Origin of the sequence: Leucobacter chromiireducens subsp. chromiireducens, assembly GCF_016758255.1 — a bacterium.
In the GTDB taxonomy this organism is placed as follows: Bacteria; Actinomycetota; Actinomycetes; order Actinomycetales; family Microbacteriaceae; genus Leucobacter; species Leucobacter chromiireducens.
The window spans coordinates 229,548-284,781 of record NZ_QYAD01000004.1 but is presented as its reverse complement, the minus strand read 5'-3'; the positions used below and the strand labels follow the sequence as shown (position 1 = coordinate 284,781).

53 protein-coding genes and 3 tRNA genes (2 of these 56 only partly in view) are annotated in these 55,234 nt (G+C 66.7%); 36 read left to right on the top strand and 20 right to left on the bottom strand.

All coding sequences use genetic code 11. From position 1 onward, the window contains the following. Together pyk and D3226_RS12330 are read left to right on the top strand one after the other, a co-directional pair. Positions 1-512, top strand: the end of a protein-coding gene (gene pyk / locus D3226_RS12335; RefSeq protein WP_202382890.1) for a pyruvate kinase. Its footprint begins 958 nt before the window's first position; only the last 512 of its 1,470 coding nucleotides appear in the window; its start codon lies beyond the left edge, outside the window; the stop codon is at positions 510-512. A gap of 123 nt (positions 513-635) precedes the next feature. Beyond that, positions 636-1,343: a hypothetical protein gene (locus D3226_RS12330; RefSeq protein ID WP_202382889.1), complete on the top strand. Its 708-nt coding sequence runs from the start codon at positions 636-638 to the stop codon at positions 1,341-1,343. A 12-nt stretch (positions 1,344-1,355) separates the two neighbouring features. On the opposite strand, the gene D3226_RS12325 is transcribed toward D3226_RS12330, so the two are convergent. Beyond that, positions 1,356-2,477: a fatty acid desaturase family protein gene (locus tag D3226_RS12325; RefSeq protein ID WP_202382888.1), complete on the bottom strand. Its 1,122-nt coding sequence runs from the start codon at positions 2,475-2,477 to the stop codon at positions 1,356-1,358. Positions 2,478-2,663: 186 nt separating this feature from the next. Here D3226_RS12325 and D3226_RS12320 point away from each other — a divergent pair, with 186 nt between their 5' ends. After that, a complete protein-coding gene (locus D3226_RS12320) occupies positions 2,664-2,861 on the top strand; it encodes a hypothetical protein (RefSeq protein WP_202382887.1) in 198 nt (65 codons plus the stop codon). 265 nt (positions 2,862-3,126) lie between these two features. Beyond that, positions 3,127-3,843, top strand: coding sequence for a DUF1361 domain-containing protein (locus D3226_RS12315; protein ID WP_202382886.1), 717 nt, complete (start codon positions 3,127-3,129; stop codon positions 3,841-3,843). Between the two features lie 317 nt (positions 3,844-4,160). Here D3226_RS12315 and D3226_RS12310 read toward each other — a convergent pair. After that, a tRNA-Leu gene (locus D3226_RS12310) sits at positions 4,161-4,245 on the bottom strand. Between the two features lie 164 nt (positions 4,246-4,409). Between D3226_RS12310 and D3226_RS12305 the strand changes: the two genes are divergently transcribed. Beyond that, entirely contained in the window at positions 4,410-5,018 is a 609-nt protein-coding gene (locus D3226_RS12305; protein WP_125098422.1) for an ANTAR domain-containing response regulator, read from the top strand. A gap of 75 nt (positions 5,019-5,093) precedes the next feature. On the opposite strand, the gene D3226_RS12300 is transcribed toward D3226_RS12305, so the two are convergent. Next, positions 5,094-5,546, bottom strand: a complete 453-nt coding sequence (locus D3226_RS12300; RefSeq protein ID WP_202382885.1) for a hotdog fold thioesterase — start codon at positions 5,544-5,546, stop codon at positions 5,094-5,096. 127 nt (positions 5,547-5,673) lie between these two features. Between D3226_RS12300 and polA the strand changes: the two genes are divergently transcribed. The 3 genes from polA to rpsA all read left to right on the top strand — a co-directional run bounded on the left by polA (position 5,674) and on the right by rpsA (position 11,998). Further along, complete coding sequence (polA, locus tag D3226_RS12295) at positions 5,674-8,298, top strand: DNA polymerase I (RefSeq protein WP_202382990.1); 2,625 nt, start codon at positions 5,674-5,676, stop codon at positions 8,296-8,298. 1,055 nt (positions 8,299-9,353) lie between these two features. Next, a complete protein-coding gene (locus D3226_RS12290) occupies positions 9,354-10,424 on the top strand; it encodes a helix-turn-helix domain-containing protein (RefSeq protein WP_202382884.1) in 1,071 nt (356 codons plus the stop codon). Between the two features lie 125 nt (positions 10,425-10,549). Beyond that, positions 10,550-11,998: a 30S ribosomal protein S1 gene (gene rpsA, locus D3226_RS12285; protein WP_202382883.1), complete on the top strand. Its 1,449-nt coding sequence runs from the start codon at positions 10,550-10,552 to the stop codon at positions 11,996-11,998. 99 nt (positions 11,999-12,097) lie between these two features. On the opposite strand, the gene D3226_RS12280 is transcribed toward rpsA, so the two are convergent. Continuing rightward, positions 12,098-12,700: a DUF4126 domain-containing protein gene (locus tag D3226_RS12280; protein ID WP_202382882.1), complete on the bottom strand. Its 603-nt coding sequence runs from the start codon at positions 12,698-12,700 to the stop codon at positions 12,098-12,100. 64 nt (positions 12,701-12,764) lie between these two features. Here D3226_RS12280 and coaE point away from each other — a divergent pair, with 64 nt between their 5' ends. Continuing rightward, positions 12,765-13,388, top strand: coding sequence for a dephospho-CoA kinase (gene coaE / locus D3226_RS12275; protein ID WP_202382881.1), 624 nt, complete (start codon positions 12,765-12,767; stop codon positions 13,386-13,388). Between the two features lie 6 nt (positions 13,389-13,394). Here coaE and D3226_RS12270 read toward each other — a convergent pair whose 3' ends face one another. After that, positions 13,395-14,006, bottom strand: a complete 612-nt coding sequence (locus D3226_RS12270) for a vitamin K epoxide reductase family protein (RefSeq protein ID WP_202382880.1) — start codon at positions 14,004-14,006, stop codon at positions 13,395-13,397. Between the two features lie 322 nt (positions 14,007-14,328). On the opposite strand from D3226_RS12270, the gene D3226_RS12265 reads away from it, so the two are divergent. The 12 genes from D3226_RS12265 (at position 14,329) to D3226_RS12210 (ending at position 26,004) form a co-directional block, all read left to right on the top strand. Further along, on the top strand, positions 14,329-16,740 hold the full coding sequence (locus D3226_RS12265; protein ID WP_202382879.1) for an Rne/Rng family ribonuclease: 2,412 nt from the start codon (positions 14,329-14,331) through the stop codon (positions 16,738-16,740). A gap of 145 nt (positions 16,741-16,885) precedes the next feature. After that, positions 16,886-17,194 (top strand): 50S ribosomal protein L21, encoded by a 309-nt coding sequence (gene rplU / locus D3226_RS12260; protein ID WP_202382878.1) that lies wholly within the window; start codon positions 16,886-16,888, stop codon positions 17,192-17,194. 34 nt (positions 17,195-17,228) lie between these two features. After that, positions 17,229-17,483, top strand: a complete 255-nt coding sequence (rpmA, locus tag D3226_RS12255; RefSeq protein WP_025133606.1) for a 50S ribosomal protein L27 — start codon at positions 17,229-17,231, stop codon at positions 17,481-17,483. A 68-nt stretch (positions 17,484-17,551) separates the two neighbouring features. Further along, a complete protein-coding gene (gene obgE, locus D3226_RS12250) occupies positions 17,552-19,057 on the top strand; it encodes a GTPase ObgE (protein ID WP_202382877.1) in 1,506 nt (501 codons plus the stop codon). Continuing rightward, entirely contained in the window at positions 19,054-19,836 is a 783-nt protein-coding gene (gene proB, locus D3226_RS12245; RefSeq protein ID WP_202382876.1) for a glutamate 5-kinase, read from the top strand. The genes obgE and proB overlap by 4 nt, the downstream gene beginning before the upstream one ends. Positions 19,837-19,864: 28 nt before the next feature. Further along, entirely contained in the window at positions 19,865-21,118 is a 1,254-nt protein-coding gene (locus D3226_RS12240) for a glutamate-5-semialdehyde dehydrogenase (protein WP_202382875.1), read from the top strand. Between the two features lie 57 nt (positions 21,119-21,175). After that, the gene (locus tag D3226_RS12235) at positions 21,176-21,385 is read left to right on the top strand and encodes a hypothetical protein (protein ID WP_202382874.1); all 210 of its coding nucleotides are present in this window, start codon (positions 21,176-21,178) and stop codon (positions 21,383-21,385) included. Positions 21,386-21,399: 14 nt separating this feature from the next. Then, entirely contained in the window at positions 21,400-22,005 is a 606-nt protein-coding gene (gene nadD, locus D3226_RS12230; RefSeq protein ID WP_202382873.1) for a nicotinate-nucleotide adenylyltransferase, read from the top strand. Next, positions 21,998-23,491: a hypothetical protein gene (locus tag D3226_RS12225; RefSeq protein ID WP_202382872.1), complete on the top strand. Its 1,494-nt coding sequence runs from the start codon at positions 21,998-22,000 to the stop codon at positions 23,489-23,491. The genes nadD and D3226_RS12225 overlap by 8 nt, the downstream gene beginning before the upstream one ends. Next, on the top strand, positions 23,475-23,936 hold the full coding sequence (gene rsfS, locus D3226_RS12220; RefSeq protein ID WP_202382871.1) for a ribosome silencing factor: 462 nt from the start codon (positions 23,475-23,477) through the stop codon (positions 23,934-23,936). The genes D3226_RS12225 and rsfS overlap by 17 nt, the downstream gene beginning before the upstream one ends. Before the next feature lie 114 nt (positions 23,937-24,050). Next, a tRNA-Ala gene (locus D3226_RS12215) sits at positions 24,051-24,126 on the top strand. A 165-nt stretch (positions 24,127-24,291) separates the two neighbouring features. After that, the gene (locus D3226_RS12210; protein ID WP_202382870.1) at positions 24,292-26,004 is read left to right on the top strand and encodes a long-chain-fatty-acid--CoA ligase; all 1,713 of its coding nucleotides are present in this window, start codon (positions 24,292-24,294) and stop codon (positions 26,002-26,004) included. 243 nt (positions 26,005-26,247) lie between these two features. Here D3226_RS12210 and D3226_RS12205 read toward each other — a convergent pair whose 3' ends face one another. Next, entirely contained in the window at positions 26,248-26,934 is a 687-nt protein-coding gene (locus D3226_RS12205; RefSeq protein WP_202382869.1) for a DUF3887 domain-containing protein, read from the bottom strand. 55 nt (positions 26,935-26,989) lie between these two features. Next, positions 26,990-27,151 (bottom strand): hypothetical protein, encoded by a 162-nt coding sequence (locus D3226_RS12200; protein ID WP_202382868.1) that lies wholly within the window; start codon positions 27,149-27,151, stop codon positions 26,990-26,992. A 232-nt stretch (positions 27,152-27,383) separates the two neighbouring features. Here D3226_RS12200 and D3226_RS12195 point away from each other — a divergent pair, with 232 nt between their 5' ends. Beyond that, positions 27,384-27,785 (top strand): thioredoxin family protein, encoded by a 402-nt coding sequence (locus D3226_RS12195; protein ID WP_202382867.1) that lies wholly within the window; start codon positions 27,384-27,386, stop codon positions 27,783-27,785. Here D3226_RS12195 and D3226_RS12190 read toward each other — a convergent pair. Then, the gene (locus D3226_RS12190) at positions 27,782-29,551 is read right to left on the bottom strand and encodes an amidase (RefSeq protein WP_202382866.1); all 1,770 of its coding nucleotides are present in this window, start codon (positions 29,549-29,551) and stop codon (positions 27,782-27,784) included. The two genes, D3226_RS12195 and D3226_RS12190, sit on opposite strands and share 4 nt — an antisense overlap. Positions 29,552-29,698: 147 nt before the next feature. On the opposite strand from D3226_RS12190, the gene D3226_RS12185 reads away from it, so the two are divergent. The 4 genes from D3226_RS12185 to D3226_RS12170 all read left to right on the top strand — a co-directional run bounded on the left by D3226_RS12185 (position 29,699) and on the right by D3226_RS12170 (position 36,480). Then, positions 29,699-30,856 (top strand): RsbRD N-terminal domain-containing protein, encoded by a 1,158-nt coding sequence (locus tag D3226_RS12185; RefSeq protein WP_202382865.1) that lies wholly within the window; start codon positions 29,699-29,701, stop codon positions 30,854-30,856. Positions 30,857-30,935: 79 nt separating this feature from the next. After that, positions 30,936-32,408, top strand: a complete 1,473-nt coding sequence (locus D3226_RS12180) for a DUF3375 domain-containing protein (protein WP_202382864.1) — start codon at positions 30,936-30,938, stop codon at positions 32,406-32,408. Continuing rightward, on the top strand, positions 32,405-33,133 hold the full coding sequence (locus D3226_RS12175; RefSeq protein ID WP_202382863.1) for a DUF4194 domain-containing protein: 729 nt from the start codon (positions 32,405-32,407) through the stop codon (positions 33,131-33,133). The genes D3226_RS12180 and D3226_RS12175 overlap by 4 nt, the downstream gene beginning before the upstream one ends. Beyond that, complete coding sequence (locus tag D3226_RS12170) at positions 33,130-36,480, top strand: SbcC/MukB-like Walker B domain-containing protein (RefSeq protein ID WP_202382862.1); 3,351 nt, start codon at positions 33,130-33,132, stop codon at positions 36,478-36,480. Before D3226_RS12175 ends, D3226_RS12170 begins: the two co-directional genes overlap by 4 nt. Positions 36,481-36,516: 36 nt before the next feature. Here the strand turns inward: D3226_RS12170 and D3226_RS12165 are convergent, their stop codons facing one another. From D3226_RS12165 to D3226_RS12150, 4 genes are read right to left on the bottom strand one after another with little or no spacing between them, the layout of a single operon-like run. Continuing rightward, positions 36,517-37,284, bottom strand: a complete 768-nt coding sequence (locus D3226_RS12165; RefSeq protein ID WP_337248986.1) for a HEAT repeat domain-containing protein — start codon at positions 37,282-37,284, stop codon at positions 36,517-36,519. Next, positions 37,281-37,763, bottom strand: a complete 483-nt coding sequence (locus D3226_RS12160) for a MarR family winged helix-turn-helix transcriptional regulator (protein ID WP_202382861.1) — start codon at positions 37,761-37,763, stop codon at positions 37,281-37,283. The genes D3226_RS12165 and D3226_RS12160 overlap by 4 nt, the downstream gene beginning before the upstream one ends. Before the next feature lie 21 nt (positions 37,764-37,784). Beyond that, the gene (locus D3226_RS12155) at positions 37,785-38,207 is read right to left on the bottom strand and encodes a GntR family transcriptional regulator (RefSeq protein ID WP_202382860.1); all 423 of its coding nucleotides are present in this window, start codon (positions 38,205-38,207) and stop codon (positions 37,785-37,787) included. A gap of 4 nt (positions 38,208-38,211) precedes the next feature. Beyond that, positions 38,212-39,621: an aminotransferase-like domain-containing protein gene (locus D3226_RS12150; RefSeq protein ID WP_202382859.1), complete on the bottom strand. Its 1,410-nt coding sequence runs from the start codon at positions 39,619-39,621 to the stop codon at positions 38,212-38,214. A gap of 112 nt (positions 39,622-39,733) precedes the next feature. Here D3226_RS12150 and D3226_RS12145 point away from each other — a divergent pair, with 112 nt between their 5' ends. Next, positions 39,734-40,588, top strand: coding sequence for a DMT family transporter (locus D3226_RS12145; RefSeq protein ID WP_337248997.1), 855 nt, complete (start codon positions 39,734-39,736; stop codon positions 40,586-40,588). On the opposite strand, the gene D3226_RS12140 is transcribed toward D3226_RS12145, so the two are convergent. The 3 genes from D3226_RS12140 to D3226_RS12130 are packed head-to-tail and all read right to left on the bottom strand — an operon-like array spanning position 40,578 to position 43,185. After that, on the bottom strand, positions 40,578-41,456 hold the full coding sequence (locus D3226_RS12140; protein ID WP_202382857.1) for a metal ABC transporter permease: 879 nt from the start codon (positions 41,454-41,456) through the stop codon (positions 40,578-40,580). The two genes, D3226_RS12145 and D3226_RS12140, sit on opposite strands and share 11 nt — an antisense overlap. After that, positions 41,453-42,226 carry a metal ABC transporter ATP-binding protein gene (locus D3226_RS12135; protein WP_202382856.1) on the bottom strand — a complete coding sequence of 258 codons (774 nt, stop codon included), beginning with the start codon at positions 42,224-42,226 and terminating at the stop codon, positions 41,453-41,455. The genes D3226_RS12140 and D3226_RS12135 overlap by 4 nt, the downstream gene beginning before the upstream one ends. Next, positions 42,223-43,185, bottom strand: coding sequence for a metal ABC transporter substrate-binding protein (locus tag D3226_RS12130; protein ID WP_202382855.1), 963 nt, complete (start codon positions 43,183-43,185; stop codon positions 42,223-42,225). The genes D3226_RS12135 and D3226_RS12130 overlap by 4 nt, the downstream gene beginning before the upstream one ends. Before the next feature lie 148 nt (positions 43,186-43,333). On the opposite strand from D3226_RS12130, the gene D3226_RS12125 reads away from it, so the two are divergent. Together D3226_RS12125 and D3226_RS12120 are read left to right on the top strand one after the other, a co-directional pair. Continuing rightward, positions 43,334-43,777: a fluoride efflux transporter FluC gene (locus tag D3226_RS12125; RefSeq protein WP_202382854.1), complete on the top strand. Its 444-nt coding sequence runs from the start codon at positions 43,334-43,336 to the stop codon at positions 43,775-43,777. Then, a complete protein-coding gene (locus D3226_RS12120) occupies positions 43,774-44,181 on the top strand; it encodes a fluoride efflux transporter FluC (protein ID WP_237462807.1) in 408 nt (135 codons plus the stop codon). Before D3226_RS12125 ends, D3226_RS12120 begins: the two co-directional genes overlap by 4 nt. Here D3226_RS12120 and pdxY read toward each other — a convergent pair. Then, on the bottom strand, positions 44,178-45,029 hold the full coding sequence (gene pdxY / locus D3226_RS12115; protein ID WP_202382853.1) for a pyridoxal kinase PdxY: 852 nt from the start codon (positions 45,027-45,029) through the stop codon (positions 44,178-44,180). The two genes, D3226_RS12120 and pdxY, sit on opposite strands and share 4 nt — an antisense overlap. Before the next feature lie 96 nt (positions 45,030-45,125). Then, on the bottom strand, positions 45,126-46,472 hold the full coding sequence (locus D3226_RS12110; protein WP_202382852.1) for an FAD-binding oxidoreductase: 1,347 nt from the start codon (positions 46,470-46,472) through the stop codon (positions 45,126-45,128). A 155-nt stretch (positions 46,473-46,627) separates the two neighbouring features. Here D3226_RS12110 and gluQRS point away from each other — a divergent pair, with 155 nt between their 5' ends. Next, the gene (gene gluQRS, locus D3226_RS12105; protein WP_202382851.1) at positions 46,628-47,563 is read left to right on the top strand and encodes a tRNA glutamyl-Q(34) synthetase GluQRS; all 936 of its coding nucleotides are present in this window, start codon (positions 46,628-46,630) and stop codon (positions 47,561-47,563) included. A 51-nt stretch (positions 47,564-47,614) separates the two neighbouring features. Here gluQRS and D3226_RS12100 read toward each other — a convergent pair whose 3' ends face one another. Together D3226_RS12100 and D3226_RS12095 are read right to left on the bottom strand one after the other, a co-directional pair. Then, complete coding sequence (locus D3226_RS12100; protein ID WP_202382850.1) at positions 47,615-47,965, bottom strand: spore germination protein GerW family protein; 351 nt, start codon at positions 47,963-47,965, stop codon at positions 47,615-47,617. 9 nt (positions 47,966-47,974) lie between these two features. Further along, complete coding sequence (locus D3226_RS12095) at positions 47,975-48,802, bottom strand: SGNH/GDSL hydrolase family protein (RefSeq protein WP_202382849.1); 828 nt, start codon at positions 48,800-48,802, stop codon at positions 47,975-47,977. 70 nt (positions 48,803-48,872) lie between these two features. On the opposite strand from D3226_RS12095, the gene D3226_RS12090 reads away from it, so the two are divergent. The 3 genes from D3226_RS12090 (at position 48,873) to D3226_RS12080 (ending at position 51,434) form a co-directional block, all read left to right on the top strand. Continuing rightward, positions 48,873-50,684, top strand: a complete 1,812-nt coding sequence (locus D3226_RS12090; protein WP_202382848.1) for a DEAD/DEAH box helicase family protein — start codon at positions 48,873-48,875, stop codon at positions 50,682-50,684. A 50-nt stretch (positions 50,685-50,734) separates the two neighbouring features. Then, complete coding sequence (gene ybaK / locus D3226_RS12085; RefSeq protein ID WP_202382847.1) at positions 50,735-51,223, top strand: Cys-tRNA(Pro) deacylase; 489 nt, start codon at positions 50,735-50,737, stop codon at positions 51,221-51,223. A 126-nt stretch (positions 51,224-51,349) separates the two neighbouring features. Further along, a tRNA-Leu gene (locus D3226_RS12080) sits at positions 51,350-51,434 on the top strand. Positions 51,435-51,537: 103 nt separating this feature from the next. Here the strand turns inward: D3226_RS12080 and D3226_RS12075 are convergent. Then, positions 51,538-52,299, bottom strand: a complete 762-nt coding sequence (locus D3226_RS12075; protein ID WP_202382846.1) for an SDR family NAD(P)-dependent oxidoreductase — start codon at positions 52,297-52,299, stop codon at positions 51,538-51,540. A 189-nt stretch (positions 52,300-52,488) separates the two neighbouring features. Here D3226_RS12075 and D3226_RS12070 point away from each other — a divergent pair, with 189 nt between their 5' ends. From D3226_RS12070 to mshC, 3 genes are all read left to right on the top strand, one after another. Then, positions 52,489-53,802: a M20/M25/M40 family metallo-hydrolase gene (locus D3226_RS12070; RefSeq protein ID WP_202382845.1), complete on the top strand. Its 1,314-nt coding sequence runs from the start codon at positions 52,489-52,491 to the stop codon at positions 53,800-53,802. A gap of 118 nt (positions 53,803-53,920) precedes the next feature. Continuing rightward, positions 53,921-54,799, top strand: a complete 879-nt coding sequence (locus D3226_RS12065; RefSeq protein ID WP_202382844.1) for an undecaprenyl-diphosphate phosphatase — start codon at positions 53,921-53,923, stop codon at positions 54,797-54,799. Further along, positions 54,796-55,234, top strand: the 5' end (the start) of a protein-coding gene (gene mshC / locus D3226_RS12060) for a cysteine--1-D-myo-inosityl 2-amino-2-deoxy-alpha-D-glucopyranoside ligase (protein WP_202382843.1). It continues 806 nt past the right edge of the window; the window shows 439 of its 1,245 coding nt (coding positions 1-439); its start codon is at positions 54,796-54,798; its stop codon lies beyond the right edge, outside the window. Before D3226_RS12065 ends, mshC begins: the two co-directional genes overlap by 4 nt.

Genomic DNA, 55,234 nt, shown 5'->3' with positions numbered 1-55,234 from the left:
AGGCGGTTGCCACCATGGCACGCATCATCGAGGCCACCGAGGATCACGCGCTGGATCGCATCGAGCCGCTCGGTGTCGAGCCCCGCAGCCAGGGTGGCGCGCTGACGCTTGCCGCGTCCGAGGTCGCAGACTTCATCGGCGCGCGCTACATTTGCGTGTTCACGGAATCCGGCGACACGGTGCGGCGGATGTCGCGCCTGCGGAAGCCGATCCCGATCATCGGGTTTACGCCCGATGCGAGCACGCGACGCCGCATGGAGCTCACCTGGGGTGCCCGCAGCTACGAGGTGCCGCGCGTGGAGAGCACCGATGAGATGTTCACGCAGGCGGACGAGCTGCTGCTCGAGCACTCGCGCGCTGAGGTGGGCGACAAGGTCGTCATCATCGCCGGTTCCCCTCCTGGGATCGTCGGGACCACGAACACGCTGCGCATTCACCGGATGGGTGAGACCACGGGAAAGCTGCCTGAGGCAGGCCCGCGCAAGCACACGCTGGGGCGCGCTGACTCCTAGCGAGTCGCGTCTCACGTAGGAGAGCGGGGTCCGGCGAAGCGGAAGCTTCGTGGGGCCCCGCTTCGCTGTGTGGCGGGAGCGGGAGGGTGTCGCCCGTCGGAGGCGCTCGCTAGGCTGTGGCACATGCGTGCTTCGATCTCCACAGCTCCTCCTGCGGTGCTCACGTCAGCGCACGGGGCTCGCCAGCGATTCCCACGCGCGCTGCTGCTCGGGATCGCTGCGCTCGGTGTGCTGGGCCTCGCCGCGTGCGCGCCTGAGCCGGGGGAGGCACCCGCGAGCCCGGCTCCCACAACCTCCGCCCCTGCGCCGGAAACGCCGAGCGCGCCAGAGCCGCCCGCTGAGCCGAAAACTGGCGCACTCGAGGCTCCGCTGGTTCTCCCAGCATGCAACGCGCTCGTCACGCCGGAGCAGGCCGTCGAGTTGGGGGAGCCGCGATACGAGGAACTCGACGCAGAGACGAGCGATCGACTCGCGGGCGTGGCGCGCGATGGCGCAATGGGCCCCGCGGCGAACGCGGCGCTCGACGCGGCGACCGAGATTCGGCAGTGCTCCTGGGGTGTTCCGAACAGTGGCTCGCTGACGACGCTCTTCGTCGCGGTGCTCAGCCCCGAGGTGCGCGACGATTTCCGGGCAGCACTTGACGCCTCCGACTTCGAGAAGCGCACGGAGGGTGAGGCGACGGGCTACGCGTTGACCACCGAGAACGGCATCGCCGTGACCACGCAGTGGTACCTCTTCTCCGGGGATGTGTGGGTCGCTGAGGTCGGCCGCCCGGAGCATCGCTTCGCCGGCGCGGCGCTGGCCGCCGTTCAGGCCGCAAACGCCGAATAGGGAGCGGGAACGCTAGCGCGCACGCCCGTACTGTGCCGACACCGGGCATTCGAACGGGTCGCGGGCGCTGAGGCCCACCCGATTCAAATACTCGATCACAATGCCGTAGGAGTGCCACAACGACGTCTCCGTATATGGCACGCGGTGCTCGGCGCAGAACTCGCGCACAATCTTGCTCGCCTTCGCGAGGTGCGGCCGGGCCATGCTGGGGAACAGGTGGTGCTCAACCTGGTAGTTCAGGCCGCCCATCAGTGAGGTGGCCCACCAGCCGCCGCGGATGTTCCGCGAGGTGCGCACCTGCTTGGAGAAGAAATCAAGCTTTGCGGACGCCGCGATGACCGGCATTCCCTTGTGGTTCGGGGCGAAAGACGCGCCCATGTACACCCCGAACACGGCGAACTGCACACCGAGGAACGCGAAGGCCATCCCCACGGGAAGGAACAGGAACACCGGCGTGAGGAGCAGGACGAAGCGGGCGGCGATAATGCTGAGTTCGATCCAGCGTCCCCGCACCGGCTCGCGCGAGAACAGGTGCCGGAAGCTGTGCAGGTGCAGATTCAGGCCCTCGAGTGTGAGCAGGGGGAAGAACAGCCAGCCCTGACGCTTCGTGATTGCGCGGCGCAGCCCGCGCGCCTCGACCGCATCCTCCTCGAGGAACGAGATCGTGTCGACCTCGATATCGGGATCCTTGCCGACGCGGTTCGGATTTGCGTGGTGGCGTGTGTGCTTCGAGTCCCACCAGGAGTAACTCATGCCAATTGAGCCGGCAAGCACGCGCGCGAGCCGATCGTTTGCGGGACCGGTCGACAAGATCTGCCGGTGCGCGGCCTCGTGCGCGAGGAAGGCGATCTGCGTGAAAATGATCCCGAGCACCGCGGCGATGATGAGCTGGAACCAGCTGTCGCCCAGCAGAATTGAGCCAGCGATTGCTCCAGCGAGAGCGACGACGATCCCGGCGCCCACAGCCGCGTAGAAGCCATGTGCTCGACGAAGTAGACCCTGCTCCTTCGCGGTGCGAGTTACCTCGACGTAGGCGCGCGCGATGGGTGGGAAGTCCCTTTCCGAAGACCGGGTGGGGCGAAGCTCTCCGAGCGCGTCAAGCGGATGTGAGAGGAGTACGTTCGAGCTCGTCATCGGGCGGCCACCATTCGAGTGGGAGAACACCATCGGCGTTACTCGGCGAAGCGCAGGGCGGTCGCCGTTCGCTTGCCTCACGGTAGCGCAGAGCGCATACGTGGAGCGCCATGTTCTCTCAGGGGAACTGGGTGCGCCGCGTCCGCACGATTCGGCAGCTGCGACGCACAGGCGTACCCTCGGAGTATGAGCGAGAACCGTACTCCGTCCCGTGCCGCATCCATTGCTTGGATGACGGGCGGCCTCATCATTGGCGGTGGGCTCGGCCTGGTCGCTGGAATCGCGATGGGCTGGGTCGGCATGGGAATCGGGGTGGGCCTCGCTCTCGGCGCGATCGTGGGCTTCATCGGCGGCGCTCCGGGGAGCGGCGACAGCACTGAGTAGCGGCCGTCCGCCAGCCTCGTGACTGCTACGGTTGAGGCGTGATGATTCTCGGAGCAGTGATCTCTTGGGCCGTGTTTGTTGGCGCCGGGATCGTGGTCGGCGTGACCCTCTGGCGCAACGCGAAGCGGAAGCGCGAGGAGCGCGACTCGTAGCGATCCCACACTGGTCTCGCTAGGGTGAGTCCATGGCAGACACCGTCCCCGCAGGGATTTTCTGGATCACGCTCGCACTCGTCAACGCGGGGCTCGCGCAACGCTAGGTCGCGATGTTTTTCCTGATTCTCGGCGCGCTCGCGCTCAACGCGTATGCACTGCTCCTAATCCTGTTGCGGGCGGCGGTGTACCGAACGCGGCTCTACAAGCCAATGATCTGGAACATTTGGCTGTCCGTCCTGCCAGTGATCGTGCTTGCGGGCGGCGGGCTCGTCGGGCTGGCGCTGTTGGTCATCGCGCCGCCAGCCGGCTTCGTCGTGCTGGGGGCCACGGGGCTCATCTGGCTGTTGCTGCTCCCGAACGCCAGCTACCTGATTACCGAACTCAATCAGTCGCATCGGCGCGATGACGACGAGGTACCGCTGTGGTACGACATCATCCTCGTGATCACGCTTGCAATGTCGGGCGTGGTGAACACCGTGCTCAACGTGTTCATCGTCCACCTCGTCGTGGGGATCAGCCTGTACGGAGATAGCGCCGAGCGATTGCTGGCGCCGCTGCCGCTCACCGCGGTGGGGGTCGTCATGCTGCTGCTCGGATTCGGAATGTACCTCGGCCGCTATCCGCGTTTCAACAGCTGGGATCTGCGCCACCCGGTTTCCTTCGTGCGTAAGTTTGGCGAGCACTTTGGCAAGCGCGACAACATTGCCGCCTGCGCGGGCTTCACGCTCACATATGCCGTGTTCCTCGCGCTCATCTACCTGGTGGTGGCTGGGCCGGTGCTCGAAGGGCTGCGCTCGATGGAGCGCCTCCGCGAAATGCTGGGGTAGACCCGCTAGCCGGCCCTGGTGACAAGTTGCCTGGCAGACAGAAGAATGATCGCCAGCTGAGTACTCGCAGCGCGCGTTGAGTGACAACCTGCGTGGAGAACACACTTCGCTCGGGAAGTAGACCGTGCACTCATTCACTAGGCCAATAGTGAGCCCCAAGGCTAGATCACCGATCAGGCTCACAGCAGCCGGGATCGTGGCTGCGGGGCTTCAGCTGTTTTCGGGTGTGGGCACAGTGTGAGCAAGCCGTCGCGCTCCCGATATGAGAAAGGCCCCGACTGCCCAGTGTTTTGTGGGGGAGTCGAGGCCAGAGCTCGTGGTGCCGGATGCGGGACTTGAACCCGCACGTCTTTCGACAACGCATTTTGAGTGCGCCGCGTCTGCCAATTCCGCCAATCCGGCTGGATGGAACTCGCCGCACCCGGGGGTGCGGTGGAACAACAGAACCACCCTAGCGCAGGCGGAGGCCTTTTCGCGCGCGACGACGCGCCACGGGCGTTGCGACCCGCCGGACAACTCCCACCGGTTTCAGGGAATCCGGGTGGCAGATGACGTAAGCTGGAGGGGTGAATGACCAGAGCACTGCCCCGAACACCCCGCGCCGCGTCGTCGTCGCGGAGGATGAGTCCCTGATCCGCCTCGACATCGTTGAGACGCTGCGCGACAACGGATTTGATGTGGTCGGCGAGGCCGGCGATGGCGAGACCGCTGTGAAGCTGGTTGAGGAGCTCCGCCCCGACCTCGTGGTCATGGACGTGAAGATGCCCCAGCTCGACGGAATCTCCGCCGCAGAGCGCATCAACAAGACGCACCTCGCTCCCGTGGTGCTGCTCACCGCGTTCAGCCAGCGTGAGCTTGTTGAGCGGGCCAGCGAAGCCGGCGCGCTTGCATACGTCGTGAAGCCGTTCACCCCGGCCGACCTGCTCCCCGCGATCGAGATTGCGCTCTCGCGTTTCCAGCAGATCGTCACGCTCGAGAACGAGGTTGCAGACCTCGCTGAGCGTTTCGAAACCCGCAAGCTCGTTGATCGCGCAAAGGGCATCCTGAACGACAAGATGGGTCTCAGCGAGCCCGAGGCTTTCCGCTGGATTCAGAAGGCTTCGATGGATCGTCGTCTGACGATGCAGGACGTCGCAAAGACGATCATCGATCAGCTCGGACCGAAGAAGGACTAGCTTCCTCACGGCCCTACACACGAGCGCCCCGGATCCTTGCGGACCCGGGGCGCTCGTGATTTGCGCGGGTCGCGGCTACTTCGAGACCTGCTTGTAGAAGTTCGTGATGCGCACGGTCGAGCAGCGCTGACCGTCCTCGTTGTCGATCGTGATCTCGTGGACCGCGATCGAACGGCCCAACTTGATCGGCACGCAGGTGCCGGTGACGCGGCCGGTGCGCGCGGATCCGGTGTGCGTGGCGTTGATGTCGACGCCGACGGCCACAGTTCCCTCCGGGGCAACGAGGTTTGCGTGCATGGAACCGAGCGTCTCACCGAGCACGACGTATGCGCCGCCGTGCATGAGCATGATCGGCTGCGTGTTTCCCTCGACGGGCATCGTGGCCACCGCCCGCTCGCGCGTAAACTCGGTGAACTCGATTCCCATTCGATCGGCGAGAGCACCGACGCCGCGATCCTGGATATACGCGAGTGCGTCGTCCGGGTGCACGTCGCTCGGCAAAGTGGAAACGGGATCCTTCGCGGTCATCGTGTCGAACGCGCCTTTCTCTGTGGTGCGCCCCGAGGGGCGCCTCGCCCGCGCACAATTCCACGGTGTGGATGTCGGTGTCGACTTGTAGGCTGGGCGTGTGTCGAATACGCCTCAGCCTACCCTCATGATCATTGATGGCCACTCGCTGGCCTTCCGTGCGTTCTACGCCCTGCCCGTCGACAGTTTCCAGACGCAGACCGGCCAGCACACGAACGCGATCCATGGCTTCATCGCCATGCTGATCAACCTGCTCAGTAACGAGAACCCGGACTCGCTCGCCGTGGCGTTCGATATCTCACGGCACTCTTTCCGCACCGAGGAGTACCCGGAGTACAAGGGCACGCGAGGCGAGACGCCCTCGGAGTTTAAGGGGCAGATTCCGCTGCTGCAGGAGGCCCTACACGCTATGGGTATCACCACGCTCGAGAAAGAGAACTACGAGGCTGATGACATCCTCGCGACGCTCGCCACGCGCGGTGCGGACGCGGGGTACCGTGTGCTTGTGGTGAGCGGTGATCGCGACACAATCCAGCTTGTCGACGACCGCATCACCCTGCTGTACCCCTCGAAGCAGGGCGTGAGTGAGCTGACGCGCTATGACGCAGACAAGGTGATGGAGCGGTACGGGGTACGCCCCGAGCAGTACCCCGAGATCGCGGCGCTGGTGGGTGAGACGAGCGACAACCTGCCCGGCATCCCGCGCGTGGGCGAGAAGACCGCGGTGAAGTGGATCAACCAGTTCGGCTCGCTCGAGGAGATCCTGCGGCGCCAGGACGAGGTAGGCGGCAAGGTGGGCGAAAGCCTGCGCGAGAACGCTCACCTCGCGGAACGCAATCGCCGGTTGAACCGCTTGGTACGCGATGTGGAGCTCGACGTCACGCTCGACGAGCTGAAGCGCGGCGAAGTCGATATGACGGCCGTTGGAGAGGTCTTTGCGCGTCTCGAGTTCCGCACCCTGCTGCAGCGCGTGGGCAAGCTCGCCGGTGCAGAGGTGCCCACGGGCGGCGCAACCGCGACAGCGACCCCGCTCGCGCCGGAGAAGCCCACCGCGAAGCTCTTGATCGATGAAGAGCTGGGGGACTGGCTGGCAAAGGCCGATACGCCCGCGGTCGTCATCCAGACGAGCGAGGCTGGTACAAATGTTGGCCTCGCGACGCCCGAGTCCTCGGTGCTCTTCCACTGGCAGCCCGGCGGCCGTGACTACGCCCAGTTTGAGGAGTGGCTCGCGAGCGACGCACCCAAGGTGTTCTTCGATGCGAAGCATCAGCTGCGTCTCGCCGATGAGGCGGGCGTGCGCATCGGGGGTATCGCGGGCGACCTCTTGATCGCTGCTTGGCTGCTCCGTCCTGCGACCGCAGAGAAGAACATTGCCGAAGCAGTGTTCCGTTTCCTGGGGGAGCAGGTCCCTGAGGGCGACCCCAACCAGTTGGTTCCCGACGAGGGCAGCGTGGCCGATGCGGCCGCGCTCGCCTGGTACGTCGTGCGCGCGCACGCTGCTGCGGCCGCGCGTTTCCCGGACCGGACCGGGGAGATCTATGCAGATATCGAGCTTCCGCTCGTGTCGGTGCTCACTGATCTTGAAGAGCGGGGCGTCGAGATCGACCTGCCGCTGTTTGAAGCGCACCATGCGGAGCTGACGGAGCGCGTCGCCGGTCTTGAGCAGGAGGCCTTTGCCGCTATCGGACACGAAGTGAACCTGTCTTCGCCGAAGCAGTTGCAGGTGGTGCTGTTCGAGGAACTCGATATGCCGAAGACGCGCAAGACGAAGAGCGGGTACACCACCGACGCTGCCGCGCTCGCCGACTTGCAGCAGAAGAACCCGCACCCCTTCCTCGGAGCACTGCTCGCGCACCGCGACGCCAACAAGCTGCGGCAGATGGTGGAGACGCTCATCAAAGCCGTGCAGCCGGACGGTCGGATCCACACCACTCTCGTGCAGACCGGTGCGAGCACCGGCCGCCTCGCGTCCACGGACCCGAACCTGCAGAACATTCCCGTCCGTTCGGAGGAGGGCCGCCGCATCCGCGAAGGCTTCATCCACTCGGGCGACTACGAGACGCTCATGACCGCCGACTACTCACAGATCGAGATGCGCATCATGGCGCATCTCTCGGGCGACGAGGGCTTGATCGAAGCGTTCAACGCAGGAGAAGATCTCCACCGCTTTGTCGGCTCGCGTATCTTCGGGGTGCCACCGGAGGACGTGACGAACGAGATGCGCTCGAAGGTGAAGGCGATGTCCTACGGCCTCGCCTACGGCCTCTCCGCGTTCGGGCTGTCGAAGCAGCTCGGGATCTCTGCTGCTGAAGCGAAGCAGCTCATGACCGACTACTTCGAGCGTTTCGGCGGGGTGCGCGACTACCTCCGCTCCGTCGTTGACCAGGCCAAGCGCGACACGTTCACGGAGACGATCTTTGGACGCCGTCGTCCGTTCCCGGACCTCGCAAGCCCGAACCGGATCTTGCGTGAGAACGCGGAGCGTGCCGCGCTGAACGCACCCATTCAGGGATCGGCAGCCGACATTATCAAGGTCGCGATGATCGGTGTGGAACGACGCATGCGTGAAGCCGGGCTCGCATCCCGCATGCTCTTGCAGATCCACGATGAGCTGATGTTCGAGGTTGCTGCGGGTGAATGGGATGCGCTGGAAGTGATCGTCCGTGAAGAGATGGCGGGCGCAGCCGAGCTCTCGGTGCCGCTCGAGGTGCAGGTGGGCCGCGGAGCCAACTGGAACGCGGCCGCACACTAGGTCGATCCGTGGGCACCGGGGCGATTCTGACTGTCCCGGTGCTCGCTCACGTATGTGCTGCTCGAGTCGAGGGCATCGCTCACCATGCGGCGAAGCGTTGTCGGCCTGAGGTAGAGCAGCTCCGCAGTGACCCGAAGAAGTCGCCAGCCGTTCGTCACGTACAGTTGCGACTTCTCGGCCACACTCGTGCACTGAGTTGCACCGTCGTCGCGGCGCGTTGGGTGATACTCGACCGCCACACGGTGTGTGGGAAACGCGACCGCACTGCGCCCCAGCAGTTCCCCGGTGTCGCCCCAGACATCGTGGTCGAGCTGCGGTGGCGGAAACCCCCAATGGTGAAAGAGCACACGGAGGTGCCTCTCGGACGGTGACGCAGCTTTCGGGGAAAGGTCGTCGTAGATCTCCCGAAGTCGGGGGGCGGTCGCGACGATACGGGAGTGAGAGTGCCGCGTGGAGCTCCTTTGGCGAGAGGCGAGCGGGGGCGCGCTCGGCACGCGTGATCCTGGACTCCGAGGCTCATACCGAACCGCGTCGCCCAGTGCGATCGCCTCCAGCCGCCCCAGGAGCGGTGTGAGCAGCGCCCAGGTGGTTGCCGGGTCAGTGAGCTGCACACCGTGTCGTGTGGTCACGGCAGCCAGAAACGGGGAGAGGGAGCGCGACGTGAGCCACGCACGGGGCGCGCCGGGGCGACCGTCAAATGCCGCGACATCGAGCCGTTCGGGATGGGCATGAGGTGGCGAGATGGGGAGACGCCAGAGCGCTGCCGCGGTGCGATGCGAGAAGAACGCCCCGGGTGGGAGGTACGCCCCGAGCGCCAAAGCTCGCGCGCGGCTCTACCGGCGCCAGCGCTCATGCATGCAGTGTGCGCTGCGGACGCACGCGTCACGACTGCGTCTGTGTGCGTGTGGAGTACTCGGGCCGCACCCGTCTCTGCGACACTCTGTAAACAACTCTCGGCGGAACAAGCGACTGGCCAGACAGTCGAGTGGCGGATTTCCGCGGTTTTCGAAGAGGCGGGACCTTGCCTCGCCACACGGACGTGGTGAGATGGTGGCATGAACACGGACATCACTAAGCGCGATCTCGGCCGCTTCGTCACCGAGCGCCGGCGCGCACTCGGACTCACCCAGAAGGAGCTCGCGGCTCGCCTCCACGTGACCGAGTCCGCAGTGTCAAAGTGGGAGCGTGGTCTCTCGTACCCGGATATCACCATGGTGCAGGCGCTTGCCGCAGAACTCGGTGTGACGGGGCAGGAACTCATTAGCGCGAGCGAGGACCATGAGGCGCGAGCTGACTCGCGCGATGCCAGGGTCTACCGTGGGTGGCGCTCCGCGATTCTGTGGAGCACCGCGATCGCATACGCTGCGACGATTCTCACGTGCCTGATTGTCAATCTTTCAGTGTCACACTCGCTGAGCTGGTTCTGGATCGTGTTGCCCGCGGTCGGCATCGCGTTCAGCCTCACCACGCTGCCCCTGCTGGGGATCCCTCGACCCGGGTGGTGGGCGCTGGGTGGTGCCCTTCTCAGCCTCCTGGTGCTCCTCGTGGTGGTGTGGCTGCAGTCAGCACCCGGCATCTGGGTCTGGATTGCGATCTCCGCAGTGCTCCTGGGACTGCTCGTGGTGTTCACCCCGATCCTGCTTTCGCTTCTCCCGCTTCCTGGTTCATTGCGTCGGCACCGCACCGTGCTCACGCTCGCGATCGACACTGTTGCGATCGCGGTGTTCCTCGGGGTGATCGCCGTGGCGGTGGGGAAGCCCGGGCTCTGGCTGCAACTCATGCTGCCCCTCGCTGCCATTGGCCTCTCGCTCGTGTGGGCGGTGGCGCTTGTGATCCGGTATGTTCCCGGACCAGTTGCCCTGCGGGTCTCGATCATTGCGGCGCTGCTCGGTGCGTCCGGGGTGGGAGTCGACTGGGCCGTGGCGCGGGTGCTGGGGGAGCCGTGGCAGTTCGCCCCGAACCTGCTGCGCTGGGAAGACGCAACGATCGACGCCAATATCAAGCTGCTCGTGTTCCTTGCTGGGCTCGCGATCGCCATCGTGGGGGTCTTCGTCGGGCTGGCAACGCAGCGCGCGAAACGCCCCGCTTCTGCGCTTGCAACTCACGAGAATGCCGCGATAGACTGAGCTGTCACATTTGTGGCGACTCAACCATGTCCACATGCGATGAGTGCGTATTTGGCCCGAACCCGGGTTGAAAAGATTTTGGCACGCATCGCCTGAATATCCTGTCCATTCTGGAGACCATTTACATGACGAACGCAACGACCACCAGCAAGCAGGTCGCGATCAACGACATCGGCTCGGCCGATGACTTCCTTGCTGCGGTCGAACTGACCATTAAGTCCTTCAACGACGGCGACCTCATCGAGGGCACCGTTGTGAAGATTGACCGCGACGAGGTGCTCCTCGACGTCGGGTTCAAGACCGAGGGTGTTATCCCCTCGCGCGAGCTGTCCATCAAGCACGACGTCGACCCCGATGAGGTCGTCGAGGTTGGCGACTCTGTTGAGGCACTCGTTCTCCAGAAGGAGGACAAGGAAGGTCGCCTGATCCTGTCCAAGAAGCGCGCTCAGTACGAGCGTGCTTGGGGCGACGTGGAGAAGATCAAGGAGAACGAGGGTGTCGTCACCGGCACCGTCATCGAGGTTGTCAAGGGCGGCCTCATCGTTGACATCGGACTCCGCGGCTTCCTCCCGGCTTCGCTCATCGAGCTGCGCCGCGTGCGCGACCTGACCCCGTACCTGGGCCAGGAGATCGAGGCGAAGATCCTCGAGCTCGACAAGAACCGCAACAACGTGGTGCTGTCGCGCCGCGCGCTCCTCGAGGAGACGCAGTCGGCTACCCGCTCTTCGTTCCTCGCTGAGCTCAAGCCCGGCCAGGTGCGCAAGGGTGTTATCTCGTCGATCGTCAACTTCGGTGCGTTCGTCGACCTGGGCGGCGTGGACGGCCTCGTGCACGTCTCCGAGCTGTCCTGGAAGCACATCGAGCACGCTTCGGACGTCGTCGAGGTCGGCCAGGAAGTTACCGTCGAGGTGCTCTCCGTCGAGCTCGACCGCGAGCGCGTCTCGCTGTCGCTCAAGGCGACGCAGGAGGATCCGTGGCAGGTCTTCGCCCGCACCCACGCGATCGGCCAGATCGCCCCGGGCGTGGTCACGAAGCTCGTTCCCTTCGGTGCGTTCGTTCGCGTTGCCGACGGCATCGAGGGCCTCGTGCACATCTCCGAGCTGTCGGGTCAGCACGTTGAGCTCGCTGAGCAGGTCGTTTCGGCCGGCCAGGAGGTCTTCGTCAAGATCATCGACATCGATCTCGATCGCCGCCGCATCTCGCTCAGCCTCAAGCAGGCGAACGACGGCGTTGACCCCGAGGGCACCGAGTTCGATCCCGCACTCTACGGCATGACCACGGAGTACGACGAGAACGGCGAGTACAAGTACCCCGAGGGCTTCGATCCTGAGACGCAGGAGTGGAAGGAAGGCTTCGAGTCGCAGCGCGAGAAGTGGGAGCAGGAGTACGCTGCTGCCCAGGAGCGCTGGGAGGCTCACAAGAAGCAGGTCGCCACGGCACTCACCGAGGTCATCGCGGCCCCGGCTGCGTCCGAGGCTGCAGGTTCGAGCTTCTCGAGCGACTCGGCTTCGACCGGCGCGCTTGCTGACGACGCGGCACTCGCTGCGCTGAAGGCACAGCTCGAGGGCAACTAACCCTCCGCACCGAAGGCCCGGACACCGAAAGGTGGCCGGGCCTTCGGCGTATCCAGGGCGCTGGGATGCCGGGATGCCGGGAGGTGCAGTCGAGCAGCGTTACGTGGCGGCCTGGTCCCGCGCTGCTCGCATTCGCCGCACTCGGCTCAGTCTGCGCACCATCATCACCACGACGAGGATGAGCGCACCGAGTGCAACGAGCGGGACGAGCACAGCGAGGATCGTCAGCAGCACCGCACCGATGTCCTCGAGGAAGCTGGAGATTGCCGCACCGGCCCCCGCTGTCAATACATTCAATACGGGGCGTGCGATCGCCTTGAGGAGGTGGGGGATCAGCGCGATCACCACACCCGCGAGAAACGGCCAGAACTGCGGTGAGTCTGCGAATGCGACAGGGTCGGCGACCGCGACCGTATCGCTTGCGGCTCCCGCGGCGAACACCATGCCGCCAGAGGCCGGGCGCACGAGGGTCTGCAGAATGTCGTTCATGCTGTCGAGCGCGGGCACCTTGTCGACGATTACCTCGAGGAGAAGAAGTACGCCGAGGATCCCGAGGCTCCACCCATTCTCAAGCCAGGCCCAGCCGGCGGGAAGCTCGACCCAGCTTGTAAACCTGGAGAGGAGCCCGAGCCCGAGGAGCGGGATGTAGGCGTTGAGGCCCGCGGAAGCTGCGAGCGTGGTGCCGGTGATGACCTCGAGCATGCGTGCCTCCCTCTGTGGTCGTCAGCATAGCGGGCATGGCAGTGCAGCGCGCTACGCTGGAGGCATGACGCTGATCGGACTCACGGGCGGCATCGCCGCAGGCAAATCGACGATCGGCCACCGCCTGGCTGAGCTCGGAGCAACACGGATTGACGCTGACCAGCTCGCCCGAGATGCCGTGGCGCCGGGTACTCCGGGGCTCGCCCAAGTGGCACACCACTTCGGCGCAGAGCAGGTGATCCGGGACGACGGCTCACTCGATCGTGCTGCGCTGGGGGCCATCGTGTTCGCCGACGCAGCCGCGCTCAGCGCCCTCAACGGGATCGTGCACCCCGAGGTGCAACGGCTGTTCACCGAGGCTGTGGGCGTTGCCCGCGACGCCAACCCAGCCGGGGTGATCGTGTACGAGATTCCGCTGCTCGTGGAAGCGGCGCGCGAGCTGCCGTTTGATCTGGTGGTTGTCGCTGAAGCTCCGCCGGAGACTCGCATCGCGCGAATGGCGGAGCACCGCGGCATGACCGTCGAAGACGCACGCAACAGGATCGCGAATCAGGCGAGCGACGCTGAGCGGCGCGCTATTGCCGACGTCATCATCGACACTTCGGGGAGCGAGGCGGACACGATCGCCCAGGTTGATGCGCTCTGGCAGCGTCTCACCTCGGCTCCCGCCGATGCGGAAGGTGCCTGAACCGGGCTAGTTTCGCGCGAACTCTGCGAGCCAGTCGAGCTGCATCTGGGCGAGGAACGCAATGATGAGCACGGTCACGAGGACCAGCACCCATGCCCACGACTGAGCCTGCTGGAAACCGCGGCGGCGCGTCTCTGAGCCAGGAATGAGCCCCGCTGCGTCGGGGGTGAACGCACTGAACCACCAGAGCGGGATCATGGCCGACCAGACCACCATGCACCACGGGCAGAGTGTGCCGAGCGAGTAGACACTCTGGGTGAACAGCCAGCAGACAAAGACGAAGCCCGCGAGAAGTCCGAGCTGGTAGATGCGCCAGAACCACGGGGCAAAGCGCGCGCCGGCGAGGAGCGCGACGCCGACGATGATCGGCGCCATGAACGCGGCGACGCCGATGATGGTGTTGCTGAATCCGAGCACCGAGCCCTGCCACGACCCCATGTTGGGGCCACACGTCACCAGAATGCTCACCGCGCAGTTCGGCACGTAGCCGGGCTGCGCGAGGGTCTTGATGTACTCCGTGAGGAGCTCCCAGGACGCGAACCAGCCCACCGCGCCAGCGATGATCGTGAACACGGCGAAACCTATGGGGCGCCGGTTGGTCTCAAGTGCAGAGCTCATGCCGCCGATCCTAATGTGCTTGCCTGCGTGGTTTCCTGCGAACACGCGTCCCACGCCCGGCTGGTGACGCGGTGTTGCTGCGTTCGCGCGAGATCCTGCGGAATCCAGGGGGAGCGTGACATAATGAGTATCGCAGTGCATGTCACCCCGGAATTGGGAACAGCACGCACAGTCTTTTGGCGGCCGCCAGGCCGTCACCGGTCGAGGAACGACCGAGCGCGGGTGCAGGCATCCGCGGGGAACAGGATTTGCGGGATCACCCGCCGAACAAAGAATTGCCGGAGCGAGCAATGCTTTCTCCGGACCGAAGGAGACACCAGGAATGGTGAAGCAGACTACAGAAGAACAGCACGACTCGGAGCCGCAGCTGCCAGAGGTGGTCGACACCGAGGCGGAGACTCCCAGCGACACGAACACGACGGAAGCAGACGCCACCGAGGTAGCGTCTGCGGAGGGGGAAGCTGAGGCCCCCCAGGCTGCGGCAGAGGAACGGGTCACCCCCCTCGTGCTGCCGCTGTCGGAGATGACCCCCGAGGAGCGCTTCCGCGCGACGACTCGCCTCATCTTCTTGGCGCCAGACGTGCCGCCGATCGCGCCGCGGCCCCGCCGGAGCGAACTGCGACCGAGTGAGCTGCGCCAGCTCGATGACATTCTCGATCAGCACCTGCACCCCGAGAGCGATGTAGATGAGCGCGAGAGCGCGGGCGCTTCGTCCTCCTCGCGCACCCGTCGCCGTCGGAACGGTGGCGGCGATTCCGCTCCCGAGGACGAGGGCAGCCGTCGCCCGCAGCGCCAGGCGCCCGTGATCACCGAGCCGCAGAAGGTCAAGGGATCGACCCGGCTCGAGGCCAAGAAGCAGCGCCGCCGCGATGGCCGCGACGCAGGCCGCCGCCGCGTGGTCATTACCGAATCGGAGTTCCTCGCGCGCCGCGAGTCGGTCGATCGCGAGATGATCGTGCGCACGACCGCTGACCGCGTGCAGATCGGTGTGCTCGAAGACAAGGTGCTCGTCGAGCACTACGTCGCGCGCTCGAGCGAGTCGTCTCTCATCGGCAATGTGTACCTCGGCCGTGTTCAGAACGTGCTCCCGAGCATGGAGGCAGCGTTCGTCGACATCGGCCGTGGCCGCAATGCCGTCCTGTACTCGGGCGAGGTTGACTGGTCGGAATTTGAAGGCGGCAACACCGCGCGGAAGATTGAGAACGCGCTGAAGCCCGGTGACCAGGTCCTCGTGCAGGTGACGAAGGATCCTGTGGGACACAAGGGTGCACGCCTGACCAGTCAGATTTCGTTGCCCGGCCGCTTCCTCGTGTACGTGCCCGGCGGTGCCATGAACGGCATCTCACGCAAGCTCCCCGATACTGAGCGTGCGCGCCTGAAGAAGATTCTCAAGGAGGTGCTCCCCACGGGCGCTGGCGTTATCGTCCGCACCGCGGCCGAGGGCGCAACCGAGGACCAGCTCACCCATGACGTGCAGCGCCTCACCCGTCAGTGGGAGTCGATCCAGAAGCGCGTTGCGAAGGGTGGCGGGCCCGTGCTGCTGCACTCCGAGCCCGACATGCTCATCAAGATCGTGCGTGATGTCTTCAACGAGGACTTCCAGAAGCTGAAGATCGCCGGTGAAGACACATACACCGTGATCGAGAACTACCTCTCGCAGGTGGCGCCCGATCTCCTGGAGCGCGTCGAGCGCTACTCCGGCGAGCGGGACATCTTTGACGAGTACCGCGTCACCGAGCAGATCGCAAAGGCGCTCGACCGAAAGGTGTGGCTGCCCTCCGGTGGTTCGCTCGTCATCGACCGCACCGAGGCCATGACCGTGGTCGACGTGAACACGGGCAAGTTTGTCGGTTCGGGTGGCAACCTTGAGGAGACTGTCACAAAGAACAACCTCGAGGCCGCTGAAGAGATCGTGCGTCAGCTGCGTCTGCGCGACATCGGTGGCATCATCGTGGTCGACTTCATTGACATGGTGCTCGAGTCGAACCGCGACCTCGTGCTCCGCCGCATGGTGGAGTGCCTGAGCCGGGACCGCACGAAGCATCAGGTTGCCGAAGTGACCTCGCTCGGCCTCGTCCAGATGACGCGCAAGAAGCTGGGCCTTGGCCTGCTCGAGTCGTTCAGCGAGCCCTGCGACGTGTGCGCTGGCCGTGGCGTGATCGTGCACCATGAGCCCGTCACAAAGCACCGCAGCGAGGCGCCGGCGCGCGCCACGAAGCGAGGCGGCCGCGGGAACAACAACGGCGGCAATGGCGGAAATGGTGGGGGCGCCCAGCAGTCGGCGCAGCCGCAGCACGATGCGAAGGCTCACTCCATCACCGACGGTGCGAAGAACATGCTCGCACAGGTCGCGGCTTCGACGATTCCCGTCGCGAAGGAGGCCGAGCCCCAGGCAGAGATCGCAGATCGTACCGGCGGAAGCCAGCCCCGACAGACCGGTCGAGTTTCCTCGCGTGCGGCGCGCGCCACCGGTGACGGGTCGTCGTTCGAGCGTGCGGCTGAGCCGGCTCCTGTAGCGGAGGCCCCCCTGTCGGGCAACCTGCTCGACTCGGTACTCGACGCGCTTCCGGAGGCGCCGGGCGCGGGATCTGGGCGTGCGCGCAGTCGGCGTGTCACGACAGCGCCGCTCCGCCCGGGCAGCGAGCAGCCGAAGGACGACGCGCAGGCCGCTCAGCTTGCGCTCGCCGAGGCACTCGAAGCAACGGTGCGCCGCAAGGAGAGCGAGCGACAGTGACACGCGGCCGCGCCTATTTGACCAGGTGCGGTTCTCCGAGATATTATTGAGCGTTGGTGCCGCTCCGGTGGCATACCTCAGACTTCGAAGTCGGCACGGCCGCGCTTCGACACGAAAACAAATCCTCTAAGAAAAAGGGTGAGAAGTGGTTTACGCAGTTGTGCGCACAAGCGGCCGTCAGGAGAAGGTCGAGGTTGGCTCGATCATCACCGTCAACCGTGTTTCGGGAGACGCAGAGGGCAAGCTCGAGCTTCCCGCAGTGCTGCTCGTTGACGGCGACAAGGTGACCACCGACGCCTCGGCGCTCGCGAAGGTCAAGGTTACGGCTGAGGTTCTCAACGACCTCCGCGGTCCGAAGATCGTCATCCAGCGCTACAAGAACAAGACCGGTTACAAGAGCCGCCAGGGGCACCGTCAGGATCTGACGCGCCTCAAGGTCACCGGCATCAAGTAACACTTTCCAGGCACTACCGAAGGAGTAGAGACTCATGGCATCCAAAAAGGGCGTGGGCTCCAGCAAGAACGGTCGCGACTCGAACGCACAGCGCCTCGGCGTGAAGCGCTTCGGCGGCCAGCAGGTGAACGCCGGCGAGATCATCGTTCGCCAGCGCGGCACCCGTTTCCACCCCGGCGCAAACGTCGGCCGTGGCAAGGACGACACCCTGTTCGCTCTCGCAGCGGGCTCGGTTGAGTTTGGTGCGAAGGGCGGCCGCAAGGTCGTCAACATCGTTTCCGCAGCCTAACTTAGGCGATCAACGGCGAGGCGGGCTTCGGCTCGCCTTTTGCCGTATCTAGCGAAGGATTTCTCAGCATGGTGACATTTGTTGACCAGGTGCAGGTGCACCTTCAGGCGGGACGCGGCGGCAACGGCTGCGTGTCGGTCCGACGCGAGAAGTTCAAGCCACTCGCGGGCCCAGATGGCGGTGCCGGCGGCGACGGCGGGGATATCGTGATCCTTGCCGACCCGCAGGTCACCACCCTGCTTGAGTTCCACCGCCGCCCGCACCGGATGGCGGAGAACGGCGGCTTTGGCGCTGGCGGCTACCGTGCAGGCACCACGGGCGAAGAGATGGTGCTCTCCGTCCCCGTTGGCACCGTCGTCAAGGATGCTGCGGGGGAGACGCTTGTTGACCTCAACGAGCCCGGCCTGCGCTTCGTCGCGGCACGTGGCGGTATCGGCGGCCTCGGCAACAACGCGCTCGCGAGTGCCAAGCGCATCGCTCCTGGCTTCGCGCTGCTCGGAACCGAGGGCGAAGCGGGTTCGCTGACCCTCGAGCTGAAGACAATCGCCGATGTGGCGCTTGTCGGCTACCCCTCTGCAGGCAAGTCGAGTCTTATCGCCGCGATGAGCGCTGCGAAGCCGAAGATCGCGGACTACCCCTTCACCACGCTGCACCCTAACCTGGGCGTCGTGCAGGCGGGAGACTCGCGCTTCACCGTTGCTGACGTCCCTGGACTCATCGAGGGCGCGAGCGAGGGCCGTGGCCTCGGCCTCGACTTCCTGCGCCACGTTGAGCGGTGCAGCGCACTGCTGCACGTGCTTGACTGCGCAACGCTTGAGCCGGGCCGCGACCCGATCTCGGATCTCGACGTGATTCTGCGCGAGCTCGAAGCATACCCCGTCCCTGAAGGGCAGATCCCTCTGCTTGAGCGCCCGCAGCTGATCGCGCTCAACAAGATCGACGTTCCCGAGGGCCGCGAGCTCGCCGAGTTCGTGCGCGGGGACCTTGAGGCGCGTGGCTACCGCGTGTTCCTCATCTCTACCGTGTCGCACGAGGGCCTGCGTGAGCTCGGCTTCGCGCTTGGTGCGCTGGTCGAGGAGGCCCGTGCGAAAGCGCTGGCTGAGGCGCCTGAGCAGCCGCGCATCGTGCTCACGCCGAAGGCGAAGGACGACAACGGTTTCCGCGTCGTTCCCGAGGGCGGTACCTACGGAACGATTTACCGCATCCTCGGCCCGAAGCCCGAGCGCTGGGTCGCACAGACTGACTTCCAGAACGACGAGGCCGTGGGATACCTCGCCGATCGACTGCAGAAGATCCGCATCGACGACGCACTGGTCAAGGCGGGCGCGGTTGCAGGTTCCACCGTGGTCATCGGTCCGGGTGCTGGCGTTGTCTTTGATTGGGAGCCGACTGTCACGAGCGCGGCGGAAGTGCAGATGGGTGCCCGAGGCACCGACCTGCGCGTGGACCCGAACCAGCGTCGCACCAACAAGGAGCGTCGTACCGAGTACCACGAGATGATGGACGGTAAGGCTGAGGCCCGCGCCGAGCTCGAGCGCGAACGCGAGGCGGGGCTCTGGAGCGAGGACTCGTGAGCGTCGGCGACGAACTGCTCGCCGCCCGTCGCGTCGTCGTCAAAGTCGGCTCGTCATCGGTGAGCGGCGACAACGCCGCGCAGATTCCTACCCTGGTGAACTCGCTCGCGCGCCTGCACGCTGCAGGCGCCGAGGTGATCCTCGTCTCGAGTGGGGCAATCGCGACGGGGGTACCGTTCCTCCGGCTCGATGAACGCCCCGAAGACCTCGCGACGCAGCAGGCTGCCGCAGCGGTCGGCCAGAACATCCTGGTGAACCGGTACCAGCGCGCGCTCAGCAGCCACGATGTGATTGCCGGCCAGGTGCTGCTCACGGCGCACGACATGGAGAACCCCACGCACCGCGGCAATGCTCGGCGAGCGATCGAGCGTCTCTTGCAGCTCGGGATCCTGCCAATCATCAACGAGAACGATACGGTCGCCACCCATGAGATTCGCTTCGGCGACAACGACCGCCTCGCCGCGCTCGTTGCCCGACTCGTGGGGGCCGACCGCCTGGTGCTCCTCTCCGACGTCGACGCCCTGTACACCGCCCCGCCGAACGTGGTGGGTGCCACGCGCATTCCGCATGTGCCGTACGGCGACGCGCTGGCAGGAATCGAGATCGGCGCGGCGCAGTCGGGCTGGGGGACTGGAGGCGCCGCCACGAAGGTGCAGGCTGCACGCCTGGCCGCCGACGCAGGCACGCACGTACTCCTCACCGAGACCCGACTCTTCGCGGGTGTGCTCGACGGCGCTGACCATGGCACTCGCTTCGACGGCAGCCCCGACGCCGCGTAGGCGGCTTCGAACCGGCTAAGCTTGGGCCATGTCCCAGGCTGATCTTTTTCTCCAGAAGCTCGAGCGCGCACGCGTCGCGTCGAAGTCGCTTGCCACCGTCACAACCGCGCAGAAGAACGCCGCGCTTGAGGCGATTGCGGTTGAGCTGGAGCGCAGTGTGCCAGAGGTTGTTGCGGAGAACGCAAAGGACCTTGAAGCTGGCGAGCGAAACGGCATCGGCGAAGGCTTGCTTGATCGTCTGCGGCTTGACGAGGCGCGACTCCACGCGCTTGCGGAGGCCGTGCGCTCGGTGATCGCGCTGCCGGATCCCGTGGGGGAGGTGCTGCGCGGCTCCACGCTCGCCAATGGCATCCGCATCAACCAGGTGCGCGTCCCGTTTGGCGTAGTGGGTGCGATCTACGAGGCGCGCCCGAACGTGACGATTGACATCGCCGCACTCGCCCTGAAGAGTGGAAATGGCGCCGTGCTTCGCGGTGGCACCGCAGCGGAGAACAGCAACCGCGTGCTCGTTGTGCTGATCCAGCGCGCGCTCGCGAGCGTGGGGCTCGACGGCGACGCCGTGCAGACTATCGACGAGTTCGGCCGTGAGGGAGCGGCGCGACTCATGCGAGCACGCGGCTACGTCGACGTGCTGATCCCACGCGGCAGTGCCGGGCTGATCGCGACCGTGGTGCAGGAATCGACCGTGCCCGTCATCGAGACGGGTTCGGGCATCGTGCACGTCTACGTTGACGCGACCGCCGATGAGGAGATGGCTGCGTCGATCGTGCACAACGCGAAGACCCACCGTCCGAGCGTGTGCAACGCGGCCGAGACGCTACTCGTTCACCGTGTCGCTGCTGAGCGAATGCTGCCGCGACTCGCCCGTGAACTCATGGAATCCGGTGTCACGCTCGCGGGCGACGAAGCCTCGCGTGACGTCGTTCCCGGCATCGCCGCTGCAGACGACGAGACCTGGGCAACCGAGCACCTCGCGCTCGAGATGGGTGTGCGGATCGTCGACTCGATGGACGAAGCGATTGCGCACATCGGTCAGTACTCAAGCCATCACACAGAGTCCATCGTCACGCAGGATTACGCCAATGCTGAGCGTTTTCTCGCGGAGGTCGATTCGGCCGTGGTGATGGTTAACGCCTCCACTCGTTTCACTGATGGCGGCGAGTTCGGCTTCGGCGCTGAGGTCGGGATCTCGACCCAGAAGCTGCACGCGCGCGGCCCCATGGGTCTGCCCGAGCTGACGAGCACCAAGTGGTTGGTGCGCGGCAACGGCCAGATTCGCTAATCGGACCCGGTACACTGGGACCGAGTATCCAATCTGTCTAGAATGCAGGGGTTTTCCATGTCACTTCTCGCCACGATCGCCGTCGCCTCGGAGGCGGGCTCGCACGTTGTCAACGAGCTGCCGTTCCCGGCGCCCTTTTTCGGCCTGATCACCCTGTCGATCTTCGTCGTTCTTGGCGTCGTTACGTTCTCCTTCCGTGACGTTGCGAACCGTCACGCCGCGAAGGCTGAGGCGTACGCGCGCGACCACGGCGCAGCGCAGCACTAACGGAACGAACCCGGATGGTGACTTCAAAGCGCCGGATCGGGGTGATGGGCGGAACATTCGATCCGATCCATCACGGACACCTCGTCGCGGCAAGCGAAGTCGCTCAGAGCTTCGGCCTCGACGAGGTTGTTTTCGTTCCCACCGGGGAGCCCTGGCAGAAGAGCAACGTCTCGCCCAGCGAGCACCGCTACCTCATGACCGTGATCGCGACGGCCTCAAACCCTCGCTTCACGGTGAGTCGAGTGGACGTTGACCGCGAAGGCCCCACCTACACGGTGGATACGCTGCGGGACCTGCGCAAGCAGATGCCGGACGCGGAGCTCTACTTCATCTCTGGTGCGGACGCTGTCGAGCAGATCCTGAGCTGGAAGGATGTGGACAAGCTCTGGGAACTTGCCCACTTCATTGCAGTTTCACGGCCTGGGCATGAGCTCTCGCTTTCGGGATTATCCGGTGAACACGTAAGCTTGTTGGAAGTTCCCGCGCTCGCCATCTCTTCGACAGATTGCCGAGCGCGGGTAGCCAGGGGGTATCCGGTGTGGTATCTCGTGCCGGACGGTGTCGTGCAGTACATTGCGAAGCACGAGTTGTACACCGAGGAAGCGACAGAGGATGAGTGAACACGACGAACAACGACCGTTGACGCGGCGCGAGCTGCGTCTCCGGGAGATGGGCGAGACCGGTGCGCTTGACCTCTCAGAGGTTGCCGAAGCCCCGGCTGAACCGGAGGCAACAGCTCCTGATGAGGATGTTGTCGCTGCGCCCGTGAGTGAAGAGATTGAGATCTCTCCGGTCAACGAGGATGGATCGCCGCGCAGCAGGCGCGAAATGCGTCAGCTTCGCGAGGATGCGCTTGCCGCTCGTGCGGCCGCGCAGCCCGCTGCTCCGGTCGTTGATGAGTCGGCTTCAAACGCTGACCCCGCGGCTGACGAGAACACTGATGAGACGCATGCTGAAGAAGCAGCGTCTGAGCCAGAAGTGTCGGCTGAGCCTGAAGCTTCGGCCGAGGCTGCGGAGACGGTGGCTGAAGAGGCGCCGGCCGCACCCCTGACCGGTGAGATGGATTTCGACTCCCTGATTTCCCCGCCCACCGAGCCGTTCACGGTGGACGAGCTGCGCGAGGCAGAAGCAGAGCGCAGTGCCGAGGAGCCCGCAGAGGCGCCTGAGGCTGACGAGCAGCCCTCAGAGTCCGAGGCCTCGGAGTCGGAAGACGCCGAGGAAGCAACCGCCGAGCCGAAGGCAAAGCGCCGGTTCCCGTGGCAGCGTCGCGGTGCAGAGGTCGAAGCTGAGGACGAGATCGCGCCCGAGGTTGAGGCTGAGAGCGATTCCGCAGACGTGGCTGATCTCGAGCTGACTGAGGCTGCTGAGGCCGAAGAAAATGCCGCACCCGCTGGTGCCCTGCTCGCTGATCCTGCTCCGGCTGAGGCCGCCGACGACCTGCCTTCGGCACCCACAGCGGAGGAGCCCAGTGACGAGGCCCACGAGGCTGAGGTCACCGAGGCCGAGGTCGCCGAGGAGGTTGTGCCCGAGCCGGTCGCGGCGAAGCCCAGCTACTCGTTCCCCGACATTGCTCCGCCGGAGGAATGGCGATCGGTATTTGACGATCCCGCGACCCGCAGTATGCCTGCGCAGAGTGGCGACGCGCAGGGCGGCTTTGACGACCTCATTTCCCGCGCGGTGGCGCAGGAAGGTGCCGTTGGGGCAACCAACACTTCCGCGCTGATTCTTCCGTCGATGCCTGAGGAGACGACCGGTGGACTCACCGGCCCGCTCGGTGGCACCGGCGATCTGTACGTGACCGGCTCGCTGAAGCTGCCGAAGTCGCTCGGTGAGACCGGGGGACACTCGAGCCTGCATGACTCGATCGAGATCGACCCGATCACCGGCGCGGAGACGAACGATCCGCAGACCACCGGTCACGGGCCCGCGCCCGTGTCTGCACGGCACGCAGTGAGCGCTCGCGTCGACTCCACCATCCCTGTTGTTGCCAAGCCCGCCAAGGAGCACAGCAAGCTGCCGCTCATCCTGTCGTTGACCGGTGGCGGCCTGCTGCTCGCCGTTGTCGCGCTGGGTATTTGGGGCGCAAGCAATGGGATGTTCGGCTAAGGGCATTCCCTTCGCCGCGCACACAATCAAAGGAACTGAACTGAACACGCAAGCAACGCGCACTGATTTCCGCGCAGATCTCGAACTTGCCGTCCGGGCTGCGGACGGCAAGGGCGCGATCGCCCCTGTCGCGCTTGAGGTGAGTGAGCACTTCGGCCTGGCCGACGCGTTCCTCGTGCTCACCGGGGCGGTCGAGCGCAATGTGCAGGCAATCTCCGACGCTGTCGAGGATGCCCTGAATGAGGCCGGCGTGCGCACAATTCGCCGCGAGGGCCGCGAGAGCGGCCGGTGGGTGCTCCTCGACTTCGGTGACCTCATCGTGCACGTCTTCCATCAGGAGGAGCGCGACTTCTACCAGCTCGAGCGGCTGTGGCAGGACTGCCCCGTGATTGACGTGGCAGACATGCTCGCGACACCCGCGGTCGCTGCAACTGACGCCGAGTAACTCGACTCAGTCGTTTGCGCTGATGGCGCGCCCGGGATTGCCTGATTTGCGTGACCCGGGGGCCGATGCGGTAGAGTAGAGGAGTTGTCGGGGGAGCATTCCTCCGACTTCCACGGGTCTGTGGCGCAGTTGGTAGCGCACCTGCATGGCATGCAGGGGGTCAGGGGTTCGAATCCCCTCAGATCCACCAAACGAAAGCCTTTGAATCTTTGAGATTCGAAGGCTTTCGGCGTTTTTGGACTCATTTCCGAGTTCGCTTGTGGCGCTCAGCCCGCCGCGGATGGCGGCGTCGATGCGTCCTGGGGGATGGGGTGCTCCGTAGGGTGGGGGATACCGACGTAGGAGGATCGCCAATATGACGGCAGTGTGTACCGAAGCTCAGCATGACCCCACGCGACCGTGGCTGTCGTCCTACGCTGAGGGGGTGCGGCCGGACATTGATCCGATCGCGGAAACTCTGCCAGAGGCCCTGCAAGCGAGTGCTCGCAGGTTTCCGAATCATGTCGCGCTGGAGTTCTTTGGGCGGACCACCAGCTACCGTGAGCTCTTCGAACTGGTCGAGCGTGTGGCGGGCGGCTTGCGGAAGCTCGGAGTTGGGCCAGGGGACCGGGTAGCGCTCGTACTTCCCAGCTGCCCCCAGCATGTTGTCGCGTTCTATGCGGTGCTGCGTCTGGGCGCCGTTGTCGTGGAGCACAACCCGTTGTACACGGAGCGGGAGCTGCGCCATCAGTTTGAGGACCACGAGGCTCAGGTGGCCATTGTGTGGGACCTGGTGAGCGAGAAGATCGATCGACTGCCGGCAGATGTCCGACCCAGGCGAATCGTCACAGTGAACATGACGAAGGCGATGCCCATCGCCCAACAGCTCGCGTTGCGTTTGCCGATCCCGAAGGCTCGGGCAGCGCGGAGAAAACTGACGGCGCGGCCCGCGTCGAAGGCTATGCGTGCATGGGAGTCGCTTCTGGGGAGGCGGCTGCCGAAGCGGGTGGCTGCCCCAAAGCTTCATGACATCGCCGTATTGCAGTACACCAGCGGTACAACGGGCAGGCCGAAGGGGGCGATTCTGACGCACGCGAACCTTCGCGCAAATGCGATGCAAGGCCGTGAATGGCTCCCCGGTCTACGTGAGGGTGACGAGGTGTTTTATGGTGTGCTGCCGCTGTTTCATGCCTACGGGTTGACGCTGTGTCTGACGTTCGCCATGAGTATCGGCGCTCGATTGGTGCTGTTTCCCACTTTTGATGTGGAGCTTGTGAAGAAAGCCGCAAAGCACTCTCCGCCAACGTTCTTGCCAGGTGTTCCGCCCATGTACGACCGTCTTGCCCGAGCGGCGCTTCACGGTGAGATTGATCTCTCGACGGTGCGGTTTGCGATCTCAGGCGCAATGCCACTGCCCGTGTCAACCGTGCAGCGCTGGGAAGAGGTGACCGGCGGGCTGCTCGTGGAGGGCTACGGTATGACCGAGGCGTCACCGGTTGCGCTTGGCAACCCGGCTGGGCCGTCACGTCGACCAGGATCGGTGGGGGTGCCATTTCCGAGCACTGAGATTCGGGTGATTGATCCCGACGATCCCTCCATTGACGTCGGTGTGGGGCAACCGGGGGAACTTTTGATCCGCGGTCCGCAGGTGTTTCAGGGATATTGGAAGCGTCCAGAGGAAACCGCGGAGACACTGCTGCATGACGGCTGGTTGCGCACCGGAGACATTGTGACGGTTTCGGCGGATGGCTTTGTGACGGTAGTCGACCGCCGGAAAGAACTGATCATTACCGGAGGATTCAACGTGTCCCCCTCCGAAGTGGAAGAAGTGCTGCTCTCCCACCCGGACATCGCGGACGCAGCAGTCGTTTCCTTGCCGCGTGGGGACGGGGCTGAGATGGTCGCCGCCGCGGTAGTGATCCGGAGTGGTGCGGAGGTCACGTCGGCGGGTGTGCGAGATTTCTGCCGTACGCGGCTCGCTGCATACAAGGTTCCGAAACGGGTAGATGTTGTCGATGAACTGCCTCGTTCGTTGATCGGCAAGGTGCTTCGGCGCGAGGTCAGGGAGCTGCTCCTCGCCGCACCATAGCCAACGGAGAATCCCAGTGACGCATGTTCTGAGCGCGGGATCGTCGAGGCGCCGCGGCACATCGAGGTGATCACGGGGCAGGGACGTTCCACCGTCGGTACGGTCGACGCGCGACCGGGTGAGACCACCCTGACGGTGAAGATCAGCATTGGGAACGGTGCGGCTTCCTGGGAGTAGCCCACACAGCGAGCGGTGCCGCAGAGGCCGAAGCTTCTCGTTCGCGGCACCGCTCGACCTGCATCGCTAGAACGCGAGATCCTCCGCACCGACCGGGGCGATGAGCAGACCGGTGATCTTCCCGGAGCCGTTGTAGGCGACGCGTCCGATCCAGTCTCCCGCCTCGTGTCGCAGCGTGGTCTGGACGATCGCTCCGTTGCTGAGAAGTCTGCCCGCGAACTTGGTGAGCGCGTTCGTGCCGTCCGGAGTGCGGACCGTGAGCTCGTCGCAGGACTCCAGCTTGCCCGTGTCGCGCACCACCTGATCCCACACGCTCATCACCTTCCGCTTGGTGAGCGTCCGCGCACAGCTGTACGTCATCGTTGCTCGAACTGCCTCGTAGTCGCCCGCGCTCAATCGCTCGAAGACCTCCCGTGTGCGAGCCGAGAGGTCGATGGACTGATCAGCCATAGTGCTTCCTTCCGTTGGCGGCTCACCCGCGGAGCCGAATCGCTTGAACGCGGCCTGCCGACTCACGCCGAGGGCATCGCCGATGACCTGCCAGGACACGCCGGAGCGACGCGCAGCACCGACCAGGGAGGCGAGCGAATCGTGCGCGGCAGTGGAGAGCGCGTTCGCTGTTTGGATCGCTGAGGTCGTCCCCGCCGCGCTCACCGAGGCATCGGCGCTCGCCGCAGCGAGAACCGCGGCGTCAACCTCCTCCGCAAGTGGGGAGAGCGCGCGCGTGGGCTGCGGGGGTGGGGAATCGGACATGGCCCCACGCTAACGTCGAGAAAGTGTGCATGTCAACCCGAGGTTGACATGCATACTAGTTGAGTGGACCGACCGTCGCGGGGTATGCGCACACGACGCAGATGGTAGCCGCAGCAACTGTGGCGAGCGTGAACACTGCCGCACCGAATCCGAGGAACACGATCTCTGCCGGCCGGGGACGGGTCCAGCGGCGGCCGGTGGGGGCGGTGAGCGTCACGGCGGCTCCTTCGGACTATCGAGCGTGGCGAACGGGTGCGCGATGCACACGCTCCCATGCTGTCGCGCGCGCCTGGGAGCGGCCCGTGCGTTTCAGGCGCGCCGCGCGAAACGGTTGACCCGTGTGGCTCATGTCGTTTCACTGGGGTGGAGTGGCTGAGCGGGGGCCAGGCGCCAAGCGCGAGACACCCGGGCACGCACGAGGAAAGGGAGCGCATTTCGCGCGACACACTATGAGCACGATTGAGATCACCAAGGACAACCTCGAGGAGACCCTCACCGCGGGCGGTATCGTGCTGCTCGACTTCTGGGCAGACTGGTGCGGCCCGTGCCGCTCGTTCTCGCCGGTGTACGAGGCCGCCTCGAAGCAGCACGAAGACATCGTCTTCGGCAAGATCGACACGGAGGCGCAGCAGGAGATCGCAGCGATGTTCCAGATCACGTCGATCCCAACGATCGCGGCATTCCGAGACGGCATCGGAGTGTTCTCGCAGGCGGGCGCGCTCCCTGCCCCCGCGCTCGAGCAGCTGATCGAGGGCGTTCGTGGCCTCGACATGGATGACGTGCGCGCGCAGGTCGCCAAGCAGGCTGCCGAGCAGGCTGAGGCTGAGGCCGCAAGCGGCGAACCCGCCTAGTTCGACTTCGGTTGCGCTGCAGCAGCGCCCCCGCCGCCCGTCGGCGCCGTGTCCTCAGCGAGGGCCGGCGCGGCGGGCGGAGCCGTTCGGAGCGCGGGCCCGCCGGCTTCGAAGGCCGCGGCGTACCCGAGCAGTGCGGGATCCGAATACGCCGCCCCCGCGAACGTGAGCCCGACGGGCATGCCGATGTCGCTCATCGTGCCCATCGGGACGGTGACGGTGGGGAGCCCGACGTGCCGCAGTGCGTAGTTGCCGTGCGAGAACTGCGTGCCGTTCGTCCACGCGAGATCCGCGGCGGCCGGATCGTGGTCCGCAGTCGCCGGGCCCACATCCGCATTCGCGGGGAACACCAGGCCGTCGAAGCCCTGGTTCGAGAGCCAGTGCTCGACGAGTTGCTCGCGCAGGGCCACAATCGCGCGCAGCCCATGCGCGAAGTCCGGGTGGTGCTGCGGGTCCGGGATTCCCGCGCGCGCGGCGTCCACGATTGAGGCGAAGCGATCCGCGTGGTCACCCACCCGTTCGTAGCGATCAGGGAGCTGCCCGGGCGGGGTCGGATAGATACGCCGCGAATCAACAACAGCAAGATTCGGCAGATTGGGATCCGCGTTCGCGCGCAGAAAGTCGTCCCAACCGAAGCCGAGAAAACCGTGGAACTCAAGTTCTGACCAAGACGCTGGCATGTCACCGAGCGCGCCGAGAAACTTCTGCCCGGGGCGGTCGCGCTCGTATGCCCCGATGAGCGGGAAGTCGGTAATCACGAGTTCGGCTCCGAGTGCCGTCAGGCGATCCCGCGCTGCCTCCCAGAGCCGCAGGATCGATGGCCGCACGCTCATCGGGTAGGCGGGATCCTCCCCGAGGTACATCGCAGGGACGGCGAAGCGCTTTCCCGCAAGGGCACCGGGCCGGGCGAGCGCGGTGTACGAGGTGGGCCGGTGTTCGCTCGCGCGGGGGATGGGCATGGCCTGCTGTCGCCGCCAGAAGTCGCCCCGCGTGTGTGGGTCGTCCTGCACCAGCACGTCGAGCACCCTGAGCATGTCGGGCATGCTGCGAGTGTGCGGCACCACGACGTCGCGCGCGGGGAAGAGTGGCCAGTTGCCGCGGATGGAGAGCACACCCCAGCTGGGAGTGTACGCGCACAGCGCGTTGTTCGACGCGGGGCTCCGGCCGGAAGAGACCGTTTCCTCGCCCATGCCGAACGCTGCGAAGTTTGCGGCGGTGGCCACGCCCGAGCCGTTCGAAGATCCGGACGCGTAGGCCGCAGCGAGATAGTCGCGATTGTACGGGCTCTCAGCCCGCCCATAGAGGCCACGCTGCATGCCGCCATCGGCCATCGGGGGCATGTTTGTTTTGCCGATGAGGATCGCGCCCGCATCCCGCAACACGGAGACCGAGTGCGCATCCCACTGCGCGGTGAGCGATGCGAACGCCGGGGAGCCTGCCGCGACAGTGAGTCCGCGCACCATGTACGAATCCTTGACCGTGAACGGGACGCCCTCGAGTGCGCGTGCCGTGCCCGCGCGCCACCGTGCGTCGGCCTCATCCGCTGCGGCCAGTGCCTCCGGATTGAGTACGACGACCGAGCCCAGTCCCTCAGGCCCCCGGTCGAAGCGGGCGATGCGTGCGAGATAGCGTTCCACGAGCCAGCGGCTGGTGATGACTCCGCGGCCGAGCGCGGCCAGCGTCTCAGCGATCGTGGCCTCGGTGAGTGAGAACGCTCCTTCCCCGCGTGGTGGCGTGGGGGCGGGGTCGACGGTGCGCTCGGTCATGCGGGGCCTCTCGTGTGCTCAGCTTGGGGCAGGCGGGGTGCCATGCGCCGGAGTGGATCCAGTCTTTCAGGCAGAACGCACTCATTTGTAGGGCAGGTGCGCTCGGTTTTCTCTCAAAAAGCGTGCGAGTGCACTTACACTCGGGTCATGGTTGATCAGTCATTCGGCGCGGAAACGCGGCACGGCGATGCCGCACGCTGGCAGCACCTCATCGCGCAGCTCGATCCCGCTCAGCTCACCAATGCGCTGCTGCCGCTCGTTGGCGCGGTGCCCGGCTATGAAGCCTCGCCCATCCCCAGGAGCGAAATTCGACGTACGGCAGAGCTCTCCTTCGTAGGCATCATCGCGGGCCTGAAGGACGGTGAGCTCGGGGAAGCGATCACGGTGGCTGATGAGATCGGCGCCTCCCGCGCCCGAGCCGAGGTACCGCTGAGCGCCCTCATGAGTGCCGTCCGCCTTGACTTCACGGTGCTCTGGGAGCAACTCGTCGCCCTCTCGGAGCCCGCCGACGCCCCGCTCATTGTGCAACACACGGGTGCGGTGCTGCGCATCGTCGATGCGTGGGTCGCGCAGGTGCAGCGGGCCTACCTCGGGGAAACGCGGCGCATCGCGGACGAGGCTTCCGCTGGGCATCGCGACGCGATCGCTGCGCTCTTCCAAGATCCGCCACCCACCCACGAGCGACTCGCGGCACTCTCGGTGCAACTCGGCTTCGCGCCGGGGGAGGGGCTCACCATCCTCGCGGCGCTCGACGCCGAGATCCCGGCCCTGCATGCCGCGCTTGCGGAACTGCGCCGCAGCGGCGGTATCGCACACACCCATCATCTGAACGGGGCGCTCATCGCAGTAGTGCGCGACGATATTGCGGGGGCCGCGCTGCGGGAACGAGCGATCGCAGAGCTGCGGGTGGGTCTGGTGCGCGAGCCGGAGGGGCCACGCGCACTCCGACACTCCGCGGGAATCGCCCGCGAACTTGCGCTGTGCGCGGAGCCGGGCGAAGCGGGAGCCATGACGTGGGGCCGGGGGTGGGCACGCTATGTCGCGCGGGCGCTCCAAGCTGAGGGCACCGAGATCGTCGCTGATGTGCGCTCAGCGCTCGCCACGTGCACCCCGGCGAAGCGGGCCCGCCTCCTCGAGACCGTGGGGGATTTCCTGTCGACGGGCAGCATCGGGCTGACCTCAGAGCGCCTGTTTTCGCATCGAAACACAGTCTCCAAGCATCTTTCCGAGTTCCGCGCGCTCACCGGGGTCGATCCCACGGTCCCGAGGGAGGCCGCGCGGCTGGTGATCGGCTGGCCTGCCTGAGCGACTGAGCGACTGAGCAACTGACTGCCTGAGTGCCCGGCGCGCGAGCATGAGGCTGTGCGCGGTATCCTGAAGGGATATGACACACTCACGGGCTACGGCGAGCTACCGCCAGGCGGCGGCGGCATTCCAGAACCCGATGCTCGAACTGCTGCACGGGCGCTACGCGCCGTTCGTGGTGTCCTCCCTCTCACAGATCTTCACCGCGGAGCGCCCCACGGTTGCGATCTCTGACGCCCACGTCGAAGTGGGCGACGCCGTGGATGAACTGCGCGCCGCGGGCCTTGACGAGGGGGAGCGGCGGCTGCCCGCCGGGAACGGCCGCGAGATCTGCCGCTACTGGGTACGGGTCGGCTGGCTCGTGCCGCAGATTGAAGACGGAGCCGAGGTGTACCGACTCTCGGCGCAGGCCGTCGGCGCACTGGAGATCGTTGGCCGCGCAGGCGCTGGCCGTGCCCGGGTGTCGCGCTCGCGAGTGCGCACGCTGCTTGACTCGGTCGACCAGCTCGTGCAGAGCGCGGAGACCGATCCCGAGCAGCGGCTCGCTGCACTGCAGGCGGAGCGGAACGCGATCGATGCGGAGATGGCGCGGCTCCGCGCGGGCGAGATTGACCCGGTGGACGACGAGCTGCTCCTGGAGGAAGCCGAGAACGTACTGCACCTCTCGCGTGAGTTGCCCGCCGACTTCGCGCGTGTCGCCGAGTCGATCAACGCAATGCAGCGCGACGTTGTTGCCGAGTTGCGCCGCGATGTGCGGCCCGCTGGTGAGGTGCTCCGCGAGTACCTGCGGCGCGGGCAGCACGTCATGCAGGCCACACCCGAGGGGCGTGCATTCTCCGGTGCGCTCACCCTGATTGGCGATGCCGAGCACATCGACCAGCTGACGGATCAGCTCACGGGTGTGCTTGCGCAGCCGTTCGCGGGACTCCTGGCGCAGGATCAGCGGAGCGAGCTGCGCGCCATCGCTAGCCGCGTGGAGCAGGGCGTGCAGGAAGTGCTCACCGCGCAGCGGCGCGCCTCACACGTGATCACCGCGCAGGTGCGCACCCATGATCCGGCTCGAGATCGTGAAGTAGACGAGCTGCTGCGCGGCGTCATGTCCGGCCTGCAGAGCTGGATGCAGCACTCCCGCCCTGCCGACCGCGCCGAGCCGTTGCGCAGCCTCCCCGCAGCGCAGATCGGGCACCTCAGGCAGTCGCTCAGCGATCCGCGCCCGCCGCAGGGTCCCGAGCCGCTCCGCGCCGACGAGGCCGGCGTTGAGTTTGTTGATGCGGACACGCGCGCTTGGGGCGGCCCACGCTACACCGAGCTCGAGGCGTACGTGGCCGGGCTGGGCACTGACACCTTTGACCTCGCCGCCGCATTCGCGGGCACTGACGCTGATACCCGGCGCCCCGTCGATCTCCTCGGCCTCCTCGAAATCGCGCACCGGAACGGGATGTCGGAAACGGAAGACGTGTCCGTCGTCGAGGCGCTGCGCCCAGACGGCAGCGTCCGCTCCTTCGCCTTCGGCGCCGTGACCGCCAGCACTCAGAAAGACCAGACCGCATGAGCGACACCCCTATAGCCGAGCCGAACGTGGAGCTCCGCGATCCCGATGATGCCTTCCTCGCCGCGGTGTCGATGGAGCGGGACCCCGACGAGAGCTTCCCCGGCGACCGCGGCGTGCTCGACCTTGACGTGCGGCGCGTGCTGGTGCGGCTCCTCCAGCGTCGTTTCCTGCTCGCCGAGCGCAACCCGGATGAGTGGAAAGTGCTCCTCGAGCACCAGCAGGTGATCGAGTCCCGCCTGCACGATCTCTTCGTGCGCCTCGTGGTCGACCCGGCGCGCGGGGTCGCCTACAAGCAGCAGATCCGTTCGGATGAACTCGACGCCCCGATCCTGCTCCGCGACGAGGCCTACACGCGTGCCGAGACGCTCGTGCTCGTATACCTGCGCACCGTCTATCAGCGCGAGTCAACCGCGGGGGAGCCCGCCGTTCGCGTGGATGTCGAAGAGGTGGAGCAGACCGTGCTCAGCTACTTCACTGCGGCGGACGGCGACGTGGCGCGACGTCAGAAGGCCATTCGCACCGCGCTCGGGCGACTGCGCCACGAGGGCATCATCGAAGAGGAGTCGGAAGGACGCTTCCGCATCAGCCCGCTCATCGAAATCGTGCTGAGCGCCCCGCGCCTGCGCGAGCTGGCGGAGTGGCTGCGCGCCCAAAATGCGGCGGCCGGATTGCCCGCTTCTGCCGGGACCACCGACGCACCCGAACAAGGAGACGCTGCGCTGTGACCATGCTCGATACCCTCTTCGGGCTCATCCCGGCCGAGTCGCGCGGCCAGCAGTGGGCCGCAGACGAACTTCAGTTGGTCAACTGGGGCGGCTACGACGGTGCGCACCGAGTGCGTTTCTCGCCCACGGCGACGCTCTTGTGCGGTGGCTCGGGATCCGGAAAGTCGACGCTCATGGACGCCTACATCGCGCTCATGATGCCCCACACGACCCCCTTCAACGGGGCGTCGAACGGCGGCGTCGCCGGACGACCGCGCGGCGAGGAGCAGCGCAACGTGCTCTCCTACGGGCGGGGCAAGATCGACGAGTCGCGCACGGAAGAGGGCACGCAGGTGCGTGTGCTGCGCGGGGACGGCAGTGACACGTGGACCGCCATCGCGATGACCTGGCTCGACCATGACGGCTCGCGTTTCACCGCCGTGCGCGCCTGGTACATCCCGGCCGCTGCGAGGGTGCTCGAAGACACCGTGAAGGTGCGCGCCGTCGTTGATGGGCCGTTCGACCTCGCCGCGCTTGAGCGTGCGGCGACGCAGCGGCTCTCCGACGCGGCGGTGCGCGCGGCAGGGCTCGAATCGATTGCGACGGATCGCGAGTTCTCTGCCCGCATCCACTCCGTGTTGGGTATCGGGGCGGCGGGTGCAGGCGCGAAAGCGATGAGCCTGCTCGCGCGCATTCAGGCGGGTCAACAGATCACCACCGTGGACGAACTGTACAAGCGCATGGTGCTCGAGGAACCCGAGACGCTCGCCATCGCTGACGCGGTGGTGAGCCACTTTGATGAGCTGGAGAGCACGCGAACGCGCATGGTTACCGCGCAGAAGCAGGTGCGCGTGCTCCGCCCGATTCGCGACATGAGAGGGCGCATCGAGGACGCCGCCGAGCGGCTGCGTCTCATCGACGAGGTAGGCCGCTTCACCGACCCCGCGTCCATCGCGGCGCTGTGGCGCACGAGCCGGCGCCTCGAACTGCTGCGCGGCGTGGAAAGCGAACTGCAGCAGCGCAAGCGTGACGCCGACGCTGAGGTGCGTGCGCAGCACGCTCTCGCTGACGCGGCGGAAGCCGAGCGCGGTGCGCTCGCCGAGGTGCTCCGGGCATCAGGCGGCGATCGCCTTGAAACCGCCGAGCGTGAGCTCGGGCGTGTGGAGCGTCGAATGACCGCGGTGCAGTCGCAGCGCGCCCGCTTCGATGAGGCGACCTCCGTGCTGGGGGAGGAGATTGCTTCCGAGCGGGAGTTCACCGCCCTTGCGAGTCGAGCTCGTGCGGCGCTCGCCGATGCCTCCGCGAAGGCAGGGGCCCGCGCGGCGTACGCGGAGGCCCGCGCTGCGGCCGATGCGCTGCGCCGCCGACGCGACGCACTCGGCCGGGAGCGCGAGCAGACGCTGGATCGCAGCGACGCGATCTCCCCGATCCTGCACGAGAGCAGGGAGCTGCTGGCAGAGGCCGCGGGGATCCCGATCTCTGAGCTGCCGTTTGTCGGCGAACTCGTTGAGGTGCGCACGGAATTCGAGCCGTGGCGCGACGCGTTCAACCTGGCGCTTGGCGGTTTCGCCACGACCGTGCTGATCGACGAGGCATCGCTGCCTCAGTTCCGCGCAGCGATCGACACGGTGCGGACCCCGGTGCGGTTGCGTTACGAGGGCGTGCCGACCGGTGCCCCGCTCGTCGCACGGCTCGAACCGCGGCGCCTGCCTGGGAGACTCGACTACCGCGACACCCCGTTTACTGGCTGGCTGCAGGAGCGGCTGGAACGCCAGTACGACTTCGTGTGCGTGGACCGAGCCTCGGAGCTCAGCGATCACGCGCAGGCGCTCACGATTGCGGGGCAGCTGTCGCAGGGCAGCCGTGGAGCGCACGGCGGTCAGGGACGGCGAAACGTGCTGGGTTTCTCGAATCAACGCCGCATCGCCGAGCTCGATGCGGAGCTCGCGCTGATCGAGGCCGAGCTGAGCGACGCGGCGCGCGCTGAGTCCGATGCAGATGGAGCGCTCGACGCGCTGGAGGCTCGACTCGTGGCCTACTCCGCGGTGCGCGAGGCGAACTGGGATGAGCTCGACGTTGCAGCGGTGGAGCGCGAGCAGCAGCGCTGGGCCGGCATCATCGCAGAGGTGACCGAGGGCAACCCCGAGATTGCTGCCGTGCAGCAGCAGCTTGCCGCGGTGCGCGCGAAGGTCGGCAGCCTGCAGGAGCAGATTGGCCGTGCGAAGGGTGAGCAGGAGCGCATCGCGGAGCAGTGGGCCCGAATCACCGATGAGGTGGATGAAGCGCAGCAGGCGGTGGACGAGGCTGAGGACGCGGAGCGCGGAGTTGCCCCGGAGCAGCTGAACTACCTGCGCTCTCGTTTCGAGCTCACCGAGGGCGGTGCTGCGGGCAGCGCCGCAGAACTTGCGCGCTTCGACGCCGCGCTCGACTCTGCGGGACGGCGCATGCTGGAGGACCAGGCGGTGGCACAGGCCACGCTCGAAGAGCAGCGCGACGGGCTGCGGCGTACCCTCGAATCGTTCCTCGAGGCGTGGCCGAACCCGACCCTGCGCGCAGACCCCGATGCCTCACTGGCGGACTTCGAGCGGATTCTCGCCGAGCTTGAGGCGAGCGGGCTGCACGAGCTCGAGGCCGAGTGGAAGGAGAGCCTCCTCCGGCTCTCCGGAAATGATCTCGCAAACCTTGATTCGGCCCTTGGTCGCGCGCTTCGTGAGATCCGCGAGCGTATCGAGCCGGTCAACCGCATCATGCGCGATCTGCCGTTCTACGATGACGACCACCGCCTGCAGATCACCCCGCGCGAACACCAGACCGAGCCCCGACGTCGCTTCCGCGCCGAGCTTCGCGAGGTGCGCGCCTTGATCGACGCAGCGGGCACTGACGCCGAGCGGGCGCACGTGTACGAGCGGATGGCGCGCCTCATCGGACGCATGCGTCGCACCGCGCCCGATTTCTCCGACCTCATCGACGTTCGCAATCACGTGCGCGTGAGCGCCGAGAAGGTGCACGCCGAGACGCGCGCGCACGCCGCACTCTACGACCACATCGGCGAGAAGTCGGGCGGGGAGTCGCAGGAGCTCATCGCGTTCATCGTCGGGGCCGCGCTCCGCTATCAGCTCGGCGATGCTGACGCAGAGCGGCCGCGCTATGCGCCGGTGTTCCTCGATGAGGCGCTCATCAAGGCGGACGCGCACTTCACGAAGCGCGCGATCGGCGCATGGCGGGGGCTCGGCTTCCAGCTGATCATCGGCGCGCCGAACGATAAGTACAGTGCGATCGAGCCGCACGTGGACGTCGAGTACGACATCCTGAAGGATACGCAGGGCCGCTCGTGGGCGAAGCCAAAGGTCGCGCTTCCGGCCGGCTAGCGCCCCATCGCGGCGGGAGCATTCTCGCCGCGGCGGCTACTCCGAGGGGAGGGAGCGCAGCGCGCGCCGGGCGATGCGCTCGGTTGCCTGAGAGGGGCTTTCCCGCAACCACCGCGCGATGATTGCCCGCGCCCAGTCGGGCTGCGTCTTCGATGCGTCGTTGATCCAGTTTGCTACCGAGTCCTGGACATATCGATCGGGATCGGCGCGGAGCGGTTCGAGGAGCGGTTCCCCGAGTGCTGGCGTGCTCGTGAACTCGGCGATGTGCTTCGCCCACACGCCTCGGGGGCGAAGCGACTCGCTCGCGAAGCGGCGTACGTACGCGGACGTGGACCCGGTCCACTGCGTGAGGAGCGATATCGCTTGCGGAAGATCTTCCGTGAGGCGGGGTCTCAGGGCCATCCAGACCCACTCGCGCACGGTGAAGCAGCGGTCGTCCGCTCGGGGAGCCGCCGCCGCGAGTAGCTCTGGGAGCTCGCGTTGCTGGTCGGCGGCGAGAGCAAAACACCACCAGCCGCGAACGGTGTCGGAGGGGTGCTCGGCGAGCAGCGAGAGCTCCGCGGGCGGTAAGAAGCGGTGCAGGGCCGTGCCAACGGCGTGCATCCGGCGAAGGATGCCGAGCTGTTGGGTGGCATCTGCTGCCTCGCGCAACTTCGCAGAGGCGGCGGGGATCGCTGCGCGGAGCAGCGCACCGTGATCGATTGCGAGCGCCTCGCTCAGCGTCCGCGCCTCGGCGGTTCCTGCCTCGAGTGCGGCAAGGTGATCCGCCGGGATCGCGCGCATGCTGCTCGCACCGGCAATCACTCGCGCTCCTCGAGCTGCGCCTGCAGCGCACCGAGAGTGGCGAGCGCGCCGCTGAGTGCGGTCTGATCGAGGCCCGCGGCGAGCTCCCCGATCCACGCGCCGTACTCGGGGCTCAGTGCATCGAGGGTGCGCTCGCCCGCGGGGGTGAGCGTGATGGTGAGTGAGCGACGGTCGCTCGGATGGGGACCGCGGGCAATGAGTTCCTGCCGCACGAGCCCGTCGCAGAGTCCCGTGATTGCGGCGCGCGTGACATCCAGATCTTCAGCGAGCTCGGCTGGTGTGGCGTTGCCGCGCCGCGCGACGGCGAGCAGCACGGAGAGTCTGCCCTCTGAGAGATCGTGTCGCGCAAGCTGCGCGGCACAGGCGCGATCGATCATTGTCGCGGTCTGCAGCACGGCCATAATTGTGCGTGCCGCGGCAGAGCGCTGAGCGGCGTGCTCGAGTAGCAGCTCGTGCTTCATATCGATGCGAGGATCCATGACCTCAACACTATCAAGTGCTTAACGAGTTTTCGAAGACCCCGACTGTGCCCGGAACGCCTCGCGCACGAGTTCGATCGCCTGCTCGAGGGTGATGCCAAGTACGTGGGCTCGCTCGGCGAACTCCAACGCGGCGCGGTGCGCCTCGGCGTCACCGCGCGCCGCGAGCGAAACAAACGTTCCTGCCCGCCCGCGCCCCTCGATGGCGCCGGCATCGTCGAGTGCTCGGTAGGCGCTCGCAACGGTATTGGGGGCGAGCCCGGTCGCGTCGGCGAGTGCGCGAACGGTCGGGAGACGTGTGCCGGGAGCGAGCTCGCCGCTCTGGATTGCAGTGAACACGTGCTCGCGAAGCTGGTGCGCCGGGGGCGCCGCGCGCTGTGGATCGGCGCGAAACGCAAGCAGTTTCGCGAGAGGTGCGGCGTCGTGCTCGGCTGGGTCGGTCATGCGCTCAGCCTAGCTGTGCGGTGAGCACCTCGCCGAGGATTCGCGCCGCGTCGGGATACCGCTCGGGCTCGGGGCCCGCGAAGTTCAGCCGCAGGTGAGGCGCTGGGGGCTCTGCGGGAAACCACGCATCGCCCGCCGCGACCGCCAGGCCTCGTGCCTCGCAGTCGCGGACGGTGCGCTGGGCGTTTGTGCCCGCCGGTAGCTGAGCCCACACGTTGAGCCCTCCCTGGGGGACGGCCGCCACGTGAACCGCGGGGGCGTGAGTCGCCAGCGCGTCGAGCAGTGCGTCGCGTCGGTGACGAAGGAGCTCAGGCAGCGCTCGCAGGTGGGTGCGCCACCCGGAGCTCGTCACGACATCATGAGCGATCGACTGCAGCAGAGGGCTCACGTACATCGTCTCAGCGACCAGGTCGGCAAGGATGCGGTCGCGTGCGGGGCCTCGCGCAATCACCGCGCCGACCCGCACCGCCGGTGAGAGGCTCTTGGTGAGCGAGCGAATGTAGACGACGCGACCGTCGCGGTCAGCGCGAGCGAGCGGTGGTGTCGGTGGGGTGATGCCAAAGTCTCTGGCCCAGTCGTCTTCGATGAGAAACGCACGGTGTTCGCGGAGTACGTCGAGGATGACGCGGCCCCGCTCCGCGCCCCACTGCCCGCCCTGCGGGTTTGCGAAGCTCGGCTGGGCGTAGAACGCGCGTGCCCCAGATTCGTGGAGCGCCCGTGCAAGTTCCTCTGGGTCAGGCCCCGCCGGGCCGGAGGCGATCGGAATAAGGCGCACGCTCACCTGGTGCGCCGCGAGGAGCGCTCCCCAGTAGCTCGGCGACTCGATCGCGAGCGCGCCGCCCGCGCCCACAAGTGCGCGGAACACCGAGCTGAGCGCGCTCTGGCTGCCCGGCACGATACTCACTTCTCTCGCCGCATGCACAGTGCCGCTCTCGGGGTCCGTGCCCAGCTCGGCTGCAAACCAGGCTTGCAGCGCGGGGAGTCCCGCAGCGGGGGCGCGAGTGAGTGCGTCGGGCGTGCGTGCCGCGCGCGCGGCTGCGGCACGGACCAACCCTGCGGGGAGGAGCTCCTGCACCGGGTAGCCCGAGTGCAGCTCGATTGTGCCGGGCGCTACCGAGCGCTGTGCGTGGGGGAGCGCGGTGGTGCTCGCCTGGCCGGGGGCAAGCGCAGCCGTTTGCCAGGAGTAGTCGGCGGGCGTCTGTGCGCGGATGCGCCGAACGAACGTGCCAACGCCAGGCCTGCTCTCGATGAGCCCGCGTTCGGCGAGCGTATGCATCGCGCGCTGCACGGTGACCGGGCCCGCACCGAACCTGGTTGCGAGTTCCCTACCGGAGGGGAGCTGTGCGCCGGCTGCCGCCCCTGAGATCCAACGCTCGAGCTCGGTGATGATGCGATCAGTGCTACTCTGTTGCATGAAAAGCAATAGTAGCGCTATCGAAAATAAGCACACAGTGCCATCTAGCGACGCACGTGTCGGCGGGACCAGTACACGCGGCGGCTGGGGTGGCGACAACGGTCTCGCCGGAATCGGCTGGGGCCTGCTCGGGGTGGTCGCGTTCTCTTTCACTGTGCCGCTCACGCGCGTGGCGGTTGCCGGGCTGCCGCCGCTCTTCGTGGGCTGCGCCCGTGCCGTGGTCGCTGCGCTGCTCGCCACTGCGGCGCTTACACTCACGCGGCAGTGTCTTCCGCGCGGGGCGCAGTGGCGCAGGCTCGCACTTGTGGCGCTCGGCGTAGTGTTTGGTTTTCCGCTCCTCACCTCGTTTGCGCTCACCTCGGTGCCGGCAAGTCACGGCGCGGTGGTGATCGGTTTGCTCCCCGCTGCCACGGCGGTGGTGACCGTGTGGCGCACGGGGGAGCGCCCGAGTCGTGGCTTCTGGATTGCCACCGTGCTCGGCGTGGCTGCAGCGGTGACCTTTGTGGCGGTTCATGCTGGCGGGCTCGGCACGCCGGGGTGGGCGGACCTCCTGCTCTTTGGTGCTGTACTGCTCGCCGCCCTGGGGTACGCCGAGGGCGGGCTTCTTGCACGCGAACTCGGCGCATGGCAGACCGTGTCGTGGGCGCTCGTCATCGCGTTCCCTGGGATGCTGGTGGGCACCGTCGTGTCGATCCCGAACGGGATTCCCACGGCGACGCCCACTCAGTGGCTCGCGTTCGCGTACCTTGCGGTGGTGAGCATGTACCTCGGGTTCTTTGCGTGGTATCGGGGACTTGCGATTGGCCCAATGGCTCGCGTGAGTCAAGTGCAGCTCGTGCAACCGGTGCTGAGCATTGTATGGGCCGCCCTCCTGCTCGGCGAGGCGGTGAGCGCCGCCACGCTGCTGGGTGGTGTGGCAGTGATTGTCTGCGCGGGCGCCGCGGTGAGAGCACGAATTACGCGGTAGCCGCGAGCTCCGCCCGCCGACCCCGCGCGCGCGTGAGCTGTTTGGCCAGCAGCCCGTGGCGCGGGCTCAGCAGGTACACGATGGTGAACGCTGCGCCCTGCACCAGCACGACGAGACCGCCCGAGGCGGCATCGAGCCAGTAGCTGAGGAAGATCCCGATGACCGCGCAGCCTGCGGAAAGGATCGGTGCGATCAGCAGCATGCGGCCAAACCGATCGGTGAGCAGGTATGCGGTTGCCCCAGGGATGATGAGCATCGCCACCACGAGGATCACGCCAACCACCTGCAGCGCAACCACCGCGGTCAGCGCGAGCAAGCCAAGAAGGAGCGCGCCGAGCAGCCGCGGGTTGAGGCCGATGGCCTGCGCGTGCGTTGGGTCGAATGCGTACAGCGTCAGATCTCGGCGCTTCACTACGAGCACGGTGAACGCGACGGCAGCGAGAATGGCGATCTGCGTCAGTTCGGCGGATGAGACGCCGAGAATGTTGCCGAAGATGATGTGGTTGAGGTCGGTCTCGCTCGGGGTGACTGAGATCAGCACGAGTCCAAGGGCGAAGAGTGTTGTGAACACGATCCCGATTGCGGCGTCCTCCTTCACCCGACTGGTGCTGCGGATTCCGCCAATGAGCGCGACGGCGAGGAAACCGAAGATGAGCGCACCAATGGCGAACGGTGCGCCCACGACATAGGCGAGTACCACTCCGGGAAGTACGGCATGCGAGACCGCGTCACCCATGAGTGACCACCCCACGAGCACGAGCCAGCAGGAGAGTAGCGCACACACCACCGCGGCGATCACGGTAGTGATGAGCGCCCGAGTCATGAACTCGTACTGCAAGGGTTCGAGGAGGAAATCGAGGGGGTTCATACGAGGCTCCGGGGGTCAAGGTCAGGGGTGTGTGCGCCGAGACCGAAGGTGAGCGCGAGGCGTTCGGGGGTGAGTGCTTCGCGCACGTCGCCGTGGAAGAGCACACGGCGTTGGAGGAGGGCTGCCTCATCTGCGAGCGCGGGCAGCGCGTGCAGGTCGTGGGTGGAGACGAGGACCGTGCTGCCGCCAGCGGCGAGCTCACGGAGCAAGCGCACGATCATTGCTTCTGATCGCTTGTCGACACCGGCGAACGGCTCATCGAGGAGCAGGATCTGCGCCCCCTGAGCGATACCGCGTGCGACAAACGCGCGCTTCTTTTGGCCCCCCGAGAGCTGACCAATCTGGCGCTCGGCGAAGTCGGTGAGCTCGACGCGTTCAAGCGCTTCGGCAACGGCAGCATGATCGACCGCGCGTGGACGCCGGGCCGGGCCGAGGTGTCCATAGCGTCCCATCATGACCACATCGCGCACCGAGACGGGGAACGCCCAGTCCACGGCCTCGCTCTGGGGAACGTACCCGACGCGACCGTTCTTGCGGGCGGCTGCCGGAGTGCCGCCTGCGAGGAGAACTTCGCCTCGGTCTGGCCGCACCGCCCCCATGATTGACTTGAAGAGCGTCGACTTTCCCGAGCCATTCATGCCGATGAGGCCGGTCACCCGACCGGGCATGACGTCGAGACTCGCCCCGTCGAGCGCGAGCACGTCGCCGTAGCGGACCGTGACATCGCGTACACGGATCGCGGGCAGGGTGTCCGTCGAGTGTGTGCTCATCGTGCGCCTCCGGTGAGCGCTGAGGTGATCGTGTCCGCGTCATGGCGGATGAGTTCGAGATAGGTGGGAACGGGGCCGTCGGGCTCGGAGAGCGAGTCGACGTAGAGGGTGCCGCCGTAGACGGCATCCGTTGCCTGGACCACCTGCTGCATGGGTGCATCGGAAACGGTCGACTCGCAGAACACGGCAGGCACGTCGTTCGCCCGCACGAACTCGATGGCTTCAGCGATCTGACGCGGCGTCGCCTGCTGCTCGGCATTCACCGGCCAGATGTACTGCTCGGTGAGGCCCGCGTCGCGCGCGAGGTAGGAGAAGGCCCCTTCGCAGGTGACGAGCGCGCGCTGCTGCTCCGGGAGCGTGGCAAGCTCAGCACTGAGCTCATCTTGCACCTCCTGCAGTTCCGCCTGATAGGCGACTGCATTGCTGCGGTAATCGTCTGCGTGTGCCGGGTCAAGCGTCGCGAATGCGTCGGCCATCGTGTCGACGTACTGCTGCACGACGCGTGGGCTCATCCACGCGTGCGGGTTCGGCTTCCCCGCATCCGCGTCTGCGGTGATTTCGAGCGGTTCGATGCCCTCCGTGACCACCACGTGCGGCACGTCGAGCTGATCGACAAACTTGGCGAACCAGGCCTCGAGGCCGAGCCCGTTGTCGAGAATCAGGTCAGCCTCAGATGCGCGCGCAATGTCTCCGGGCGTGGGCTCGTAGCCGTGGATCTCAGCGCCCACCTTGGTGATGGAGGCAACGCGAAGATGATCGCCCGCCACGTTCTCCGCGATGTCCGCGAGCACCGTGAAGGTGGTGAGCACTACTGGCCGATCGTCTGCCGGATCAGACGCGCTGTTCGCCGCCGAGGTGGAGCACCCGGCGAGCAGCACGCTAGCCGCCGTGAGGACGGCGCTTGCGCCGAGCGTACCGCGGAGTCGCGCAGAGCGTCGGGCGCTGAGATGAGCGTTCATGGACTTCCTTCACTGTGTCGAAATTGAAAGTTCGGATAGCCTAACTTTAAACATTGAATGATCGAAAAAGCGAATTCTGGGCGAGCCGCGCCGCGCACAGTCGTGAGCTCAATGGGAGGATGGGGCGCGCGGAGCGAAGGGAGCGGCGATGTCAGACGCGGCATCCGGGATCGGTGCACGACTCAGGGACGTTGCCCTCGTCGCGTCCGGGGGCGCGCTCGGATCCCTCGCTCGGTTTGGCGTGGGAGAGTGGGTCGGAGTGCGCGATGGGTGGCCGATCGCCACGCTCGCGGTGAATATCCTCGGCGCAGCCCTGCTTGGACTGCTTGTTGAGGTGGTGGCTGCTCGGCCGCGGTGGCGCCGCGCTCAGCTTCTTGCGGGCACGGGGGTGCTCGGGGGATTCACAACGTACAGCTTGTTGGCCACGCAGCTCGCGGAGATGCTACGTTCCGGCACAATTCTTCTTGCCCTCGGCTACGCGAGCGCGACAGTGCTCGGAGGACTTGCGGCGAGCCTGGTTGGCATCGCGCTTGGGCGTGCCCTGCGCGGGCGACGCGGCGAGCCCGGGGTCGTTCGAGGGGGCGGTGGATGACGTCCTCAGGAGGGTGGGGCATGCTCACCGTGATCGGTGTAGCCCTGGGTGGTGGTCTCGGCGCGGCGGCGCGCTTTGCCGTTGACCAGTGGATCCCCGCTCGGCTGCGCGAGCGCTTCCCCTGGGGGATTCTCGTCGTCAACCTGTCCGGTTCGTTCGTGCTGGGGATACTCGCGGGCGTCGTGCTCGCCGAGCCGCTGTGGAGCGTGCTCGCAAGTGGCTTCCTCGGCGGATACACGACCTTCAGCACCGCGAGTCTCGACACCGCGCGCATGATCCTTGAACGGCGACCGGCAGCGGCGCTGCTCAACGCCGTGGGAGTGCTCCTCGTCGCGGTTGCTCTCGCACTCTTGGGCATTGCACTCGGCGCCGCACTGGCCGCGCCGAGCGGGGGAATTGCCTAGCGCACTCGCTCCGCGGTGAAACTGTACTGCGGGGCAACGTACGCCTCCTGAGCGGCAATGAGCTGCAGTTCGCGTTCCCCTGAAGCCAGGGTGTGCTCGAGGAGCTCGTAGACACTCGCCGCCGTGTGTGTCAGCGCGGTTGCGGGGTCTCCTGTGCGGCGCAGGTGGGTCGTGAAGAGCGCGGCAGTGACGTCGCCTGAACCGTTCGCCTTGATGGGTAGGCGCGGGGTCTGGGTCAGCCACGCACCCTCGGGGGTGACGGCGAGCATTTCGATCGTCCCCTCCGGCGCCTCGGGCCGCGCGACGCTCGTGACGAGCACGGTGCTCGGCCCCTGGGCGCGGGCGAGGTCGGCTGACGCGAGCGTCGATTCGAGCGTGTCGGGGGAGGTCCCCGTGAGGAAGCCGAGCTCGAACTGATTTGGCGTGATCAGATCGGCCTGCGGAACGACGCGATCCCGAATCAGATTCTGTACCTCGGGTGCCACGTGGCAGCCTGAGAGCGCGTTGCCCAGGACTGGATCGCACGCGTAGATCGCGTCAGGGCTGTGCCGCTTCACTCGGGCCACCGCATCGAGAATCGCGTCGCCGATGCTGTCGCCGCCCTGGTATCCGGAAAGCACCGCGTCGACGCCGGCCAGGCCACCGCGCTCCTCGATGCCCGTCACGACCTCGCGCACGTCGTCGCCCGTGAGCATGGGCCCGCGCCAGGCACCATAGCCGGTGTGGTTCGAGAAGAGGACGGTGTGCACGGGCATGACCTCGACGCCGAGGCGCTGCAGCGGGAAGACCGCAGCCGAGTTGCCGACGTGGCCGTAGGCGACGGCGGACTGAATGGAGAGGATACGCATGAGCCGATCCTCCCACTGGCCCACGCGGTGGACCAGTCTGTTCCCGTGGAAGTGGACCACTCGCCGGCGCTTCCGCCGACGGGTGGCGCGACCTCGCTAGATTCCCCGCCCGGGCGTGAGGATCCCCCGAGGATCAAGCGCGAGCTTGATCGCACGCTGCACATCGAGCGCCGCTTCGTCGAGCTGCCAGGGGAGTTCGTGCTGCTTCACCGAGCCGATGCCGTGCTCACCCGAGATCGTCCCGCCCAGTGAGATTGCGAGCTTCGTGATGTCGTCGATCACCGCGTCGGCCGCGGCGATGCCCGCCGCATCGTCGGGCGCTTCCACTGTGCTGTGGAGGTTTCCATCGCCCGCGTGAGCCACCGTCGATACGCGCTTGCCGTGGCGCTCGGAGATCTCGGCGATGCCGTGAAACACCTCGGCGAGCGCGGCAACGGGGACCCCGACGTCGCAACCGATCTTCAGTCCGCGCGCGTTGAGCGCCGGGTTCGAGAGCCGACGCGCCTCGAGCAGCGCGTCGGTGTCGGAGATCTCCGTCTCGGTTGCGCCCTGCGCGCGACAGGTCGCCGTGATCGACTCGGCTTTCGCCGCTGCGTCGAGCCCCACGGTCTGCCCGACGAGCATCGCGCCCGCGGGAACGGTGAGCCCGCTCGGCTGGAACGACTCGATGATCTCGACGCTGAGCGCGTCCATGAGTTCGAGCACTTCGGGCTGTGCGTCTCCGTTCACGATCGCGGTCACGGCGCTGCCCGCGGCCTCGAGCGTGTCAAAGCTGGCGCGGAAGGTGCGCGGGGTGCCCGGCGGAATCGGCTTCAGACGGACTGTCGCTTCGGTCACGACGCCGAGCGTCCCCTCTGATCCGACAAACAGGCTCGTGAGGTCGTACCCGACCACGTTCTTTCGGGTGCGTGCGCCGGTGCGCATGACGCGGCCGTCAGCAAGCACCACGACGAGTGCGGCAACCGAGTCGTTCGTCACCCCGTGTGCCACGCAGCGGAGGCCACCCGCGTTCGTCGCGATGTTGCCGCCGATGGTTGAGGTGCGGGCGCTCGCCGGATCCGGTGGGAAGAAGAGACCGGCCTCGCGCGCGCGAGCGTCGAGCTGCGCGGTGATCACGCCCGCCTGCACGGTCGCCGTGCGGTTCGCCGCGTCGATCTCGACGATTTCCGTCATGTCTGCAAGCGAGACGACGAGCCCGCCCGGATAGGCGTTCGCCCCGCCCGCGAGCCCGGTGCCTGCCCCACGCACGCTCACCGGCACGTCGTGCTCATGCGCCCATGCGAGCGCGGCCGAGACATCGGCGGTGCTCGTCGCACGCACGGCGGCGCGCGGCGCCCCCTCAGGGCCCACCCGAGAGCTGTCGTGCGAGAGCTCGGCAAGCACCGAGGCATCGCGTACCAGTCGGTCTCCCAGGAGGCGTTCGAGGTCCTGCAGATCAGCCATAGTCGTCTTCCTTGTCGGTACGGGGATTGCGGCGGTGGGCGGCGGCGCGGGATCCCCGCGCACACGGCAGCTTGCCGCGCTGCGCCGCGCGTTCCCCTCGAGTCTATGGACCGCGCCGGCGTGTCACCCAACCCGCTGCGTGGGAAGATGGGCGCATGCCAGTACGCGCGACGGGGGCAGGCCGCTATGCCCCGAGCCCTTCGGGAGACCTCCACCTTGGAAACCTGCGCACCGCGCTGTTGGCCTGGTTGTTCGCGCGCACGAGCGGCCGCAGATTTTTGATTCGGATCGAGGATCTCGACCGTGCGCGCGACGCAGGGAGCGCGTTGCGCCAGCTTGACGACCTGGCCGAACTCGGCCTCGACTGGGATGACGAGCCCGTGTTGCAATCTGCCCGCGGTGAGGACCATGCCGCGGCGATCGCGCAGCTTGCCGATGCTGGGCTCGTATACGAGTGTTTCTGCACGCGGAAGGACATTCTCGCGGCGCCTACTGCGCCGCACGCGCCGCCGGGTGCCTACCCGGGCACTTGTCGCGAGCTGAGCCTGGCCGAGCGAGAGGCCGCGCGCGAGCGGATTCTGCCTCGCACGCCAGCGCTGCGGCTGCGCGTGCCGGCGGGCACGGCGGCGCCGCAGTACACGGACCGCGTCTTGGGGGATCAGCTGCACGGAGAGATTGACGACTTCGTGCTGCGTCGCGGCGACGGAACTGTGGCGTACAACCTCGCCGTCGTCGTGGATGATGCGGCGATGGGGGTCGACCAGATTGTGCGCGGGGACGATCTTGCGCCGTCCACGCCACGGCAGATCCTGCTGCAGCGCCTGCTGAGTTTGCCGAGCCCGCCAGCGCTCGAGTACGCGCACGTTCCGCTCGTGCTCGGGCCGACGGGAAAACGCCTCGCGAAGCGCGACGGTGCAGTGACCCTCGCCGAGCTTCGCGCCGGCGGGGTGTCCGCTGCGCGGGTGCTGAGTGAACTCGCAGCGTCACTTGACCTTGCCCGGGCGGGGGACGTCGTGACCACCGCGCAGCTCGCGGAGCGCTTCGATCCCGAGCTGCTGCCGCGCGGACCACTCATCTGGCTGCCTGCCTGAGCGGCCCGCCGGATCGCGCCTCGCGCTAAAGCGTCTCTGTTGCCCGAAGACCTAGCGCTTGAGCGCGCGGATGATGCGCGAGAGCGCGCGACCCGCCACCCACACGAAGGGGACTGCCACGACGAGCAGCGCGATGAGGTTCGGCTCGAAGCGGGTGCGACCGTCGCGGGTCACGTACGCACCCACGGGGATCGACATGCCGCCGCCTCCGCCGCCCGACGCCTCGCCGGTGCCGGACACGCTGCCCTCGCCGTCGCCGGAGCCCTCGCCGGCCCCAAAGCCGTACGTGGTGCACGCGACCGGCATGATCGTGGTGCCGTCAACGTCGACGGGTGCTCCATATGCGGAGTGCACCCCGACCTGCGTCACGGTGTCTGCAAGCTGCTTCGTGAGAGATGCCATGTCGTCAGCCTACTCGTTCGACTCCGCCACGTCAGCCCCATGGCGTGGCTGGAACACGGTTGCGGGTTCCGGGCGCTTCGCCACAATGCCATCGCCCGACGAGACGTGCTTAATCCGGCGAATCACCCAGGGCACGAGATGCTCGCGCGCCCACACGACGTCCTCTTTGCGGGCCTCACGCCAGTTGCGCTCGGGGAGCGGCGGCGGGTCGAGGGGACCAAGATCGTGGGGCACGTTCAGTGCGTCGAGCGCGGCGCGGGCGATCGTGTGGTGACCGAGCGCATTGAGGTGCAGGCGGTCACCCGCCCAAAAACGGCTGTCCTGCAGCTCTGCGATCGACCACTGGTCCACCACCACGCAGTCGTGGCGCTGAGCCACCTTGCGAACGTTCTCGTTGAAGATCGCGACCTTGCCGCGAATGCTGCGGAAGACCGGCTGAAACGCGGTGTCGACGCCCGTGAACAGGAGGATCGTCGCGCCCGTCTCAGAGAGCCGGGTGACGATCTGGTCGAGCTTCTCCGCAACCTCGTCGGGATCGGTGCCGGGGCGGATCACATCGTTGCCGCCCGCGCACACGCTGATGAGGTCGGGACGCAGATCCTGCGCTACCGCCACCTGCTCGTCCGCGATCTGCTGGATGAGCTTGCCGCGCACCGCAAGATTTGCGTACGAGAAGTCTTCGTCGGTGCTGGCGAGCACCTCGGCGAAGCGGTCGGCCCAGCCGCGCAACCCGCCCGGGCTGTCTGCGTCAGGATCACCAACACCCTCGGTGAAGGAATCGCCAATGGCCACGAAGCGCGACCAGGGGAGCTCTACACCCGTCCCATCCTGTGCCATACCGAAACTCCTCATTCTCCCGCGGCCCACCGGAAGTGGTGTGCACGTAGTACCGATAGTCTAGGGCGCTGTGACAGATTCGGACCCGGGCCTCCACCTGCCGGGGACCAGCGCCGCCGAGCACCTGCCGCCCGCCTATCCCGAGCGCGCGGCGCACGGCACCGCCGGCACGCTGCGCGCCTGGCAGGAGGAGGCGATCAGGAAGTACCTGGAGGCTGCGCCTCGGGACTTCCTCGCTTCAGCGACCCCCGGCGCAGGCAAGACGACCTTCGCGCTGCGTCTCGCCGCGATCCTCCGCGCCAACCACACCGTGCGCCAGATTATCGTCGTCGCCCCCACCGAGCACTTGAAGGTGCAGTGGGCGGACGCGGCGATGCGCGCCGGCATTCGGCTGAACCCTCGCTACTCAAACAGCGACGGCCTCGGCTACGGCAACCAGTACCACGGTGTGGTCGTGACCTACGCGCAGATCGCGATGAAGCCGGTGCAGCACCGACTGCTCACCGAGAACACCGACACGCTCGTCATCATGGATGAGGTGCACCACGGCGGCGATGCGCTCAGCTGGGGCGATGCGATTCGCGAAGCCTACGGTTCCGCCAAGCGACGGCTCTCGCTCACGGGAACCCCGTTCCGCTCGGACGAGGCGCCGATCCCGTTCGTGCAGTACGCGCCGCAGGGCGATGGCTCCAAGGTGTCGCTCACTGACTACGACTACGGCTATGGGCGCGCGCTCGCCGACGGCATCGTCCGCCCCGTGATCTTCATGGTGTACGCGGGGAAGATGCGCTGGCAGACCTCGGCGGGTGAAGAGATGGAGGCCGCCCTCGGTGAGGGCAACACGAAGGACATCACGTCTCAGGCCTGGCGCACGGCGCTCGACCCGGCGGGCGACTGGATCTCGAAGGTGCTGCGCGCGGCCGACCGCCGGCTCACCGAGGTGCGCCAGCAGATCCCCGACGCCGGGGGTCTGGTCATCGCGACGGACCACGCTGCCGCGAAAGCATACGCGCAACAGCTCCAGGCGATCACGGGGGAGGAGGTCGCCCTCATCCTCTCGGACGACAGCGGCGCCTCCGAGCGCATCGACGAGTACTCGAAGGGTGACTCCCGCTGGATGGTCGCCGTGCGCATGGTGTCTGAGGGGGTCGACGTGCCGCGCCTCGCGGTCGGCGTGTACGCGACCAGCTCATCCACCCCGCTGTTCTTTGCGCAGGCGATCGGCCGCTTCGTGCGCTCGCGCCGTCGGGGTGAAGTCGCGTCGGTATTCATCCCCAACGTACCGGCGCTCATGCAGCTTGCTGCGGAGCTCGAGAAAGAGCGCGGTCACGTTCTCGAGGGCCCCAAGAGCGCGGAGGAGATGTGGGACGCGGAAGCCGCGCTCATGGCCGAGGCGGAGCGGGAGGACCGCGCATCCGAGGAGCTCGCAGAGGGCGAAGGTTTCGTCTACCAGGCGCTCTCCTCCGACGCGCACTTCGACCGCGCGGTGTTCGACGGCGCTGAGTTCGGTGGCTACGCGGAGGTGGAGAGCGAGGAGGAACTCGAGTTCCTGGGCTTCCCCGGCCTCCTCGAACCGCAAGACGTGCGAGCCCTCCTCCAGCAGCGGCAGGCCCGCCAGGCCCGCTCGAGCGCAGAGAAGCAAGGCATTCTCGAACACGCACCCGATCGGGCGCAGCAACCCGAGGCCCTGCACCGCACGCTCGGCGAGCAGCGCAAGCTGCTCAACAGTCTCGTGGGCATGTACTCGAAGGTCTCGGGAGAGCCGCACAAGGAGATCCACAACGAGCTCCGTCGCGTCTGCGGTGGCCCCCCGGTCGCCCAGTCCTCAGTGACACAGCTCCAGAAGCGCATCGACCTGCTGCGCCGCCGGCTCCGCCCGTAGCGACACCGGCGGCCCGCTCGGCTGCTCGGCTGCTCGCTAGTGTGGGACGCATGGGGAAGAAAGCCGCAGCCGGATCCACGCCCGCCACCGTCGCGCTCATGAAGCTCGGGATCGTATTCACGGAACGCAGCTATACGCACGACCCCGCGGTCACCGATTTCGGGGGCGAAGCCGCGGCCGCGCTCGGGGTGCCCGAGGAGCGCGTGTTCAAGACCCTGCTCGCCGATGTTGACGGCGCCCTCGCGGTGGCGATTGTGCCCGTCTCCGGCATGCTCAACCTGAAAGCGCTCGCCGCAGCCCTCGGTGGCAAGCGGGCGGCGATGGCCGACCCCGCGCTCGCAGAGCGTCGCACTGGCTACGTCGTGGGTGGCATCAGCCCGCTGGGCCAGCGCAGCCGCCTCCGCACGGTGCTCGACGGATCGGCCCTCACGTACGACACCGTGCTCGTATCCGGCGGCAGGCGCGGCCTTGACCTCGAGCTCGCCCCGAACGACCTCGTGAGCGCAACGGGCGCCGTGGTCGCAGAAATCGGCCGGTAGGAAAAACGGCGGAATCATGCGCGACGCGCGCGAGTTCCCGGCCGAATTGGAGGGGAGTTGCGATTCCGTGCTAAATTACTATCTGTTCGGCCGGTGAGAAACCGGGAAGAACAAGTCACAGTGTTCGCGCGGGTGGCGGAATGGCAGACGCGCTAGCTTGAGGTGCTAGTGCCCGTATTAGGGCGTGGGGGTTCAAGTCCCCCTCCGCGCACGTGAACAAAGAAGCCCCCTCCTTCGGGAGGGGGCTTCTTGCATTCCCCGGGACTCCCAAGCGCGTGCGCTGTGCGGTCACGCTCGAGAGCCCCCAAGGGTGACTACTGTGCGGACCAGCCACCGTCCGATGCCAGCACCACGCCGTTCACGTTGCTCGAGTCGTCGCTCAGCAGCCACGTGATTGCGCTGGCGAGCTGCTCGGGAGTCGCCGGCGCAAAACCGAGCGTCTGGAATGCAGGGCCCATCAGCTGCGCCGCGTAGTCGGACTTGAAGGTGCCGTCGACGTTCGTGGCGACGCCGCCCGGGGCAACGGCGTTCACTCGGATGCCCTTGCGGCCGTACATGAACGCCGTGTTCTTCGTGAAGCCGACCACCGCGTGCTTGGAAGCGGTGTACGCGGCGCCCGCCGCATTGCCCCGGATCCCCGCCTCGCTCGCGGTATTGACGATCGTGCCGGTTCCGCGCTCAAGCATGCCGGGCAGCACCGCGCGGGTGAGGCGCATCACGCCCATGACGTTGATGTCGAATACGCGCTGCCAGAGCTCGTCCTCAACCTCGTGCGCGGGCAGGAAGCCGTCCATGATGCCGGCGTTGTTCGCTACGGCGTCGATCGGGCCATTTGCCGCGGCAACGAGCTTCGCAACGTCGGCTTCGCTCGTCACATCGCTTACCACCGTGCGGAGCCTGTCTGAGCCGGCCTCCTCAGCAAACGCTGCGAGGCGTTCCGCGGACACGTCGGAGGCCACGACGGTGCCGCCTTCGGTAAGGATCCGCTGCGCGATTGCCTTGCCGATCCCGGACCCGGCCCCGGTGACGATTGCGGTCTGCCCAGTGAAGCGCTCGGGGACGATGGTGGTGTTCATGACGGAACCTCGTTTCGTAGTCGGGTGCGTGAGGCTCGGGGCCTCGGGATCAGTGTCCTCCCATGGCCCAGTCCCGCGCAGCAGGCGCATTCCCAGGAAGCTCTGATCACCTGGACCACCGCACGGGGCCTGCGCGTCACGAGGCGCAATCCCTCGCGAAAGCTCGTGCTGGCCGGATACCCTGGGGGCATGAGCACCGAATCGACCGAGCACGAGCTTTCGGAAACCGTACGCATCGCCCGCGACCTGATCCGGATCGATACGAGTAACCGCGGCGGTGGTGACGCGGAGCCCGAGCGGCCGGCCGCCGACTACGTCGCTGCGTACCTGAACGAACTCGGACTTGAGCCGACCATCATCGAGTCGGCTCCGGGGCGCGCGAGCGTGGTGGCGCGCGTCGCCGGGCGCGATCCCGAGCTGCCTGCGCTCGTGCTGCATGGACACCTCGACGTCGTGCCCGCGGACCCCGCCAACTGGACGGTGGACCCATTTGCGGGTGAGATTCGTGACGGCATGCTGTGGGGGCGCGGCGCGGTCGATATGAAGGACATGGACGCCATGATCCTCACCGCGATCGCGGAGCTTCTGCGGGCAGGGGAGAAGCCGAAGCGTGACGTGGTGCTCGCATTCTTCGCTGACGAGGAGAACGGCGGCGTCTACGGTGCCCACCACCTCGTCGAACACCACCCCGAGCTCTTCGCGGGCGCTGGTACCGCGATCAGTGAGGTGGGCGGCTACTCGATCGACATTGGCGGCACCCGCGCGTACCTCGTGCAGACGGGGGAGAAGGCGCTCGACTGGATTCGCCTCCGTGCTCGGGGGACCGCCGCGCACGGTTCGCGCGTGTGGCAGGACAACGCGGTGACCCGCCTCGCCGAGGCCATCGCCGCGCTTGGCCGGCACGAGTGGCCGCTGGCGCTCTGCGACACCACGCGCGAGCTCATCTCTGAGATCGCCGCGATCTTCGGCGAGGATCCGCTCGAGGTGGCGCCCGAGGAACTGGTGCTGCGCCTCGGCAAGGGCGGCGGCTTTATCCAGGCGAGCCTGCGCAATACGAGCAACCCCACCGTGCTCACCGCCGGGTACAAGCACAACGTCATCCCCGACACTGCAGAGGCGCTCGTGGACGTGCGCTCGCTCCCCGTCGAGCAGGCGGATGTGCTCGCGAAGATTCAGGAGATCGTCGGCGCAGACATCGAGATCGAGACGGTGCACTCTGACATCGGGCTCGAGGTGCCGTTTGAGGGCGAGCTCGTCGACGCGATGAAGGCGAGCCTCCGGTTGCACGATCCGGAGGCGCGGGTGCTGCCGTACCTGCTCTCCGGAGGCACGGACAACAAGGCGCTGTCACGCCTTGGGATCGTGGGCTACGGCTTCGCCCCGCTCCGGTTGCCCGCAGACCTCGACTTCCCTGGAATGTTCCACGGCGTCGACGAGCGTGTGCCCCTCGACGCCCTCGACTTTGGGCACCGCGTGCTTGTCGACTTGCTGCGCAGCTACTAGTCGATGCGCCTGAGCGCCGCGCCCAGACACGAACGGGCGCGCCGCTCGCCGTGGGCTAGTCTGGACGGCGGCCTGAATTCGCTGGGGCGCCCTCGTGCGTCCGCCACGAAAGGACAGCATGGGAATCTTCGAGGCGATTCTGCTCGGCATCATTCAGGGACTCACTGAGTTCCTCCCGATTTCGTCGAGCGCGCACCTCCGTATCGCGAGTGAACTCATGGGCATCGGCGACGCTGGTGCAGCGTTCACCGCGATCACGCAGATCGGTACCGAGGCTGCGGTGATCGTGTTCTTCTGGCGTGACATTGTGCGCATCATCGGCCGCTGGTTCAAGTCACTCACCGGCAAGATCGATCGCAAGGATCCTGACGCGCTGATGGGCTGGTGGATCATCCTCGGCACGATTCCGATCGTGGTGCTCGGGCTGCTCTTCCAGGATCAGATCGAGGGCACGCTGCGCTCGCTCTGGTTCGTCGCGATCATGCTGATTGTCTTCGGCATCCTGCTCGGGATCGCGGATCGTATCGGCCGCAAGCAGCGCCCGCTGGATCAGCTCACCTGGAAGCACGGCCTCGGTTTCGGCTTTGCGCAGGCGCTCGCGCTGATCCCGGGGGTTTCGCGCTCGGGCGGCACGATCACCGCGGGCCTCCTCATGGGGTACACCCGTGAGGCTGCCGCCCGGTACTCGTTCCTGCTGGCGATCCCCGCGGTGTTCGGCTCGGGCTTCTACCAGCTCTTCAAAGCGCTGAAGGCGCCTGCTGACAGCACGCCGATGGGGCTCACGATCATCGCAACGATCGTTGCGTTCGTCATCGCGCTGTTCGTGATCGGCCTGTTCATGCAGTACATCTCGAAGCGCAGCTTCATGCCCTTCGTGGTGTACCGGGTGCTGCTTGGCATCGCGATCATCGTGCTGCTCAGCACGGGCGTGCTCTCCGCTGATGGTGGCGCCACCGCCGCGGGCACTGCGCTGGTGGCTACGGGCGGTGCGCTGTGAGGACCTGGACCCCGCCCGAGGTTCCTGAGCTTCCCGGCACGGGCATCGCACCGAAGCTTTTCAACACGGCGACTGAGCGCCTGGAGCATCCCGCGATTCCCGACGGACGCGCACTGCTGTACGTCTGCGGGATCACGCCCTACGACGCGACCCACCTGGGCCACGCCTTCACGTACCTCACGTTCGACATCATGCAGCGCGCCTGGCGCGACGCCGGGATCGAGACCGTGTACGCGCAGAACATCACCGATGTTGACGATCCGCTCCTCGAGCGCGCGAACGACACCGGTGTGGATTGGCGTGGCCTCGCCGATTCGCAGATCGGGCTCTACCGCTCCGACATGCACCGACTCGGCATGCTGCCGCCCGAGCACTTCATCGCCGTCACGGAGCAGATCGACGAGATCGCTGCCGCTGTGCAGCGGCTCATCGAAC

What these genes read in the sequence shown, in the direction of transcription:
- D3226_RS12330 (WP_202382889.1), top strand. Translation starts at nt 636, where the DNA reads ATGCGTGCTTCGATCTCCACAGCTCCTCCTGCGGTGCTCACGTCAGCG.
- D3226_RS12325 (WP_202382888.1), bottom strand. Translation starts at nt 2,477, where the DNA reads ATGACGAGCTCGAACGTACTCCTCTCACATCCGCTTGACGCGCTCGGA.
- D3226_RS12320 (WP_202382887.1), top strand. Translation starts at nt 2,664, where the DNA reads ATGAGCGAGAACCGTACTCCGTCCCGTGCCGCATCCATTGCTTGGATG.
- D3226_RS12315 (WP_202382886.1), top strand. Translation starts at nt 3,127, where the DNA reads ATGTTTTTCCTGATTCTCGGCGCGCTCGCGCTCAACGCGTATGCACTG.
- D3226_RS12300 (WP_202382885.1), bottom strand. Translation starts at nt 5,546, where the DNA reads ATGACCGCGAAGGATCCCGTTTCCACTTTGCCGAGCGACGTGCACCCG.
- polA (WP_202382990.1), top strand. Translation starts at nt 5,674, where the DNA reads ATGATCATTGATGGCCACTCGCTGGCCTTCCGTGCGTTCTACGCCCTG.
- D3226_RS12290 (WP_202382884.1), top strand. Translation starts at nt 9,354, where the DNA reads ATGAACACGGACATCACTAAGCGCGATCTCGGCCGCTTCGTCACCGAG.
- rpsA (WP_202382883.1), top strand. Translation starts at nt 10,550, where the DNA reads ATGACGAACGCAACGACCACCAGCAAGCAGGTCGCGATCAACGACATC.
- D3226_RS12280 (WP_202382882.1), bottom strand. Translation starts at nt 12,700, where the DNA reads ATGCTCGAGGTCATCACCGGCACCACGCTCGCAGCTTCCGCGGGCCTC.
- coaE (WP_202382881.1), top strand. Translation starts at nt 12,765, where the DNA reads ATGACGCTGATCGGACTCACGGGCGGCATCGCCGCAGGCAAATCGACG.
- D3226_RS12270 (WP_202382880.1), bottom strand. Translation starts at nt 14,006, where the DNA reads ATGAGCTCTGCACTTGAGACCAACCGGCGCCCCATAGGTTTCGCCGTG.
- D3226_RS12265 (WP_202382879.1), top strand. Translation starts at nt 14,329, where the DNA reads ATGGTGAAGCAGACTACAGAAGAACAGCACGACTCGGAGCCGCAGCTG.
- rpmA (WP_025133606.1), top strand. Translation starts at nt 17,229, where the DNA reads ATGGCATCCAAAAAGGGCGTGGGCTCCAGCAAGAACGGTCGCGACTCG.
- obgE (WP_202382877.1), top strand. Translation starts at nt 17,552, where the DNA reads ATGGTGACATTTGTTGACCAGGTGCAGGTGCACCTTCAGGCGGGACGC.
- D3226_RS12240 (WP_202382875.1), top strand. Translation starts at nt 19,865, where the DNA reads ATGTCCCAGGCTGATCTTTTTCTCCAGAAGCTCGAGCGCGCACGCGTC.
- D3226_RS12235 (WP_202382874.1), top strand. Translation starts at nt 21,176, where the DNA reads ATGTCACTTCTCGCCACGATCGCCGTCGCCTCGGAGGCGGGCTCGCAC.
- nadD (WP_202382873.1), top strand. Translation starts at nt 21,400, where the DNA reads ATGGTGACTTCAAAGCGCCGGATCGGGGTGATGGGCGGAACATTCGAT.
- D3226_RS12225 (WP_202382872.1), top strand. Translation starts at nt 21,998, where the DNA reads ATGAGTGAACACGACGAACAACGACCGTTGACGCGGCGCGAGCTGCGT.
- rsfS (WP_202382871.1), top strand. Translation starts at nt 23,475, where the DNA reads ATGGGATGTTCGGCTAAGGGCATTCCCTTCGCCGCGCACACAATCAAA.
- D3226_RS12210 (WP_202382870.1), top strand. Translation starts at nt 24,292, where the DNA reads ATGACGGCAGTGTGTACCGAAGCTCAGCATGACCCCACGCGACCGTGG.
- D3226_RS12205 (WP_202382869.1), bottom strand. Translation starts at nt 26,934, where the DNA reads ATGTCCGATTCCCCACCCCCGCAGCCCACGCGCGCGCTCTCCCCACTT.
- D3226_RS12195 (WP_202382867.1), top strand. Translation starts at nt 27,384, where the DNA reads ATGAGCACGATTGAGATCACCAAGGACAACCTCGAGGAGACCCTCACC.
- D3226_RS12190 (WP_202382866.1), bottom strand. Translation starts at nt 29,551, where the DNA reads ATGACCGAGCGCACCGTCGACCCCGCCCCCACGCCACCACGCGGGGAA.
- D3226_RS12185 (WP_202382865.1), top strand. Translation starts at nt 29,699, where the DNA reads ATGGTTGATCAGTCATTCGGCGCGGAAACGCGGCACGGCGATGCCGCA.
- D3226_RS12180 (WP_202382864.1), top strand. Translation starts at nt 30,936, where the DNA reads ATGACACACTCACGGGCTACGGCGAGCTACCGCCAGGCGGCGGCGGCA.
- D3226_RS12175 (WP_202382863.1), top strand. Translation starts at nt 32,405, where the DNA reads ATGAGCGACACCCCTATAGCCGAGCCGAACGTGGAGCTCCGCGATCCC.
- D3226_RS12160 (WP_202382861.1), bottom strand. Translation starts at nt 37,763, where the DNA reads ATGGATCCTCGCATCGATATGAAGCACGAGCTGCTACTCGAGCACGCC.
- D3226_RS12155 (WP_202382860.1), bottom strand. Translation starts at nt 38,207, where the DNA reads ATGACCGACCCAGCCGAGCACGACGCCGCACCTCTCGCGAAACTGCTT.
- D3226_RS12150 (WP_202382859.1), bottom strand. Translation starts at nt 39,621, where the DNA reads ATGCAACAGAGTAGCACTGATCGCATCATCACCGAGCTCGAGCGTTGG.
- D3226_RS12140 (WP_202382857.1), bottom strand. Translation starts at nt 41,456, where the DNA reads ATGAACCCCCTCGATTTCCTCCTCGAACCCTTGCAGTACGAGTTCATG.
- D3226_RS12135 (WP_202382856.1), bottom strand. Translation starts at nt 42,226, where the DNA reads ATGAGCACACACTCGACGGACACCCTGCCCGCGATCCGTGTACGCGAT.
- D3226_RS12130 (WP_202382855.1), bottom strand. Translation starts at nt 43,185, where the DNA reads ATGAACGCTCATCTCAGCGCCCGACGCTCTGCGCGACTCCGCGGTACG.
- D3226_RS12125 (WP_202382854.1), top strand. Translation starts at nt 43,334, where the DNA reads ATGTCAGACGCGGCATCCGGGATCGGTGCACGACTCAGGGACGTTGCC.
- D3226_RS12120 (WP_237462807.1), top strand. Translation starts at nt 43,774, where the DNA reads ATGACGTCCTCAGGAGGGTGGGGCATGCTCACCGTGATCGGTGTAGCC.
- pdxY (WP_202382853.1), bottom strand. Translation starts at nt 45,029, where the DNA reads ATGCGTATCCTCTCCATTCAGTCCGCCGTCGCCTACGGCCACGTCGGC.
- D3226_RS12110 (WP_202382852.1), bottom strand. Translation starts at nt 46,472, where the DNA reads ATGGCTGATCTGCAGGACCTCGAACGCCTCCTGGGAGACCGACTGGTA.
- gluQRS (WP_202382851.1), top strand. Translation starts at nt 46,628, where the DNA reads ATGCCAGTACGCGCGACGGGGGCAGGCCGCTATGCCCCGAGCCCTTCG.
- D3226_RS12100 (WP_202382850.1), bottom strand. Translation starts at nt 47,965, where the DNA reads ATGGCATCTCTCACGAAGCAGCTTGCAGACACCGTGACGCAGGTCGGG.
- D3226_RS12095 (WP_202382849.1), bottom strand. Translation starts at nt 48,802, where the DNA reads ATGGCACAGGATGGGACGGGTGTAGAGCTCCCCTGGTCGCGCTTCGTG.
- ybaK (WP_202382847.1), top strand. Translation starts at nt 50,735, where the DNA reads ATGGGGAAGAAAGCCGCAGCCGGATCCACGCCCGCCACCGTCGCGCTC.
- D3226_RS12075 (WP_202382846.1), bottom strand. Translation starts at nt 52,299, where the DNA reads ATGAACACCACCATCGTCCCCGAGCGCTTCACTGGGCAGACCGCAATC.
- D3226_RS12070 (WP_202382845.1), top strand. Translation starts at nt 52,489, where the DNA reads ATGAGCACCGAATCGACCGAGCACGAGCTTTCGGAAACCGTACGCATC.
- D3226_RS12065 (WP_202382844.1), top strand. Translation starts at nt 53,921, where the DNA reads ATGGGAATCTTCGAGGCGATTCTGCTCGGCATCATTCAGGGACTCACT.